This is a genomic window from Kiloniellales bacterium (genome assembly GCA_030064845.1).
In the GTDB taxonomy this organism is placed as follows: Bacteria; Pseudomonadota; Alphaproteobacteria; order Kiloniellales; family JAKSDN01; genus JASJEC01.
Genome location: JASJEC010000087.1, coordinates 1 through 50295, shown reverse-complemented (window position 1 = coordinate 50295; position 50295 = coordinate 1). Strand labels below are relative to the sequence as shown.

The following is a 50295-nucleotide window of genomic DNA, read 5'->3' as shown; positions in this document are numbered from 1 at the left end:
GCGTGCATCAGGCCGCGCCCTCCGCAAGGTTGCTTTGCAGCCGGCGGGTCAGGGCGTCGAGGCAGGCCATGCGGACGGCGACGCCCATCTCGACCTGCTCGCGGATCAGCGAGCGGTCGATGTCGTCGGCCAACTCGCTGTCGATCTCGACGCCGCGGTTCATCGGGCCCGGGTGCATGACCAGGGCGTCGGGCTTGGCCGCCTTCAGCTTCTCGTTGTCGAGGCCGAAGAAGCGGAAGTACTCGCGCACCGATGGGACGAAGCTGCCGTGCATGCGCTCGGTCTGGAGCCGAAGCATCATGACGATGTCGCAGTCCTTCAGGCCGGCCCGCATGTCGAAGAAGGCCTCCACCCCCAGGCGGTCGATCGCGGCCGGCAGCAGGGTGGGCGGGGCGATCACCCGTACCCGGGCGCCCAGAATGCTGAGCAGGTGGATGTTCGAGCGGGCGACCCGGCTGTGCAGGATGTCGCCGCAGATGGCCACCAGCAGGCCCTTGAGGCTGCCCCGGCGACGGCGGATGGTCAGCGCGTCGAGCAAGGCCTGGGTCGGGTGCTCGTGGCTGCCGTCGCCGGCGTTGATCACAGCGCAGTTGACCTTCTCGGACAGCAGCTTGACCGCGCCCGAGTCCGGGTGGCGGACGACCAGAACGTCGGGGTGCATGGCGTTCAGGGTCATGGCCGTGTCGATCAGGGTCTCGCCCTTCTTGATCGCCGACCAGGCGACCGACATGTTGATCGCGTCCGCGCCGAGGCGCTTTGCGGCGAGCTCGAAGGAGGTCCGGGTGCGGGTCGAGCTCTCGAAGAAGAGGTTGATCACCGTGCGCCCGCGCAGCAGGCTCTTCTTCTTGTCTTCCTGCCGGTTCAACTCGACGTAAGTCTCTGAAAGGTCGAGAAGAAATTCGATTTCGGGGGCCGAAAGCCCTTCGATGCCCAGCAGGTGACGGTGCCGGAAATCGAGGTCGCGCGCGGTGTCGGAAGGCGGGCTCATTAAAGCGCCGTTATGACAGCACCCGGGGCGAGTCGCAAGGAGAAGGAGGCGATCCGGGAAACTTGACACCGAGGGGCTATTTCTGTAATTTCTGTCTCAACAGAAAAGACTGAAGACGACTGATGAAGCTCACGCCGGTCATGGAACGCTACGTCCTCCACTGGGGGGAGATGGGGGCCCGCTGGGGCACCAACCGCTCGATCGCCCAGATACACGCGCTGCTCTACCTGGCGCCCCAGCCCCTGCCGGCGGAGGAGATCGCCGAGACCCTGTCGATCGCGCGGTCCAATGTCAGTACCAGCCTGCGCGAGCTGCAGTCCTGGGGCCTCGTGCGGGCGACCCACAACCTCGGCGACCGGCGCGACCACTTCGAGGCCCAGCAGGATCTCTGGCAGATGCTCACGGTCATCGTCGAGCAGCGCAAGCGCCGCGAAATCGATCCGACCCTGACCATGCTGCGTCAGTGCGTCCTCGAGTCCGACGCGGATTCCGAGACGCCGGCCGTGGTCAAGGAGCGGATCGCCAACATGCTGGGTTTTCTCGAGCGCCTGACCGGCTGGTACGAGCAGGTCTCGGGCCTGCCCAAGGCGACTCTGCTCGCCCTCATGAAGATGGGCGGCCGGATCGCCAAGTTCGTCGGCAAATCGCCCGCGAGCTGACGCAGTCGCGGCAAGAAGGGGCCAAAAAATTTTGCCAAGATGTTTCAGTCTGAACAGAAACAACAGAATTAAGGAGCAAGCAATGGCACGACGCTTCTGGGACTCGGACTTCGCCGGGCTCTGGTTCGGCCTCCGCAATCCCCGCGACCTCAGGGTCCGCAAGCCGCTGCCGCCGCGCCCCCAGGGAGCGGCGGATCTCGAAGCCAAGCCTTCTGGCATCGTCGAACGGAACCGCCGGGCCCGGCGCGAGAAGTGGGCGCTGCGCACAACGCGCTAGCGCGCCCGGGGGGACGTCATGACCATCGGAACCGCGACTTTGGCGAGAGTGTCGGAGGCTGGGCCGCCGTCTTCGCGCGCCCTCCTGGCGCCGGAGGCGGCGATCGCCGAGGCGCTGGGGCCCGCCGCCTGGGGCCGGCTCAGCCCGGCGATCCGGGCGCGCTTCGACGCACGGGCCCTCGCTCTCGGCCCGGTTCATCATCGGGGGGTGATGGGCGCGGTGCGCTGCTCCCGGCTGGGCTGGCTCTTCGCCCAGGCGAGCCGGCTGTTCGGCACGCCGCTGGCGCCTGGCGGGGGCCGGGACGTGCCGGTCGAGGTGCGGGTGTTCCGGGACCGGCGCCGCAACGGCGTCACCTGGGAGCGCCGCTACCGCTTTCCCGGCCGCCCGCCGGTCACCGTCGCCTCGACCAAGTGCCGCGACGCCGAGGGCGGCTTCCTCGAGGTGACGGCGGGCGGGCTCGGCATGTGGCTCGACCTCTTCGAGGCTGATGGCCGGCTCCGCTTCCGCAGCCGTGGCTACTTCATCGAAGGGCTCGGCCGGCGCTGGACCCTGCCGGATTGGATTACGCCCGGTGAGACCTTGGTGGAGCACGGCGACGAGCCGGAAGGCCGCTTCCGCTTCACCATGACCATCCGCCACCGCCTGTTCGGCGAGACCTTCTTCCAGGACGGGGTGTTTCAGACGCTCGAGAAAGAGGAGACCTGAGATGGAAGCGCTGCTGTGGCTCGTGCTCTTTCAGGCGCCGCTCGGCGCCTTCGACATCGTCTACCACCACGAGGTCACCGAGCGCCTGACCTGGAAAGCAAGCGCCGCGCGCGAGCTGCGCCTCCACGCCTGGCGCAACGGCTTCTATGTCCTGATCTTCCTCTCCTTCGGTTGGCTCGCCTGGGAAGGTCTCCTCGCCTGGGTCTTCGGCGCGGTCCTCCTGGCCGAGATCGTGATCACGCTGTGGGACTTCCTGGTCGAAGACCGGACCCGCGACCTGCCGCCGAGCGAGCGGGTCACCCACACGGTCCTGGCGATCGCCTATGGGGCGATCCTCGCGCTGCTGCTGCCCGTGCTGGCCGAGTGGGCGGCGCGGCCGACCGGCCTCGCCGTGGAGCCGCGCGGCTGGCTCTCCTGGGCCATGACGCTCTACGCCGCCGGTTGCGCCTTCTGGGCCTGGCGCGACGGCCGGCGCTCGGCGGCCATGGCGCGGCGCGCCCGGGAGCCGCGCGACAACCCGGCCGCGGCGCTGCCGGGCCGCTGGTCGCTCCTGGTCACAGGTGGCACCGGCTTCGTCGGCCAGCGCCTGGTCCAGGACCTGATCGATGCCGGCCACGACGTCACGGTCCTGACTCGCGACCGGCGCAAGCTGCGCGGCTTCGGCGGTGCGCTGCGCGGCATCGAGACCCTGGACGCGTTGCCGCCAGGGGTCGCCTTCGACGGGGTGATCCACCTGGCCGGCGAGCCGGTCGCGAACGGCCGCTGGACCCGCACCAAGAAGGCCAGGATCCTGGACAGCCGGGTGGAGGGCACCCGGGCGCTGGTCGACTGGATCGGCCGGCAGAGGCTCAAGCCCCGTGTCCTGGTGAGCGCCTCGGCGCTCGGCTACTACGGCCACGGCGGGGCCGGGCGCTTCACCGAACGCAGCAAGCCGCGGCCCTCGTTCGGCCATGCGGTCTGTTCGGCCTGGGAAGCCGAGGCCGGGCGCGCGGAAGCCCAGGGCCTGCGGGTCTGCACGCTGCGGATCGGCCTGGTCCTCGACGCCGACGGCGGCGCCCTCGGACAGATGATGCTGCCTTTCGAGCTCGGCCTCGGCGGCCCGGTCGGCAGTGGGACCCAGGGCTTCTCCTGGATCCACCGGGACGACATGGTCGGCCTGATCGTCCACGCCCTGGCCGAGGACGCTTTTGCCGGCCCGGTCAACGCGACGGCGCCGCAGGCGATCACGAATCGGGACTTCGCCCGCGCGCTGGGCCGCGCCCTGCACCGCCCGGTGGTCCTGCCCGTGCCGGCCTGGGTCTTGCGGCTCGCCCTCGGCCAGATGGCCGAGGAGCTGCTGTTGGGGGCCCAGACCATCCTGCCGGCGCGGGCGATCGCCAGCGGCTATCGCTTCCGCTACCCCGAGATCGACGGGGCCCTGGCGGCGATCGTGGGGCGAGATTTAAAGCAGGACGAGGCGAGCAGTCCCGCACCGCTTATCGATCCGAAGGCGCTGGCGAAATGAACTTCGCCCCCGCCGACCGTGCTCCGAGTAATGGAGATGCTCTCGACTTTGCTCGAGCGGCCTTGGGTCTCTTGCTGGCACAACCGGCACCGGCGTTCGCCTTGGCCGCCTGTATTCCTTGGCGCAGCCCCTCAGATTTCTTCGCATTGGCCTGTCTTCTGACGGTCTTTTCCCTCTTTCAGACCGTCCCGCTCACCCTCTTCTGCGGGCTTCCGGTTGCGCTGACTTTTCACCGCCTGGGTTGGCGCGGCTGGCCCCCTTATGCAATCGCCGGCGCTGTGATTGGGAACATTCCCGCGTACGGATACTTCAGGCCGGATCTCGACTGGATCGCCTTCTGGTCGCTGATGGGGGCCATTTCAGCCTCGGCGTATTGGCTTGCCGCATACGGCCGCCAACGCGCCTGGTCTCTGTGCGGCGGACTATTGGCCTTTGCGATTGCCGTCCGAGTGGTCCTGGAATTGGCAGTTTGAGCGCGTACTGGGTCGGTTCTCGATAACAATAATCACGTGCTGTCTTCTGGCCAAAACCTATGGGCGAGGCGCGTTAGATCACTTCACCGGCCCTAAGATCCGCTATTTCCTGGATGCTTAGCCCAGCCTCCTTGAGCACCGCATCAGTATCTGCGCCCATCCTGGGCGGCGGGTCGCGGTAGTCGATGCTGCTCTCGGAGAACTTGATCGGGTTGCCGATCAGGTCGACGGCGCCGCCCGTCGCGCCGGCGTAGGGCACGGAGACCTTCATCTCGCGGTGCAGCACCTGGGGGTCGGCGAAGACCTGGTCGAGGGTGTGCACCGGGCCGGCCGGCACGCCGAGCTCGGCCAGGCCGTCGAGCCATTCCCGGACGGTCTTCTGCCGGGTTACCTCGGGCAGGAGGTCGTAGAGCGCGCGGCGGTTCCTGACCCGCTGCGCGTTGGACGTGAAGCGCGCGTCCTCGGCCAGCTCGGGGCGGCCGGCGAAGGCGCAGAAGCGCTGGAACTGGCGATCGTTGCCGGCGGCCAGGATGAAGTAGCCGTCGCTGCATGGCAGCGTCTTGTAAGGCACGATGTTGGGGTGCTCGTTGCCCTGTCGCTTCGGCAGCTCGCCCGAGGTCAGGTAGTTCAGCCCCTCGTAGGTCAGCCAGGCGACCTGGGTGTCGAGCAGCGCCAGGTCGACCGCCTGGCCCCGTCCGGTCTGCTCCCGTCGGTAGAGCGCGGCCAGGATGGCGCTGACCGCGTACATGCCGCACATGATGTCGGCGATGCCGATGCCGACCTTGATCGGCTCGCCCTCGGGCTCGCCGGTCAGGCTCATGATGCCGCCCATGCCCTGGGCGAGATAGTCGTAGCCAGCGCGCGGCGCATAGGGGCCGGTCTGGCCGAAGCCGGTGATCGAGCAGTAGATCAGCTTCGGGTTCTCGTCCTTGAGGTCGTCGTAGGAGAGGCCGTAGTTGGCGAGGCCGCCGGTCTTGAAGTTCTCGACCAGGATGTCGGAGCGGGCGATCAGGCGGCGCGCCAGGGCCTGGCCCTCGGGCTTGGCGATGTCGATGGTGACCGAGCGCTTGTTGCGGTTGCTGGAGAGGTAGTAGGCGCTCTCCGTGGTCTCGGCGCCGCTCTCGTCCCGGACGAAGGGCGGGCCCCATTTGCGGGTGTCGTCGCCCTGGCCTGGGCGCTCGATCTTGATCACGTCGGCGCCCAGATCGCCCAGCAACTGGGTGCAGGTCGGGCCGGCCAGGATGCGCGTCAGGTCGAAGACGCGGAGGCCCTTGAGCGGTGCGGTCATGGCGGTTCTCCCCAAGCGGCGGTCTGCCGGTGCAGACGAGGTTCTGCGGCCATGTTGGGGGATCGTCAAGGTGCCCGGGCCGGAACCGCCCGCGCCTCAGCCGAAGTGGCGCAGCAGGGCCACCGTCAATGGCAGGCTCAGCGCCGCCAGCGCCACCTGGATGGTGATGACGCTGGCCATTAGCCGCGCGTCGCCGCCCAGCTGGCGCGCCAGGACGAAGGCGCTGGGCGCCGTCGGCAGGGCGTTGAACAGGACGGCCACGGCCGCCGCGATGCCGCTCACGCCGAGCAGGTCGCAGGCCCAGAAGGTCAGCGCCGGGAGCGCGGCCAGCTTGATCACGCTGGCCAGCAGCAGCCCCACGCCGTTGGCGGCAGCGGCGGCGAACTCCAGTCCCGCGCCGACCGCCAGCAGGCCCAGGGGCAGGGCGCCCTGGGCCAGGATTGCGAGGCCCTCGTCGAGCACCGGCGGCACCGGCCAGCCGGACAGGTTGACCGCGATCCCGGCGGCGCAGGAGACGACCAGCGGATTGGTCACCAGCTTGACCAGGGCGCCGCCGGCTGCGCCGCGCCGGCCGGCACCGTAGCGCAGCAGCGCAATGATGGAGATTAAGTTGGTCAGGGGGACGATCAGCGCGATGGCTGCGGCCGCGAAGGCGAGCCCGGGCGCGCCGTAGAGCGCCGAGACGATGGCCAAACCGATGTAGGTGTTGAAGCGGATCGCACCCTGCAGGAGGCTGGTGAACTCGTGACCCCGGCGCAGCAGCGTCGGCCGCAGGATCAGCAGCAGGAGGACCACCACCAGGATCGCGGCCGCCATGGCCCCAGCCATCGGCAGGACCTGGCGGACCGCCACGCGCGCGCTTGCGAGGGTCGTGAACAGCAGGGCCGGGAACAGCACGAAATAGGTCAGGCGCTCGGCGCCGCGCCAGAACATCTGGCTGAACAGTTCGCCGGCGGCGAGCGCGTAGCCGACCAGGATCAGCAGGAAGACAGGAGCGATGGCGAGGGCGATCTCGAGCATGGCGTCTCGCCTAGGCTGCCGGGCCCGCGCCGGCCTGCCGGGCCAAGGCGTCGAGGGCGCCCTGCAGGATGTAGGCGGCCGCCAACTTGTCCACGACCTCGCCCCGGCGCCTTCGGCTCATGTCCGCTTCGCTGACCAGGAGCCGCTCGACCGCGGCGGTCGACAAGCGCTCGTCCCAGAACGCGATCGGCAGGTCCAATCCGGCCTGCTCGACGAGATTAGTGGCGAACTGGCGGGTCGACTGGCAGCGCGGCCCCTCGCTGCCGTCCATGTTGACCGGAAGGCCGATCACGATCCCCGCGACCTCGCGCTCGGCGCAGAGACCGGCGAGGGACTTTGCGTCGGCGGTGAACTTGCCCCGTACAAGGGTCTCGAGCGGAGACGCGACCCGCCGGGCGCCGTCGGAGATCGCCAGGCCAAGCGTCTTGCTGCCCAGATCGACCCCGAGCAGCCGGCCCCGCCGGGGCAGGGCGGCGGCGAAGGCTTCGAGGGAGAAGATCGACATGGGGCCTTTTCTCGGCCGGGGTTCGGCGGGCGTCCTTGCGCGGAGGCCTCCATCAAGGGGTGGAAGCCGGCCGCTTTGCAACGACAAAAACTGTGTTCCTGCGCCGTGTCCCCGTCGAGGATCAAGAAAGGTACTTGGCGAGATCGGCGATCACCACCGTGTTGCCGAGCACCACGGTGACCAGCATGAAGGTCAGCAGCAGGTAGCGGAAGATGTTTGCCTCGAGGCGCGGCTTGAGCGCCCGCACGTCGCGCAACAGGGACGAGAGGTTCCCCGAGATCGCCCGCAGCTTCTGTCGCTCGGTGTTCTGCCAGACCTGATAGATGACCAGGGCGTAGATCGATCCCGCGCTGAGCAGCAGGGATATCGCGACCATGCCGCGGACCAGATGGAGATTGGAGGCGTTATAGGCGGCGATCACCATGAGCGCGCCGAAGATCAGCAGGGTCGCGCCAAGCGACTTCCACTGCTGCGACTTCGCGAAGCGTATGGTGTCGGCCGACTCGCGGTAAAGGGTCAGCATCTCCGCATGGCTCCGATCGTCGAGCGTCGACTCTTCGAATTCCAGCACGCTATCGTGCGGCATATCGAGCATCCTCTGTCCTCCTTGCAATCCTGATACCGGCGCGGCGCGCCGTTGCAGGCCAGCGAGAAGATCTCTCGGGGGTACAATTCAGGATTTCCAGGCGCAGAGTCGGGCGAAACGTTTTCCGAAGGCTTAACGGCCCCCTGCGCTGCGCGCGCGTGCCTCAGGCGACGGTGGCGCCGGCGAACACCTTGGCGGTGATCATCTCCCGCACGGCGCCGGCCTCCGGGCCAGGCGCCCGCTGCTCGGTCATGACCGGGAAGCGCTCGCGGACCTCGTTCAGCAGCGGACGCAGACGCGGCGGCGCCTCCCGCTCGGTCGCGTGGAAGGCCTGGCTGGCGATCACGGTGAGGCAGGCCAGCCCCGCGTCGAGGCAGCGCCCCGCCTCGGCTTCCTTGGCCCAGGACAGGAAGGTGGGCGCCGGGACGTCGTTCTGCCCGAAGCCGCCGCCCTCGCTGCCGGGCAGGAAGGTGCGCTGGGCGGCGTGGCGCGCCTGCTCGGCAAAGGCCACGGCGGTGAAGCCCAGGCAACCGATGTAGCCATCCTCCTCGCGCCGCAGGTGGTCGGGCAGCTTGGACACCTTGCCGTCGAGCAGCTTGGTCACCTGCCGGTCGGCCAGGATCGCCAGGTCGGCCCAGGCCGCGGCCAGGGCGTCGAGCGCTGGATAGGCCTGGGCGTTGTGGTAGCCGCCGGTCGAGACCACCCGTCCGAGCGGGTGGTCCGCGTCGGGCGCGAGGAACAGCGGGTTGTCCGAGACGGCGCGCAGGGAGGTCGCGGCTGCGGCCTCCGCCTGGGACAGGACCCGCTCGGCCTGGCCGAGAACCCGCGGCACGATCCGCCACGAGACCGGCGCCTGATAGGGCCGGCGCCGCGCCGGATCGGCCGCCCCGTCATCGATCCAGTGGCGCAGGGCGCGCAGGGCGGCGGCCTCGTGGGGGTCCTCCCAAAGGCTGTCGAGCGCCGGGTCGAGGTGGCCGAGCGGTGCCTGCAGCGCCTCGTAGGCCAGGGCGAAGACCTCGGTCGCGACCGCCAGGCGTGCGCGCGCCGCCAGGACCGCGTCCGCCAGGAGCGCCGCGGCGCAGGGGCTGCCGTTCACCAGCGAGAGGGAATCCTTCTCCGCCAGGTCGAAGCGCGCGGCCAAGGGGCCGAAGAGGTGGGAGAGGGCGAGGATCTCGCCGGGGCTGCCGTTGCCTTCCCAGGGTATCGGCGGCAGCGGCCCGCCGGCCAGCAGCCCGGCGACCGCGACGCCCAGCGCAGGGGAAATGGCGGCGTGGCCCTCGATGAAGTTGGCCAGCCGGGCCAGAACGATTCCCCGGGCGACCCGCTCTGGCAGGGTCTGGCCGAAGCTCGCGGCCGCCGCCGACGGCGGCTTGCGCGCGTGGGCGCGGCGCTGTTCCGGGGTGAAACGCAGGTGCGCCATCTGGCCGTAGCCGGAGGTGACACCGTAGATAACGATGTCCTCGTCCGCATCGAGCAGCGTGAGGAAGGCGGCCCGGCACTCGGTCATACGCTGAACCACGGCGTCGTCGAGCGCTACCGGCCGGGCCTGCCAGGCAACCTGGAAGAAGGCGTCGAGGGTCAGGTCGTCTCGGCTCGCGAGGGTCACCGTCATCGAGGTCTCTCTCCTTTTGGCCCTGCCCCGGAGGGCCGGATTGGGCCTTGTGTTCCGCCGCCAAACACGGTGCCATGGAGAGCCTGTCTTCGGCAAAGGGGGAGGGACGGCTTGAATATCGACAAAGTCCCGGTCGGGCGGAAGCCGCCCTACGAGGTCAACGTCATCATCGAGGTGCCGCTCGGCGGCGAACCGGTAAAGTACGAGCTCGACAAGGGCTCGGGGGCGATCTTCGTCGACCGTTTCCTGCATACGGCGATGCGCTACCCCTGCAACTACGGCTTCATTCCCCATACCCTGGCGTCGGACGGCGACCCGGTCGACGCTCTGGTCGCCGGACCCACGCCGGTGGTGCCGGGGGCGATCATCCGGGCCCGGCCGATCGGCGTTCTGCTCATGGAGGACGAGGCCGGTCTCGACGAGAAGCTGCTCAGCGTGCCGGTCGACTCGCTTTATCCCTACTACGCCAAGGTCGGGTCCTACCGCGAGCTGCCCAACATCCTGCTCGAGCAGATCACCCACTTCTTCACCCACTACAAGGACCTGGAGCCGAAGAAGTGGGTCAAGGTGGTCGGCTGGGGCGAGGCCGAGGAGGCCTGCCGCCTGATCGAGAAGGCGATCGAAGCGGGCAAGTCTTAGGAGAGCTCGAAGACCTCCGCCGGGCGGGGCTTGCGCGCCCGGCCGGCGCGACTATGCTGCGCCGCCATCGTTTCTGGATGAGGGAACCTGGGGATGGGGACGGAAGGGCTGCAGGAGTTCTGGACGGTCGTCGTCGAGGTCTGGCAGCACGGCTTGCTCGGCGTCGATATCGCGCGCATCCTAGTCGCGCTGGCCATCTTTGTCGGCTTCCTACTGCTGCGGCGACTGTTCACGAACATCGTCCTGGCGCGCCTCAAGTCCTGGACCGAGCGCACCAAGATCCGCGTCGACAACGCGGTGATCTCCGCTCTCGAGAACCCGCTCCGTTTCGTGCCCGTGGTCATGGGCGTCTTCTTCGCCTTCCGTTATATGGAGCCGACCGGCCTGCTGGAGAACGTGGCCGACAGCACCGTGCGATCGCTGGTCGCGTTCACGATCTTCTGGGCGCTGCACAACACGGTCGACCCCTTGAGCTTTCTCTTGGGCGCCCTGGAGCGCATCTTCTCCAGGGCCATGGTCGAGTGGCTGATCAAGGCGATCAAGATCGCGCTGATCTTCATCGGCGGCGCCACCATCCTGGAGATATGGGGCATCAGGGTCGGCCCCTTGATCGCCGGACTGGGGCTCTTCGGTGTCGCCGTCGCCCTTGGCGCCCAGGACCTCTTCAAGAACCTGATCGCCGGTATCCTGATACTCGGAGAAAAGCGGTTCAGCGTCGGCGACTGGATTCGCGTGGACGGGGTCGTCGAGGGCACGGTCGAGAGCATCGGCTTCCGCTCGACCCGGATCCGGCGCTTCGACAAGGCGCCGGTCCACGTTCCCAACGCGAAGCTGTCGGACAATGCCGTCACGAACTTCTCGGGGATGACCCATCGCCGGATCTACTGGGTGATCGGGGTCGAGTACCGGACCAGCGTCGAACAGCTGCGCCGGATCCGCGACGAAATCGAAGGCTATGTTCTGGGCGAGGACACCTTCGCCAAGCCGCCCGAGGTCTCGACCTTCGTGCGCATCGACAAGTTCAGCGACTCCTCGATCGACATTCTCCTCTACTGCTTCACGCAGACGACCAACTGGGGCGAGTGGCTCGAGATCAAGGAGCGCTTGGCGTATCGGATCAAGGACGTGGTCGAAGGCGCCGGCGTGGGTTTCGCCTTCCCCAGCCAGTCGCTCTACGTCGAGACGATGCCCTCGGAGAGACCTGAGGTCTTCTCGCCTCCGAAGCCCGTTCCCGATTTGGCCCGCACCACGTCGTAAGGCCGGGATTCGGCATCGCGCCCAAGTTCGGCGGCCGGCAATCGGCAGATTCCGTCACGGTATTATAGAAATACGCCAGTACAGTTCTCGTATTAGTGATAGAAACTTTGAAATTTTCATGATGCTTGCGGCCAGTGGTTGTATGGACATCATGATTTCGCTGTACAAAGGCTGAAAATGGTGTCTCATATCTAGAACAATTGTATCAATACACGCATTGCAGGGTTTTGGCCGCCCGCGTGCGGACGACAAGAACAAGGCCAAACAACGAGAGGCCGAACTGCGAGAGGCAGAATGACGCGGTCCAAAGCGGGCTCCCTTGGACTATCCGGCCGTTCCGGTCGCAAATCTGACATCTCCTCTTCCGGGCGCTTGTCGCAGAGACCGACCTGCGGTGCGCGGTCGCGCGGGCCGGGTGGCGACCAGGCGGCGGCCGAGGTCGGCAAGCCGCCGGCCCGGACCAAGGCCAGGAGCGGTGCCAACGGTGCGGCGAAGCCGCGGCCCGACGGAATGCCGGAGGCGCCGCGGGCGGAGGCCACGGGGAGATTACAGGACCTCACGCGGCTGGTGTCGGACTGGATCTGGGAGACGGACCGGGACCTGGTCCTGACCTATGCCTCGTCCCGCGTAACCGAGCTCCTGGGTTTCCACCCCGCCGAGATTATCGGCCGCCCCTTGAGCGAGCTCTCGGTCGATCCGGGCGAGTTGACGGCGGTCTTCGGGGCAGGCCACCCGGCTCCGCCGTTTCGGGCGCTCGACCTCCGGCTTCGTAGCCGCGACGGCGGCGTGCATCGCTTCAAGGTCAGCGGGCTGCCGGTCTTCTCGGGGAACCGCCAGAAGTTCGTCGGGTATCGCGGAACGGCGCAGGACGTCACGCCCCTCGTCGCCAAGGAAGAGGCGCTGCGGGAAGCTGTCCAGGCGGCCCAGTCGGCCAATCGGATCAAGAGCGAGTTCCTGGCCAACACCAGCCACGAATTGCGCACGCCCCTTAACGCGATCATCGGATTCACCGAGATCATGCATGCCGGCCGATTCGGGCCGGTCGGCAGCGCCCGCTACCGGGACTACCTCGGCAACGTGCTGGAGAGCGCACAGCACCTGCTGTCCCTGATCAACGACATTCTCGACGTCGCCAAGGTGGAAGCGGGACGGGTCGACCTGGACGAGGCGCTTGTCGATCCCGCGGCGCTGGCGGACCAGGCGCTTCGCCTCGTGTCCGACGGCGCGGAAAAGGCCGGGATTCTGTTACGCGAAAACCTGACGGCGCCGGTTCAGATCTACGCCGATGCTCGCAAGCTTCGCCAGGTCCTGCTGAACCTGCTTTCGAACGCCATCAAGTTCACGCCGGATGGCGGTGAAGTCGAACTTACGGGCGCCCTGACGGACAGGGGCGAGTTCATCTTTCGTGTCGTCGACAACGGGATCGGGATCGCCGAGGAAGGCCTCGAGGCCGTCCTGACGCCGTTCGGCCAGGCGGACAGCCTGCAGCGTCACGAGGCCCAGGGAACCGGTCTCGGCCTGCCGCTCTCCAACGCACTGGTCAAGCTGCACGGCGGGCGCCTCGAAATTGCCAGCGTGATCGGAGAGGGAACCGAGATCGCCGTTTTCCTGCCGGTCGACAGGGTCGTGCACCGGAAGCTCGCAGCGGGCGGGGGGCAGCCATGACGAAGGTCGTTCGTCCTGCGCCCGCCAAGCGACAATCAACAGTTGCCAAAGACACCCTGCTTTTTCATGGATAGTTCGTATATAAACAATTTATTCAGAATTTTAGGGAAAATTTTGCCTACCCCATCCGTCAAGACCTCTCGATCACCCCACTTAGTCAGAACCGGCTAACCAGAAGAAAAGGCCTAAAACGCAAGTATAAATGGTAGAAAGATAAGTTTTGTTCAAAATACTGTTAATTGTCTTTATACCTTGACTAAACATAAATACGTAAACATAATAACTTGGATAATAACTACTTACCAAGTACGAGATGTGGAGTAGGCGCGGGGACGTTGGAAAGCAAAAGACGAGTACCAGACCACTGATCGTGCACGAAGAGTCAGGCAAGAAAAAGGAAAGTCATGAAGGTTCTAGTGGTTGACGATCATTGGATCTCGAGAGTTGCTCTCAAGCCTCTGATCGCAGAAATCGATCGCGATGCCGAGTGTCTGGAAGCGCAGAGCTTCGGCACGGCATCCGGGCTCATCGCGGAAAATCCGGATCTGGACCTGATCATCCTGGATCTTCTGCTGCCGGACATGGATGTCGCCGAGGGCTTGCGTAGCTTGCATGAGCAGGCGCCCCAAGTTCCGATCGTCGCCTTTTCCATGGTCGAGAACCGCCACGAGGTGCTGCGGACAGTCGAAATGGGCGTTGCGGGATACATTCCCAAGGCCTCGACCGGTGAGGAGATCGTCAAGGCGCTGGAGCAGGTGCTGGCCGGCGAGCTCTATCTGCCGCGCATGCTGCTGAAGGAGTCTGGCCAGAAGTCGACCGACTTTCGCGGCCACATGCCGCTCGACGCCGCGCCGCGGCAGGCCATCGCCAACCTGACGGACCGTCAGCGACAGGTCCTTTCGTTCCTGGCCCAAGGCATGACGAACACCAAGATCGCCAAGGAACTGGGGCTCTCGGAGAACACCGTGCGGATCCATATCTCGGCAATCCTGCGGGCGCTGGACCTGGACAACCGAACCCAGGCCGCTCTGCTCGCCGCCCAGTATCTGCGGACCGCGACCGCGATCTGAACCTTCGGCCCGTCGGCAGCGCCCCCGCGCTGGCGGGCCGGCCGTCAGCTCTTGATCCGACGGCGATGGGGGTCGAGCAGCGGCGCGGTGTGGAGCCGGCATGCAAAGCGCCGGCCTGCCACTTCCAGCTCGTAGTGGCCGCTCTCGAGAAACGCCTTATCGACCCCCTCGGCGTTGCGGACGTAGCCGTAGCCGATGTTACTCTCCAGCGTATAGCCCCAGCCGGCGCTACTCAGCCAGCCGACCGGCAGACCGTCGCGATAGACGGTCTCGCGCCCATGCAGGTGGCAGTCCGGATCCTCGACCGTGAAGCAGGCGAGGCGCTTGCGCAGCGGCCTTGACCTCTGTTCGAGCAGCGCCTGGCGGCCCTCGAACGGCAGAGCGCTGTCGAGCTTCACCGCCCAGGCCAAGCCCGCTTCCAGCGGCGTATAGTCGGGTCCGATATCGCTGCCCCAGGCCCGGTATCCCATTTCCAGGCGCAGCGATTCGATGGCCCGGTAGCCGGCGTGGCCCAAGCCCAGGCCTCGCCCGGCCTCGAGGATCTGGTCGTGGACCGCCAGCGCCTGGTCCACCGGAATATGCAGCTCCCACCCCAGCTCGCCCACGTAGCTGACCCTGAGGGCCCTGACCTCCGCCCCGGCGATCACCAGGTCGCGCCACTGGGCGAAAGGGAAGGACTGGTTCGAGAGATCGGCGTCCGTCACGAGGCTCAGCACCGCGCGGGAGCGCGGGCCCATGAGGCTGAGAACCGCGATACGCTCCGTCACCTCTGTCAGGCGGCAGCGGCCCCTATCGGGCAGGTTTCGGGCTATCCAGGCGTAATCGCGGGTCGCCGATCCGGTCCCGGTCACGATGTAGAAGCGGTCCTCGGCGAGCCGCGTGACCGTCAAGTCGCACTCGATGCCGCCGCGGCGGTTCAGCATCTGGGTATAGGTGACATGACCGACCGGCCGCTCGACCCGGTTGGCGCAGATCCAGGAGACCGCGGAGAGGGCATCGGGGCCCTCCAGCTCGTACTTGGCGAAGGAGGACTGATCGAACAGGGCCGCGGCTTCCCGGACCCGACGGTGCTCCCTGCCGACCGCCTCGAACCAGTTCGGACGGCCGAAGGAGTAGGCGTCGCCCGGCCGGCTGCCCGGCTCGCCGAACCAGTTGGCCCGCTCCCAGCCGAGCTTCTCGCCGAAGCAGGCGCCTTCTCCGCGCAGCCCTTCGTAGAGCGGCGAGCGCCGGGCCGGGCGCGCCGACTGGTGCTCTTCCTGTGGCCACGATATGGCGTAATGCTTGCCGTAGAGCTCGAGGGTCCTGGCGCGCACCCAGTCGATGTCGTGGTGGTTCGGGCCAAATCGACGGAGGTCGGCCGGCCAGAGGTCGATCGGCGGCGCCCCCTCGGCGATCCACGTGGCCAGGGCCCAACCGGCCCCGCCGCTGGCCGCGATGCCGAAGGCGTTGAAGCCGGCCCCGACGAAGAATCCGCTCAGCTCCGGCGCCTCGCCGAGAATGAAATTGCCGTCGGGGGTGAAGGATTCCGGGCCATGGATCATCTGCTTGACGCCGGTTTCGGCCAGGGCCGGTACCCGCGCCAAGGCCTGGTCCATGAGCTGCTCGAAGTGCTCCCAGTCGTCATCCAGGAGCGTGAAGTGGAAGCCCTCGGGGATGCCGTCGACCGCCCAGGGAAGCGGGTCGGGCTCGTAGCCGCCCATCACCAGGCCGCCGACCTCCTCCTTGAAGTAGGTGAGCCGGTCGGGGTCGCGAAGGGTCGGCAGGTCGCCCGCGACCCCGGCGATCGGCTCTGTCACCATGTACTGGTGCTTGACCGAGACCAGCGGCACGTTGACCCCGGCCAGGCGGCCGATCTCCCGGGCCCACTGCCCGCCGCAGTTCACCACGGTCTCGCAGCGGATATCCCCCAGGGTCGTGCGCACGACCGTAACCCTGCCGTTCAGGCTCGAGATCCCGGTTACCGGACAGTCCTCGATGATCGTGACTCCGCCGCTGCGGGCTCCCTTCGCCAGCGCCTGGGTCAGGTCCGAGGGGTTGGCCTGGCCGTCGGTCGGCAGGAAGGCCGCGCCGACCAGGTCGCCGGCTTCCATCAGCGGCCAGAGGTCGCGCGCCTCGGCCGGTGTCAGCAGGTGCATCTCCAGGCCGAACGAGCGCGCCGTCGTCGCCTGGCGCTTCAACTCGGTCATCCGGTCGGCCGAGCAGGCCAGGCGCAGGCCGCCGTTCTGCTTCCAACCGGTGGCCTGGCCGGTCTCGGATTCCAGGCGGCCATAGAGTTCCACGCTGTACTTCAGCAGCTGCGTGATGTTGGCGTTGCTGCGCAGTTGGCCGACCAGACCCGCGGCGTGGAATGTGGACCCGGAGGTCAGCTTGCAGCGCTCGAGCAGGACGACATCGCCGATTCCCAGCTTGGCCAAGTGATAGGCCGTGCTGCAGCCGATGATGCCGCCGCCGATGATCACCACGCGGGCCTGATCGGGGAACGGACTCATGGACCGTCTTGGCGCTGGCCGAAGGTTTCGCCGAAAGCCTCGTAGGCCCGCTCGAAGCGCGCTAGGTTCTCCTCCGTGTAGGCCGCGTAGTCGAAATCCAGCGTCGACTGGAACTCCGAGACCATCGACCAGAGGGTCTCCCGCAGCAGGGAAGCGCATTTCATCGCCTGATAGCTGCGGAGACCGGCATGGTCCGGCGGCGCTTCGAAATAGCTTTCCAGGAGCCAGCGCTCCTGCTCGGTGGACAGCTCGTTGTTGGACGCCAGCCCGCCGAGATCGAACAGCGGCGAGTTGAAGCCGGCGTACTCCCAGTCGACCAGCCAGAGCCGGTCCCCGTCATCGATGAAGTTGGCCGCCAGCAGGTCGTTGTGGGCGAAGCGCAGGTCTATCGGCCCGACGGCCCGCTCCAGCGCCTCGGCGGCCCGAAGCAGGCCAGGCAGCCGCGGCGCGTTGCGCGTCTCCTGCCGTGTCAGCGTGCCGACATAGTCGCGGACCACGTGGAACACCCAGAAGGCCAGCACCGGGCCGCGCAGGTAGCGCGGCAGCTCGAGGTGGCAGCGGCGAACCAGCGGAACGATGCGCTCGAGCATCGCCGGTTGGCGGATGTCTTCCGGCGCCAGGGTCTTGCCCTCGATCAGCCTGAGGACCATGACTCCCGCCTCCGCGTGGACGATTTCCGGCGATATGCCGGCCGCCGCGGCGGCCCGCGCGGCGGCCAGCTCGTTGAAGCGCAGCACGCCATGGAGCGGGATGTCGTCGCCGATCCGCACGAAGTAGCCTCGGCCCCGGTCGCGCACCGTGAAGTTCAGGTTGGTGATGCCCCCTTCCAAGGGCTCGGGCTCGACCGGCCCGGACCAGCAGGGCAGGGCGGCGGCCCGGGCGGCGGGGTCGCTCTGCGTCATCTTTCCTGGTGCTCGCTTACTTTCGATGCCTCTGTTCCGATCCAGGGACCGGCCCTGGATTTGCGATCATGGACGGATAAGCGCTCTGAAGCGAGTCACGGCATGATCAATGGATGACCCAAGAGGTTCCGTCCCGAGAATTTGGCCGTCTGAGGATCCTGGCGTCTCAAGAACGAGGCGTTCCATATCGCCGAGGTCGGTCCACCATCGGCGCCTTGCAGGGCAGTGGCGGCTTATACTCGGACGATATTACAAAATCTTTTCAAACTCTCGCGTGAAGAGCGGACAATAAATCCCATGTATTAAAAGTACCGCTTACCGCTTGCGGTGCCGTATCTGGAGTATCCACCAGAGGAGGTTGCTTGCTCCGTAGGCTCTGATTTAAGTGTTTATTAATCATAACTCCAAAATAATCAAGTAATTTTTCGCTATTTGTCGAATATTCGACCGATTTTCACAGATTGTTAAATAAATTGGCGTGATAATGCGCGCAGTTAGGCCCTTATTGGAGGTTGCAACCATGCAAAAGTCTTTCGTGTCCTTTCTGAAGGACGAGTCGGGCGCCACGGCCATCGAGTATGGCCTGATCGCCGCTCTGGTTTCCGTTGCCGCCATTGCCGCGCTGCAGGGCATGGGCACGTCGCTGTCGAGCATGTTCTCGGTGGTCGACTCCCAGCTTGAGGAGGCGATGCCCGCCCCGTAACCAGGGTGGCGTGACCCCTGGAGGCCGGAAACGGCCCGGGGTCACCATCGGACCAGTAAGAAAAGGGGCCGGAGCGGCAAACGCTCCGGCCCCTTTTTTGCGTCAAAACCTTTGGCAGAGAGGGATTTGTAACCTTTAGACGCGAAGCTCACGACGCGTCCCGGTCAGCCGGCTCCTTGCCCAGATGAAGGGGCGCGCTGCCGACTAGTCGTGGACGAGGACGATGCTTGAAGCCTCTCTCCCGGCGCTTCACACCGCGGTCGCGTTGGGCTTCATGATACTGGTTGTGGCCTCCGCCATCGAGGATGCGCGGCGCATGGTGATCCCGAATCGCTACTGCCTGTCGATCGTCCTCCTCTATCCGGCACACGTGCTCACTGCGCCCGATCCCGTGCAGTGGTGGATCGCCATTCTGGTTTCCGGCGTTCTCTTCGCGCTCGGCTTCTTGATCTATCTGCGAGGGTGGACCGCCGGCGGCGACGCGAAGCTCGTGGCGGCGGTCGGGCTCTGGGCCGGAGCCGACCACGTCGCCGGTTTTCTTATCCTTACCGCCTTGGCGGGTGGCCTCATGGCGATCGCGCTATGGCTGCGGCACCGGGCACAGCGCGCACCCAGTCTGGGCATGATCCCCTTCACTCAGGCGGATCCAGATTTCGCCAGAAAACCAATGCCTTACGGTGTGTCAATCGGTGCGGGCGGCCTTTACGTGGCCTTTACCGTTCTAGGGTTACTGTAAGCGTCAACGGCCCGTTAAGGAGAACGGTCAGTCATGTCAGCACGTAGCATCATGCTTGTCGCGGCCGCCTTGCTGCTCACTGTGGGGACGATGTTCGTCGCCCGCAGTTGGCTCGCCTCGCAGCGAGCCGCGCCGAAGGTCGTCGTCAAGGAGGAAAAGAAGCAAACCAAGGTATTGGTTGCGAGGGCCGATCTGCCGATCGGCATGTTCGTCACCGAGCAGCACCTCCGATGGCAAACCTGGCCCGACGACAATCTGCCCGACAACTATCTCGTCCAAGGGCAGTTCGACAGTCAGAGCCTCTACGGCGCCGTGGTTCGCCGGAGCATTATAAGCGGAGCGCCGATCGTCAAGGGGCAGATGATCACGCCTGGAGACCGAGGTTTTCTGGCCGCGGTGCTGAAACCCGGCTTCCGCGCCTACTCCATTAAGGTCAACGCCACTTCGAGCATCGCCGGTCTGGTGTTTCCCGGAGACCGGGTCGATCTGATCATGACCCACACGATCGACGCCAACGGCGTCAAACAACAGGTCAGTGAGACCGTCCTCAAGAACCTTCGGGTTCTGGCGATCGACCAGACCTTGGAGGACCAGACCGGGCAGCCGCGGGTCGGCAAGACCGTGACCTTCGAAGTCTCTCCCAAGCAGGCCGAGATTCTGGCGGTCGCCGATACGATCGGCCGTCTCTCGCTGAGCTTGAGGAGCTTGGCCAAGGACGAAGCCGAGCTTAGGCGCATCGTCAACTCCGGAGAGGCCCTGGCAGAGCCGGTTGCCACGCGCGGCCGCACAGCCACGCGGGACTTCGAGGCGAGCGTCCTGAAGGGCATCGCCGGGTCCGGTGTCTCGGTAGTCCGTGGCAGCAGCAAGCAGGAAGAGCAGGTGTCGAAATGATTTCCCTCCGGAACTGCAGGCGCGGACTCGCCGCGCTCGGCTTTATCGCCTTCGCCCTCGTCGGCAACGTCGACGATGCTTTGGGCGCCGCGTCGGCCAATTCTGGCGCTGAACAGCCCATTCAGGTCGAGATCAGCGAAGGCCGCCTGATCAAGCTGAGCGCCGCGGCCAACTCGGTCTTCATCGCCAATCCCGGGATCGCGGATGTCGCGGTCAAGTCGCCGCGGTTGGTCTACATCTTCGGCAAGAAGACGGGCGAAACGACGCTCTATGCCGTCGACCGCAACGATCGCCTGATCGCCAGCCTGAAGGTTGAGGTGGTCCACAACGTCAGCCGGCTGAACGACACCTTGTCGGCCTTCGTCTCGAGCGGCTCGGTCGAGGCCGTTTCGATCGACGGTGCCATCATCCTGCGCGGTTACGTCACCGATCCGGCCGACGCGGAGAACGCCCGGCGCCTGGCCGAGCGATTCATCGAAAAGGAGGAGGAGGTCATCAACCGGATCGCCGTCGCCGGCCCCAACCAGGTCAACCTGCGGGTCAGGATCGCCGAGGTCGAGCGCGCGGTGGTGAAGCAGTTCGGGTTCAACTGGGAGATTGCCTTCGAGAACGCCGACATTGCTCTCGCGCTTGCGACCGGCGGCAATCCCTTCACTCTTCCGGTTCTTCGAGACGGCTCCGTCGACAACGCAGTGGGTGTTGGCGATGCCGGCAACTTCGACATCAACGGCCTGATCGACGCGCTCGCCCAGGACAGCATGATCTCCATCCTGGCCGAGCCGAACCTGACCGCCATGTCCGGGGAAACGGCGAGTTTCCTGGCCGGCGGCGAGTTTCCCATCCCCGTGGTCGAGGAAGACGGCCGGGTTACGGTCATCTTCAAGGAGTTCGGCGTCAGCCTCGCGTTTACGCCGACGGTCCTCAGTCAAGACCGCATCAGCATGCGGGTCCGGCCGGAAGTGAGTGAACTCTCGACTGCAGGCGCGATCCAGCTCCAGGGCACCATTCTGCCGGGCATTCGCACACGCCGTGCCGAGACGACGATCGAGGTCGCCTCGGGTCAGAGCTTCGCGCTCGCCGGACTGCTGCAGGACTCGTCCGAAGAATCGCTTCGCGGAACGCCGGCCCTGCAAGAGATCCCGATCCTCGGCGAACTCTTCAAGAGTGACCGTTTCGAGCGCAATGAGACCGAGCTTCTGATCATTGCGACGCCCTATCTGGTCCAGCCGACCAACCAGCGCCTGCCGCTTCCGACGGATCCCTTCATGAAGCAGGATCCCTCTGCGCCGCGCGGTGGCTTTCTGGCTGGGGCGCCGAACGCCCCCGCGACCATTCCTCTGAACGCCCAGATTCCTCTCGCCCAGAACTCGGAATTCCGGGCCGAGTTCATCGTGGAGTAAACCGATGGCCAACCCTCGTAAGCACTGGAAAATCCGCCGCGCCTCGAGCCTCTTGGCGCTGGCCTCCGGTCTCGGATTGATGGGCTGTCTGCCGCCCGACACCACGATCCAGGATTACAACCCGCTGACCTACGGCAACTGGCGGCAGATTCCCGCGCGGCCGGACGTCTTCGTGGAGTCGGTCAAGCTGGTGCACTATGCCGATTTCGAGCCGCAGTCGGTTCGCCTCGACGCGGTGGAACGGGACCGGCTGCAGCAGTTCATGGCGGAAGGCAATCTTCGCCTGGGTGACCGCATCGAGGTGCAGGTTCCCCAAGATCCCTACGGTGCCGCGACCCCCAAGATCAGCGCCCGAAGCGATTACATGCGCGACGAACTGAGCGGGCTCGGGCTGCCGATAACGGTGGTGGAGACGCCGGCGCTGCCCGGTGGAGCCAACTACGTGGCTGTCGTTGTCAATCGCGCCGTCGTCATGACGCCGGACTGCGACACGGGTGAGCCCTGGATCGCGAACCGTCCCGATTACCAGGTCGGCTGCGCCTACAACAGCGCGCTCGGCATGATGGTAGCGGACCCGCGTGACCTTGTGCGCGGCCGGCTCCTCGGTCCTGCCGACGCGGAATCGACGGCGCGCGGGATCAAGGGATATCGCGAGCCTGCACAGAGAGATCAGGATGACGGTGGTCTCAATATCGAGTCGACCAGCGATAACTGATAGAGGGATAACGCGGATATGAGCGCGGCTGAGGATTTCGCGGAGTCAGACTCGCTGGCCATGGCGGGGGCGGACTGCGTCGCTTTCGTGAACGATATCCAGACCAAGGAGATCGTATCGACGGTCGCGCGCCAGTTCTACGACGAGCCGGTCGTGCGTGACGGTGACACATCCGATGCGCTCGCCTTTCTTTCCGAGGCGCCGGCCCCGCGGGTGCTGATCGTGGACATCGGCGACAACAACTCGCCTTTGAGCGCGATGCTGTCGCTGACCACCGCCTTTACCGAAGACACCCGTCTGATCGGTATCGGCGAGGTGAACGACATCTCGCTGTACCGCGAGCTGACCGAGGCCGGCGTGACCGACTACCTGGTCAAGCCGGTGAACGAGAAGGCCCTGGCCGGGGCACTGGAGCGGGCCGAGGAGCCCGTCGCCACCGCCAGCACGTCGGCGGCCCCCGTGACCGAGAATTCACGCAAGATCGTTGTGCTGGGCGCTCGGGGCGGGGTCGGCGCGACGACCATGGCGGTCAACTTCAGCTGGCTGTTCGCCGAGAGCTTCGGCATGCGCACGACCCTGATCGACCTGGATCTCGAATTCGGGACCGTCGCCCTGGCGCTCGATCAGGAACCGACCCGCGGGCTGAGGGAGGCCCTCGAGAACCCGTCCCGGATCGACGGCCTGTTCATCTCGAGCGCTACCGCCAAGGTGACCGACCGGCTGTCGGTCATGGCCACGGAGGAGAGCCTGGCCGGCGAGATCGTGTTCGCCAGCGACGGCGTCGAGGCGCTTTTCGACATTCTCGGCAAGTCCAACGAGTGCCTTGTCGTCGATCTGCCCCGCAGGTCCTACGCCCTGCGCCACCAGGTGCTCAAGGCGGCGACCCACGTCCTCTTGGTGACCGAGCTCTCGCTCTCGGGGCTGCGCGACACGATCCGCCTGCTCGGCAACGTCGAGGAGGCCGGCTCGAAGGCCAAGGTCATGGTGGTCGCCAACCGGGGCGGCGGCGACCAGCAGGCCATGCGCCTGCCGGACTTCCAAAAGGCCCTCGGACGCAAGGTCGACCTGCTTGTCCCCGACGAGGCCAAGGCCTTCAACGAGGCCGCCAACTCAGGCAAGCCGCTGGTGCACGCCGCGCCGCGCAGCAAGGCGAGCCGGGTTATGCAGAAGCTGGCCGGCGACGTCATGGGCAAGCGCGCCAAGGCGTCGAAGAAGGCGAAGGGCGCGCCCAAGAAGTCGCTGTTCAGCCTTCCTGGTCTGGGAAGCAGGAGCAATGGGTAGCATCGATGCAGGGAACCCCGCGGTCGGCGTGCCGGGCGGACTGCTGAATGAACCGTGTTTCAGAATGGGCAAGAGGAGCACACCCTAGATGGCCGGACAAACGCTCCGAGCCGAAGCCGGAAAGAAGCAGGGCTCGGATCTCGGACCCTATCTCGAGAGGATGAAGCCGCGGCTGCTGGAAGCCTTCGAGGGGGAGAACGTCGGTTCACTCGCGCGCCCGGAGCTGGCGCTGCGCATCGGTCAGATCGTCACCGACGACCTCGGGGCCGAGGCCGAGAAGTTCAACCTGCTCGAGCGCAGGACGTTGGTCTCCAACCTTATCGATTGGCTGACCCGTTGCAGCCCGGTGGCGCCGGCGGGCGGCGGCCGCTCGGCGGGCGGGCGTAACGCGGCGGCGACCCCGCGTCCGCAGAAGGCCGAAGCCAGCTCGGTCGCCGAGCAGCGGCGTGCCAATCCGGCCTACAACTCCGCGGTGGAGGCCGCGAAGGAGCGGATCCAGCCTCTGGTCATGGAGCGCCTGGATCTGGCGGCCGCCTCCCAGCTGCCGCGCGAGGAACTCTCCTCCCAGGTCGGCGAGATCGTCTCCGAGCTGCTCGCGGAAGAGCAGCTCCGCCTGAACGGCCAGGAGCACACGGCGGTCGTCGACCTTCTGCTCGACGACATGCTGGGCCTCGGTCCGCTGGAACCGCTGTTGGCCGACGAGGGCATCAACGACATCATGGTCAACGGCGCCCATCAGGTCTACGTCGAGCGCAAGGGCAAGCTCGAGCTGACCGACGTCCGTTTCCGCGACGACCCGCATGTGCTCAACATCTGCCGCCGGATCGTCTCGCAGGTCGGCCGCCGGATCGACGAAACAACGCCGCTCTGCGACGCCCGTCTCAAGGACGGCAGCCGGGTCAACATCATCATTCCGCCGCTGGCGATCGACGGTCCCTCGATCTCAATCCGGAAGTTCGCCAAGAAGGGCATCACGCTCGACGTCATGGCCAAACAGGGCAACATCTCGCCCGAGATGTGCACGGTCCTGAAGATCGCTGCCCGCGCCCGGCTCAACATCCTGATCTCCGGCGGCACGGGATCGGGCAAGACCACCCTTCTGAACGCCTGCTCGCAGATGATCGACCAGGGCGAGCGCATCGTGACCATCGAGGACGCCGCGGAGCTCCAGCTCCAGCAGCCCCACGTCGTGCGCCTGGAAACCCGGCCGGCCAACCTGGAGGGCTCGGGCGAGATCGACATGCGCGACCTGGTCAAGAACTCGCTGCGTATGCGCCCCGACCGCATCATCCTCGGCGAGGTGCGCGGCGCCGAGGCTGTCGACCTCCTGCAGGCCATGAACACGGGCCACGACGGCTCGCTCGGCACGATCCACGCCAACCGACCCCGCGAGGCGCTGACCCGCCTCGAGAACATGGTCGGCTTGGCCGGCATCAACCTGCCCAGCAAGGCGGTGCGCACCCAGATCGCCGCCGCGGTCGACATGATCGTCCAGGTCCAGCGCCAGCGCGACGGTATGCGGCGGATCACCTACATCTCCGAGATCGTCGGCATGGAAGGCGACATCATCACCACCCAGGACCTCTTCACCTTCCAGTTCGAGGGCGAGGGCGAAGACGGGTCCGTCAAGGGCAGCTTCAAGTCTTCGGGCCTGCGGCCGAACTTCACGCCCAACGCCGCCTACTTCGGCCTCGACAAGCGTCTCATGGAGGCCATGGGATGATCGAGGACCTGCTCGCCGGTCCGCAGAACCCGGAGGATCTGCTTCTCCTGATGATTCCCCTCGGGGGGGTCGTCCTTCTGCTGTTGGCTTTCGCGGTCGGCGGCTCGAAAGAGAAGCAGCTGAACCAGCGGGTCCAGCAGATCAAGGGCGGGCGGCAACCCAAGGACGCGTCGGCCCCGACCAGGAAGGTCAACGTCAAGAAATCCACGGCCGACAGTGATATCCAGGCCTTGGACAAGCTGATCAAGAACGCGCTGCCGCAGCGCGAACTCCTGCGCAAACGCCTGGCCGCGGCGGGGATCGAAGCGCCGCTCGGACGCTACCTGGGTATCTGTTTCGCGATCGGAGTCGCGGCCGCACTCGCCTGCATCGCGTCGGGGCTGGTGCCGCCCCTGGGCGCCCTCTTCATCGGTATCGTGGCGGGCGTGGCGGTGCCGCATGTGGTCGTCGGCGCGATGGCGAAGCGCCGTCAGAACAAGTTCGTGGACGCTTTTCCCGACGCCATCGACCTCATGGTGCGCGGCCTCAAATCCGGCCTGCCGATCAGCGAGTCGATCAAGACGGCCGGTCAGGAAGTGCCCGACCCGGTCGGCGAGGAGCTGCGCCGGGTGACCGATGCTGTCCGGATGGGTACCAAGCTGGAGGAGGCGCTCTGGGAAACCGCGGAGCGGCTTAACCTGCAGGAGTTCAAATTCTTCACCGTGAGCCTGTCGATCCAGGCGGAGACCGGCGGCAACCTGTCGGAGTCCCTCGGCAACCTCTCCTCGGTCCTGCGCGGCCGCCGGCAGCTCAAGATGAAGATCAAGGCCATGTCTTCCGAGGCGAAGGCCTCCGCCTACATCATCGGCTCCCTGCCGTTCGTCGTCGGCTCCCTCATCTACGTGGTCAACAATTCCTACGTCATGAAGCTGTTCATTGACAGCCGTGGCAACGTGATGCTGGCGGTCGGGGCCCTCATGTTCATGATCGGCGGCGGCGTCATGTACAAGATGGTGAAGTTCGAGATATGAACATCCTGGAGTATCTGCCGGAGGGAACGGCGATCGAGGATGTTATCGTCCTGCTCGCCGCGATCACCGCCTTTGTGAGTACCTTCGCCGTCTGGTCGGCGCTGCTCCACCGGGACCAGGCGGCCAAGCGCGCCGCCATGCTTGCCCAGCAGCGCGAGGCCTTGCGCAAGGGTCTGCTGGCGCCGCGCCGTTCGCAGGAAAAGAAGCAGGCGCCGGAGGTCATGAAGCAGGTGGTCGACCGCCTGCAGCTGGCCCGCTCGGAGCGGACCGAGAAGATGAAGCTGAGTCTGGCTCAGGCCGGATGGCGGTCGCCCGACGCCATGACCCGCTATCTCTTCGCCAAGTTCGTGTTGCCGTTCGGCATGGGCGCCGCCGCGCTCTTCCTGACCTATGGCGCCAATTTCGGCAACATGAGCGGTAGCGGCAACATGCTCGCCACCATGGCGATGGTGGTCCTCGGGTTCTTTCTCCCCGAGATCGTCATCAAGAACGCGACGACCAAGCGCTACAAGGCCGTCCAGAAGTCCATGCCCGATGCGCTGGACCTCATGGTGATTTGCGCCGAGGCGGGTCTCAGCCTGGACGCGACGCTCTCTCGGGTCGCCGATGAGATCGAGAACGCGGCGCCCGAGGCGTCCGACGAGTTCAGCCTGACAAGCATCGAGCTCGGCTTCCTGCCGGAGCGCCAAGACGCGCTGAAGAACCTCGCTCTGCGCTGCGACCTGACGGCTGTGCGCGGCATGGTCAACACGCTGCTTCAGTCGGAAAAATACGGCACGCCGCTCGCGCACTCCCTGCGCGTGCTGTCCCAGGAATCCCGTGACGAGCGCATGTTGAAGGCGGAGGAAAAGGCGGCTCGCCTGCCCGCCCTGATGACCGTCCCGATGATCATCTTCATCCTGCCGCCGCTCTTCATCGTGCTGCTGGGGCCGGCGGTGCTCGACGTGATGGACAACTTCACCGGGGTCTTCTAGCTGCTCCTCCTGGCCTCAAGCGGCCAGCGCCTGGGCGAGGTCCTCCTCGATGTCTGCCACGTCTTCCAGACCGACCGAAAGTCGGATCAGCCCGTCGCCGATTCCCTGCTCCGCGCGCTCCTCCGGTTTCAGCCTCTGATGGGTCGTGGTGGCCGGATGGGTGATCAATGACTTGGCGTCTCCCAGATTGTTCGAGATGTCGATCAGCCGGAGCGCGTTGAGGAACCGGAAGGCCCGTTCCTTCCCGCCTCCCAGCTCGAAAGCGATCAGCGAGCCGCCGTCCTCCATCTGGCGGGCGGCGAGCGCGGCTTGGGGGTGGCTCTCGGAGCCGGGATAGAGCACCCGCCGGGCGGCTTTCTGACCCGCCAGGAACCCGGCGAGCCGGCGCGCGTTGGCGCAGTGCTGGGCGACGCGAAGCTGAAGCGTCTCCAGGCCCTTGAGCATGACCCAGGCGTTGAACGGGCTCATCGAAGGACCGGTATGGCGGTAGAAGCCGAGCAGGTGGTCGTCGACAAAGGCCTGGTCGCAGAGGATCGCGCCGCCGAGGCAGCGGCCTTGCCCGTCGATGTGCTTGGTCGTCGAGTAGACGACGATATCGGCGCCGAAGTCCAAGGGGCGTTGCAGGACCGGCGTGGCGAAGACGTTGTCGACGATCACCTTCGCTCCGGCACTGTGCGCCAATCCGGCGACGGCGGCGAGGTCGATGATCTCCAAGGTCGGGTTGGACGGCGATTCCAGGAAGACGCAGCGGGCGCCGGGCGCCAGGGCCCGTTCCCAGGCCCGGAGGTCGGTTCCGTCGACCAGCACGGTCTCGATCCCGAAGCGCGGTAGAATTTCAGCGATGATGTAGTGGCAGGACCCGAAGAGCGCCCGGGCTGCGACGACCCGGTCACCGGCGTTCAGTTGACACATCAGCGAAGCGAAGACCGCCGCCATGCCGCTGGCGGTCGCCCGGCACGCTTCGGCGCCCTCGAGTTCCTTCAGGCGCGTCTCGAAGACCGAGACGGTCGGGTTGCCGTAGCGGGAGTAGATGTAGCGGGCTTGCTCGCCCTTGAAGGCGGCCTCGGCTTCCTCGGCCGTCTGGTAAACGTAGCCGGAGGTCGTGTAGATGGCCTCGGCGGTTTCGCCGAACGGGCTGCGGCTGAGGGCGCCGCGGACCAGGGCGGTCTGGCGGCGCCAGGGCCGAGGCGCCGCCTTGTCGCTCGCCGCGCCGGCCTGACGATTCGGTTTCATGGCATTCGACCCTTTCCTCCGCGTCACTGCTGGGACCAGGGCAGGCCGGTGGCCTTCCAGCCCGCCGTCTGCCCGCGGTGGCCCGCGGCGTCGCAGGGTCCCTCGAACCCGTCGGCGACGTTGAGGCAACGGCTGAAGCCCGCCTGGGTCAGGGCGATCGCCGCGTGGCGCGAGCGGATGCCCGAGCGGCAGATCAGAAGCACCGTTTGCCCGGGCGTGACGCCGTTTCCGGCGACCTGCTCGACGAAGTGCGGATTGAGCGCCATGGTCGGGAACAGCTGCCAGGGAATACAGTGCAGCGCCCGGTTCAGGGGGCGAAGGTTGGGCAGGCCCACATAGGCCCACTCGGCGTCGGTCCTGACATCGATCAGGACGGCGTCGGGCTCGCTTTGCAGTATCTTCCAGGCCTCGGCCGGACCGACATCGCCTGCATACCCGTCTTGTGCCATGACTGCTCCTCCACCTTGTCCCGCTGCCCGGTCCGGCGCGCCAGGAGCCGGGAAACAAAAAAACCGCCGCGGCTGCGCCGGGCGGTCCTGCCGCTCGCTTTAGCCGCATTTCTATAGCGCCCGCAAGCTAAGCTTCAAATCGGCGCTGAACGGAAGCAGATCACTCGCAGACTGCTCTGTCAAGCCGGACGCGGCAGCGAAAGCCCTTTACGCGGGCGCGATTGTAGCCAACCCTCGGGGCCCTGCGCCCAAGCGGCGACCCATCTAACAGGCCGGCCGAAGCCGTCGGCGTAACCTTCTGTCTGGGAGGGTGATGATTGAGGTCCAACACACGCTCGCCGAGACCATAGAGTTCGAGGGACAGCTCGACGTCGTCGATATCGGCGCTCGTGCCGGACGCGGCGGCAGTCCCTACCGAAAGCTTCTTGATGCGGGCCTCGCCAGGGTCGTCGGCTTCGAGCCGGACCCCGAGGCCCTCGAGCAATTGAGGGCGCAGAGCGGGCCCCGGGAACGCTATCTCCCCTACGCCGTGTTCGACGGCAAGACTCGCCAGTTCCGGGTCTGCCAAGCGCCCGGCATGTCTTCTCTGCTCGAGCCGAACAGCGAGCTGCTGCGATACTTCCATGGTTTTCCGGAATGGGCCCGGGTTCGGGAGCGCGTCGACGTCGAAACCGTGCGTCTCGACGATGTCAGCGAGATCGAGGGGATGGACTATCTCAAGATCGACGTCCAGGGCGCCGAGCTCGAGATTTTTCGCCACGGCATCGAGAAGCTATCGGACTGCCTGATCGTTCATACCGAGGTCGAGTTCCTGCCGATGTATGTCGGCCAGCCGCTGTTCTCCGAGGTGGAGTTGTTTCTCCGCGGTCTCGGGTTCAGGTTTCATCGTTTTGCGCCTCTGGTCAGCCGCATGATCCAGCCTCTGCAGGCGGGGCAAGACCTCTACGCCGGTCTCAGCCAGATTTTTTGGGCCGACGCCGTTTTCGTGCGTGATTTCACCAAGCTGGAGAGCATGGAACTGCCGCAGCTGAAGAAAATGGCCCTCGCTCTTCACGAGATCTACGGTTCCTACGACCTCGCTCTGCGCTGCCTCATGGCCTGCGATGCCAGATCGGGCACGGACTACGCGCCCGCGTATGCGAAGACCTTGTCGTGAGCTGCTTTTTGCCGGCTGGCAAGCCGAGTGAAGACTGTATAGTCGAACCCGGAACCCCGTTGGGCCTGCTGATTGGAGCCTTGCTGATGCCCCGACCTTCGATCCCGGCGCTTCGGATCACGGCACTCGTCCTGATCATCGTCTATCTCGTTTCGGGCCCGGCCCCGAAGGCCGCCGCCGAGAACCTGGAAGTGGCGACCTTCGCCGGCGGGTGCTTCTGGTGCGTGGAGTCCGATTTCGACACGGTGCCGGGCGTCGTCGGCACGCTGTCCGGTTACACCGGCGGCATTCTGATCGATCCGACCTACCGGCAGGTTACGGCGGGCGGCACCGGTCACTACGAAGCGGTCCAGATCAGCTTCGACCCGCAGCAGGTCAGCTACGCCGAACTTCTGGAGATCTTCTGGCGCAGCGTCGACCCGACCGACGGCGGCGGCCAGTTCTGCGATCGCGGCGAGAGCTACCGCACCGCCATCTTCGCCAATTCGCCGGAGCAGAAGAAGTTGGCCGAGGCCTCCAGGCAGCGCTTGGAGGAGAGCGGTATCCTCGACCGGCCTATCGTGACGCCGATAGAGAGCGCCGGCCCCTTCTATCCGGCCGAGGACTACCACCAGGACTACTATCAGAAGAATCCCTTCCGATATCGCCTCTACCGCGGGCGCTGCGGGCGAGATTCGCGGGTCCAGGCGGTCTGGGGCGAGGAGGCCCACCGGGGCATCGCGAAGCACCAGTAACGCAGGCGCCCAAGCGGTCCCGGACGACGGCGGGACCTTGAACCGCCCCGGCCTGCTCGGCGTATCATAGGTTGGATCATGAACGTTCAGCCGCTGTTTATTGCGTGCGATTTCTGGCGCTTAACCCTATGATCCGGGGGAAACGGCTAGGATACAATTTCGGAGGTAGCGGATGAGACTGTTGCAACTCTTGGTCTTGCCTTTGGCGATCGCGGGAACTTCCGTGACCATGACCGGCCTCGCTCTGGCGGGCGACGCCGCGAAGGGCGAGAAGATCTACAGGAAGTGCAAGGCCTGTCATGCCTTGGAGGCCGGCAAGAACAAGATCGGCCCGACGATGCACGGGGTTTTCGGCCGGACCGCCGGGGCCGTGGAAGGCTTCAAGTATTCTAAGGCGATGAAGGAGTCGGGGATCGTCTGGGACGAGACCACGATTGCCGCCTACCTCGCCGATCCGAAGGGATACATCCCCAAGAACCGGATGGCGTTCGCCGGCCTAAAGAAGGAAAAGGACCGCGACGACCTTATCGCGTACCTGAAAGAGGCCTCTCAGTAAGAACCGACCGGTTTTGGCCGACTGACGCGTGAGCCGTCAGCGGCCGAAGCCGGCGATGAGTTCCCGCTGGTAGCCGGTGTAACTGGCGGAACGCACCGCCACAGCGTCCCTTATGACGTCATGGGCCGCTGGCAGGGCGTGGAACGGGACCGCGGGAAACGCGTGGTGCGCGGTGTGGTAGGGCATGTTCCAGGCCAGCGCCCGCACTGCGGCGTTGCTGTGCGTCGTGCGGGAATTCCGCAGCATGTCGGGAACGTGAGGGCAGCCGCCGTGCTCGGCCAGAAGGTACATGCGCAGGAAGGGCTGACCCGCGAGCGCCGGTAGGATCCAGTAGATCACGGCGACCAGGCTGCCCGAGGCGACGGAGAGCGCCGCGACGGCCCCGTAGACCAGCCATAGAATACGCGCCTCCAGGACGATGCCGGCTGCTTGCTGGCGGGGTACGAAGGGCGCGTCAACCCGCCCGGTAAGCGCGTGGGTCAGGCTGGTCGTGATCCGTTCCCGCCAATAGGGCAGGCCGGAGACCACCCAGAGATAGGATGGCCACGACGAAGGCATGACACGCTGCAGCTCCGGGTCCCGCTCCGTGTCCTGGGTGAAGCGGTGGTGGGCGAAATGGAAGGCGCGAAAATAGGCCGGCGGCAGAACGATCAGGGCGCCGCAGACCCAGGCGAGGATATCGTTAAGCACCCGGGTCTTGAAAGCGGTGCGGTGAATGCACTCGTGCAGCGGCGCGAAGAGGAAGATCAGCACGATGCCGTGGGCGAGCAGGGCGGGCAGCGTCCAGGGACCGCCCCAGGCCAGGCCGAGAAGGGTCGCGGTGGCGCCCAGCGCCAAGAGATGTAGGCCAAGCTGAACCAGGCCTTTACCATCGGATCGCGCGGAAAGTCGCTTCAGCGCCTTCTTGTCTATCGTTGACGGGTCGGCGAAGGCCTCGTCCATGACCGCCTCTGCTCCCCTGCGTCAGGCGCCGAGAGACGCCGCGTGGTGGCGCAGGTGGTCCTCGATAAAGGTCGCGATGAAGTAGTAGCTGTGATCGTAGCCCGGCTGCATCCGGAGCTCGCAGTGCTGCCCTGCGTCCTCGCAGGCCTCGACCAGAAGGTCGGGCTTGAGCTGGGTCTCCAGGAAGTCGTCGGCCGCGCCCTGGTCGATCAGGATCTTGGCCTTTGACGGACGGGTACGGATCAGCTCCGTGGCGTCGTAGGCTTTCCAGGCCTCGCGGTCGGGACCCAGGTAGCCGGTGAAGGCCTTCTCGCCCCAGGGGCAGCGCATGGGCGCGCCGACCGGGGCGAAGGCCGAGACCGAGCTGTAGGTCTCCGGGTGCTTCAGGTGGATGGTCAGGGCGCCGTGGCCGCCCATGGAATGCCCCATGATTCCCTGCCGGCTCAGGTCGGCGGCGGGGAAGGCTTCCGCCAGGACTCCCGGCAGCTCGTCGGTGACATAGCTGTACATTCTGTAGGCTTTGGACCAGGGGGCCTCGGTCGCATCCAGATAAAAGCCGGCGCCGGTGCCGAAATCGTAAGCGTCGCCCTCTCCGGGAATGTCCTGGCCACGCGGCGAGGTGTCCGGCGCCACGACGAGCAGGCCGAGCTCGCTCGCCACCCGCTGCGCGCCCGCCTTGATCGTGAAGTTTTCCTCGGTGCAGGTCAGGCCGGAGAGGTAGGTGACCACAGGCACCTTCCGGCCCGCCAGAGCGGCCGGCGGCTGGAACACGGAGAAGCCCATGGTGCCGTTGCAGCAGCGGGAGTCGTGGCTGTAGAAGCCCTGGACACCCTCGAAACAGCGGTTCTCGGATTTCGTTTCCATGATCGGGGTGTCCGCTCCTCCGGCCTCGCAGTTTTGGGGAGGGTTGCATGATCGGCCGTGGCGGGCAACCTGCCCCGGTACCGTCTTAGGGCGCTTCGTCGCGGCGCTTGAACTCGCCCCGCTCCAGCATCAAAGCGGCCGCGAAGCCGAAGACGAGACCCCAGAAAGGTGCGCCGATGTTGAAGATGGAGATGCCGGATACGGTGACCAGGAAGGTGATGAGAGCACTGAGCGAGAAGCGGCCCTGGAACGCGGTCGTGAAGGCGGCCTGAAGCACTCGCAACATGGCGAGGCCGGCCAGGGTGGCGATGAAGGCCCCCGGGGTGGCCAGCATCAGGCCGGTGAACAGCGGCGAAAGGAGACCGAGCAGCAGGGCCAGCAGTCCCAGGACGAGCCCTCCGATGTAATGGCGTTCCTTCTCACCCGTGGCGGTCAGAATGGCGTTGGAAGGGCCGGTCAGGCAGGTCGGCGCCGCGCCGACCACGGCCGAGGCGACTGCCCCGAGGCCGCACGCGCTGGCGATCGCGTTCATCGGCGGCTTGTGTCCGGCCGCGCTCAGCACGGCGAAGCCCTGGCCGTTCTGAACCACCAGCACGGTGATCGCCAGCGGCACGACCAGCTCGATCATGGCCTGCCAGGAAAAGGCGGGCCGGTGAAGCGTGGGCTGGGCGAAGGACCACAGCGTATCCGCCCCGGGGGCGAGACCACCGGAAAGCGCTACCGCGCCGATCCCGGCCAGCAGCGCGCCGATCAAGGGCGGCAGCCGGCGCCCAAGCGCCGGCAGCGCCGAGAGCAGCAGGAACAGGCCAGTCATCGGTGCTGCGATCCAGAAGCCGTCCCGGAAGGCCAAGACCAGATCGAGACCGAACTGCAGGAAGACGCCCGCGACCATGGCCATGACGATGGGCATGGGCACCGCTTCCATGGTGCGCCGAACCCAGCCGCTCAGGCCGAGGACGATCATCAAGAGGCCTGTGGCGTAGAACGCGCCGATCACCTCGGCGAAGCTCAGATGATCCAGGGCCGGACCGACCAGCACGGTCCCGGGGATGGTCCAGAAGAAGGCCAGAGGCTGCCGGTAGAGCAGGCAGAAGGCGAGGGTGATCAGGCCGTTGAAGAAGAAGCAGCCGAAGATCCAGGAGGCCAGGTCGGCCTCGCTCAAGCCGCCGGCAGAACCCACGGCGAGCACGATGGCGACCGGCCCCGAGGCCGAAAAGACCAGCGCGATGAATCCGTTGACCGCGTAGACCGCGCCGAAATCACGCCACAGCTGACGCAGTGTCGGCAAGGGAAGACGCGGGAACTCGAAGGGCATGGCCAGCGTGAGGGCGGTTCAGGGCGTCGACGATGGCCTGAGCCGCCACATGGCGCCGGCCGAAAGCGCATTATGACACAGGACGCGCCGAAGCGCGCCCCGCGAAGTCGCGTCCAACCCCCGAGCCAACCGAAGGCTTAGGGCGCCAGCTTGCGCTCCAGCGCCTCCAGCCGTGTCCGCAGGGCGCGGATCTCCGCGTCCTTATGCTGCCCCTCTTGCTGCAGTGCCTTGATCGCTGCGAGCGCCACGCCGACGGCGTCCATCGGGGAGATGTGGGTGTCGTCCTCTCCCAGCCCGAAGGCCGCGCGGAAGTCCTGGGCCATGGGCCCGGCATGGCGCGCCCCGGTCTCGTCGTCCTTGTAGGACCAGGCCGAAACCGGCAGGGCCGCCACCTGGGCCAGCACCTCGGCCTCGTCGAGCGGCGTGACGTCGTGTTTCGCCCCGGCGTCGGAGAGCTGCGTCAGGTTGCCGTCGATCACCAGATTGCCGCTGGGCCTCAAGTCGAAGACCGTGTCGCCCCCATTGATCACCTTCAGGCCGCCGCCTTCGGTGAAGCGCAGCTCGCGCGAGCCCTTCTTGGCGAAGAAGGAGTTGGCCGGCCCCATGCCGACGCGCCAGTTGACGCTGGTCGCCGTATTGGTCAGCTCGATCTGCGGATTGCCGTTGTTCTCGAGCCGCAGCAGCCGCCGGTTGGATGTGCTGGCCGAGTTCTCGTCGACCAGGAACTGGGCCGTGCCGTCGTCGCGCACCACCTCGGCGTCAAAGCCCGAGCAGGCATTGGTGCCGCTGCCCGCGAAGCTGCCGACGGCGCTGGACTCGTCGTCGGCGCAGGTGATGTCGCCGTCGATGGTGACCAGCGGGCTCGACACGTTCAGCGCCGAGTCCTGGCTGAGTTCGATGTTGCCGTCGATTTCCATCTGGCTCGGGTCGCCGCCGAAGACCGTGCTGCCGACATTCATGAAGGAATGCCGTCCGACCTCGATATCGCCCGTAATGACCGCTTCTCGGGTATCAAAGCTGGACGTCTGGGAAACTTCGACCGCCAAGCCGGAACCGGTAGCTGTAATCGCGTCGGTACCGTTGTTCAAAGAATTATCTTGGCGAAAGCTCGACTCTCCGAACACCGAGATTACCGGCGTGGAACCGGCGTTCGAGATCGTATTGCCGCCGCGCAGGAGAAGCGACGCATCGCGATAGACCGTGATTGCTCCGCCGGAAACAGGGTCGCTCGTATCGCCGGCCACTGTGCTGTTTTCCATGCGCAGGTAACTGTTCTCGCCGATGCAGAGCGGCGTGCAGCCTTGAGCGCCGTCGTCGATCAGCGCCGGCCCGAGGAAGACGTCGTTGAACGTCGCCCCGGAGTTCCTGGCGATGAAAGCGCCGAAATTCGTGCTGTCGACAAGCACGTCGAAGAGGAAAGCGAAGCCGCCGTCCACGATGTTCAAAGACTGGCCTTGAATTCGGAGGTTGGTCAAATAGGATTCCAGGGCATAGACGGTTACCCCGCCGACGATGACGTTTTGGGTCGTGTCGGGGTTTGTGCCTTGAAGAGTGATATTTCTCCGATAGAGGAACACCAACTCATTGCAGACGCCGGTGAACTGGATGAAGGAATTGCCAGCGTCGATGGCGTTCTGCAGAGCGTTTGGCCCGGCGGTGTTGCAGTCGATACCCTGGGCCTTTGCATAATTCGGTGAAACCACCAAGAACAAGAGCCCTACGGCTACCACAAATGTTAGTTTTCTAATCATGTTCTTCCCCCCTTGATTGAATGATTCTCCGCTACGTAAACGACAAAAAATCAAGGTTAACCTGCTTTAATGAGAATGGCTACCACGCTATGTCCGATTCGGCAGAGCCGGACAAAGCAAAGCCGCCGCGGCCGACGGTAGCGCGCGGCCCGGGACACTCCGGTGTCGGGATCTAGAGAGCGAACCGCCCGTCGTCGGCGGCCGAGATCGGCAGGACGATTTGCGGCGTGGCGTGGCTCAAGACCCGCGAGGCGCCTCAGCTCCTTCTTTTTCAGTAGACCACCACGCTGCGGATCGACTTGCCCTCGTGCATCAGGTCGAAGGCGGTGTTGATCTCTTCCAACGGCATGGTGTGGGTGATCAGGTCGTCGATGTTGATCTTGCCGTCCATGTACCAGTCGACGATCTGCGGCACGTCGGTGCGGCCGCGTGCGCCGCCGAAGGCGGTGCCCTTCCAGACCCGCCCGGTGACCAGCTGGAAGGGGCGCGTGGCGATCTCCTGTCCGGCGCCGGCGACCCCGATAATGACGGAAACGCCCCAGCCTTTGTGGGCGCACTCGAGCGCCTGACGCATGGTCTTGACGTTGCCGATGCACTCGAAGCTGTAGTCGGCCCCGCCGCCGGTAAGGTCGACCAGATGCGGCACCAGTTCTTCGCCGACCTCCTTCGGGTTGACGAAGTGGGTCATGCCGAACTTCTCGGCCAGCGACTTCTTGCTGTCGTTCAGGTCGACGCCGACGATCATGTTGGCGCCGATCATGCGTGCGCCCTGGATGACGTTGAGGCCGATGCCGCCGAGCCCAAAGACGACCACGTTGGCGCCCGGCTCGACCTTCGCGGTGTTGATCACCGCGCCTATGCCCGTGGTCACCCCGCAGCCGATGTAGCACACCTTGTCGAAGGGCGCGTCCTCGCGGATCTTGGCGAGGGCGATCTCGGGCGCGACCGTGTAGTTCGCGAAGGTCGACGTCCCCATGTAGTGAAGCACCTGCTTGCCGCCCAGCGAGAAACGGCTGGTGCCGTCGGGCATCAGGCCCTGGCCCTGGGTCGCGCGGATCGCCTGGCAAAGGTTGGTCTTGGGGTTCAGGCAGTATTCGCACTGCCGGCATTCCGGCGTGTAGAGCGGGATGACATGGTCGCCCGGCTTCAGGCTGGTGACGCCGGCCCCGACCTCGACCACCACGCCCGCGCCTTCGTGGCCGAGGATCGCCGGGAAGAGGCCTTCAGGATCCTCGCCGGTCAGCGTAAAGGCGTCGGTGTGGCAGATGCCGGTTGCCTTGATCTCGACCAGGACCTCGCCGGCCTGCGGTCCCTCGAGCTGCACGGTTTCGATGCTGAGCGGCTTGCCAGCCTCGAAAGCGACGGCGGCGCGAACGTCCATGTTTCCCCCCTGAGAATATGCGGTTTCTCAATGCGGCATCCTTCCAGCACCGAAGGAGGATGGCAAGCGCGGCGAGGCAAGAGAGCCTGTCCCAGCCCGCGCATTCCGTGTCACAATCGGGACCGGTCGGGACGCGCCCGGCGTGCCCGTCCAACTGCGTGACCATCGGAGATCACCATGCAAGCTCGCCTCCTGGCGGTTTCATTCTCGATCGTCGTTTTCTTGGCGGGGGGCTGCGCGCAAGACAGCCCGCCGCCGGATACGCCGGCGGAGCCAGCCGCTGTCGGGGGCGTGGAGGCACCAGCCTCGACCGAGGCCCAGATCTTCCGCGTCAGCTACACCGGCAGGGGAGGGCAGTCGCGGGACGAGTTGCGGCAGGCCGCCCTGGAAGCGGCGGCCGATCTCACCCGTTCCCAAGGCGAGACGCACTTCGCCGTCATCGAGGAAGGCACGGAAACCGTTTCGTCGTCGGGGCCGGTGTCGAGCGTTACGGGGCGTATGCCCATCGTGCGATCCAATCGGCGGGGCCGCAGCAGCCCGAGGGGCCCGTCGATGTCGCTCGAGCTCGGCCAGACCACCGTGCCGGCCTACTTCCTGCGGGTCACCCTCTTCTCCGGAGAGCCGCCGTCGGACGCGCGCGCGACCTTCGCCGCCGAGGATTTCCCCTAAGGTCTCTGGGCAGTCTAGAAGCGGAACAGGGTGAAGCGCGCCGACTCGTCGATGGTGTTCGCCCTCAGGCGGCGGTCCTTGTCGTCGTCGAAGCGCCGGAACGTCCGCTGGCGCGCCTGCCGGAACTCCCTGCGGTCGATCCGCCGGTCATCGTTCAGATCGCTCGGGTTGGCGTTCCAATCGGCCGCCTCGAACTCTGCGCGGGTGACCCGCGAGTCGCCGTCCGAGTCGGCGAATTCAACCGCCATAGGCGCTTCGCGGAGATCCAGGACCTCGTTGCCGTCCTGATCCAGGATGTCGAAGCCGTTTCGCAGCTCCTGCGCGTCCAGCTGGCCGTCCTGGCTCCGGTCGATCTGCGAGAACAGGGCGTCGCTGCGCCGATCCCACTCCTCCAGTGTCACCACGCCGTCCTGGTTCTCGTCGGCCATGGCCATGACCCGCGTCGGCTCGGCGCTGTCTGCCCGGCGTGCCTCATCGGCGGCGCAGCCGGCCAGGACCAGAAGGACCAGCGTGCAGGCGACGGCGGTACCCGGCAATGCCGGCTGGGCCGTTCCGTTTGGCCTGGAGGAGACCCGGATTTGACCGAATCGCCAGAGGCGACCCATCAAACCCGGTGAACCCGCTCTGGCTTTGTCGTGGTCGCAATCCATTGATCCAGCTCCGTCGAGAGCCTCGCCGAAAGGCGGCGAAGGTAGCTGTTTTTGTGAAGGGCGTCGAATCGCTGTTCGGCGAAACGCTATTGCTTTTCGACGCCCGGAGTCAGTCGGCCAGCGCCTTCGCACCGCAGCCGCCAGCTCGGCCAGTCGGAAGGGCTTCTTCAGCATGTTTCGAACGTCGTATGCCGGACTGCCCTGGAAGTTTCCGTGCTTGACGGTGCCCTTGGGTTCTTTTCTGACCGATTGGTGCGGAACCCCAACATGAACGTGTTAATCGAAGAAGCTTAGCCATTTGGTTGGTTGATCGCAAAGTAGTCGATCCAAAGAGAAACTCATGTGGAAAACAGGAGGCTTTGTTTCTCGTAAAACGGGCGAGGCCGCGTTGAGAAAAAGCGGCTTGGGCCCTCCATATCCCCACAAGTGAGAGTGTTTTGCTCGCTGGTCCCCCAAGAGCAGGACGACATTGCTACCGCCGCGGCTGGGCGTCCGCTTAGGGGGCCGGGGATGGTGCTGGAACCACTGCCGTAAAATGGTTTAAAATGCGGCAACTAAACCCGAAATTCGCGGGGCGGGCGCGGCGAAAGGGACGCAAGGTGGCCATGGATCTTTGGGTTCCAGCAAGCGGCGGCGGAAGGCCTTGACAATGCGCTACTTACAGTTGTTTGTTCTGGTCTCGCTCTGCCTTGGGCTGACGACGCACGGCCCCGCGGAGGCCGCCGGACCCAACGTCCTCCTGATCGCGGCCGATGACGAGCCGCGGGTCGGCCGGCTCTACACCGGCGTGGTCGACGAACTCAGCATTGCCTTGCAGGAAAGCGGTTTCGCGGTCTACGGCGAAGCGGCGACGGCCGGTGTGGTCGGCGGGCGCAGCGAGGCGCCCCGAAGCACCGCCGAGCTGGTCGAGATCGCCCGGTCGGTCATGAGGCCGCCGCTGGACCTCGCGGTCATTTTCGCGATCGACACGAAGACGGAGCGGCTGAAATACAGTACCAGGGTCGGCTCCCAGATCACGGCGCGCCTGCTCAACGTGATGACCGGGCAGCACCTGGGCAGTTTCCAAGTCGTCTCGCCCCGCTGGCAGCGGGTGCCCGTGAACTGCCGCGGCGACTGCCTTGACGAGGCCGTGGAGCGGGAGGCGCGCGCCCTGACCCGGGAGCTGGCGGACCAGCTGACCGCGCGACTGGTCGCCATGTTGGCGCCGCGCTCCGGGCCCGAGGGCTCGCCTGGCCAGTCCTATGCGACCATGCCCGAGGCTTACTCCCTGGTCTTCGAGGGCTTTTCCGCGGAGGAAGTCTTCGAGATCGAGGAATATCTCGTGGTCTTCTCGGGGTACCGGCACCACAGGCCGGTAAGCACGACGCAGCAGCGGCACGAATACTGGTACGAGACTGGGATCGCCCGGGGCCGGCTCAACCGAAACTTGAATAAAATGCTGGATTACTTGAATATGCCGGGACAAGTCGATCTGGCGGGAAACGTGTTTACGGTCAAGAAGGCTAGCGTGGCCGAACGCGAAGGGGATGGCTGGGACGATTGGTAGGAGACCGCGCGTCGGCGCGCGGGCGACTGGGAGAAGGGGTATGACTTTGAGGCAAGTAAGCAACCGTGGCGCCGGCTATGCGCGCCGCCTCGGTCGGCGGCTTGGCGGCTTCGACGGCGCGAGGCGGTCCCGGACCAGGATCGGGTCCCCGAGCCGCGCCTTGCCTGCCCTCGCGGTACTCTGCGCCACCGGCCTGGCCATGCTTCTGTCGAGCGCCGGGGCAGAGGCGCGCGACCGGCTGCGCGAGTTCGATCCCTTCGACATCCTGGCCTGGGAAATCCTCGCCGGCATCGAAGCCTCGGGTGAATCCGCCTCGGGCGGGGCGGCCGGGGAGAGCGACCAGCTGCGTATCGCCATCCGGCCCTTCTCGATCGGACAGGGCACGCTGCCGGCCAGCGTCGCCAACGAATACAACGACAAATTGCTGGTCTCCCTCTTGAGCCAAGGCGGCCTGCGCCACCGGTTTATTGCCCGCGAGGCGCTCGGCGCGATCATTCGCGAGATCGACGAGTCGAGCTCGCGCAAGTCCGAATTGGAGAACCTGCTGGCGGCCCTGGTCGAGAGCGCGCGGGCCGACGTGCTGATCGTCGGCAAGCTGCGTCGCACCTCGGACGCCTCGGCCGTGCTCGCCTACGAAGCCGTCAGGGTGCAGGACGGCACCATTCTGGCGGCGACGTCGCACCAGCGTCTGGAACTGGATCCGGCAGAGGTCGATCTCGCCGCCAAGAGCGAAGCCCTGGAGAAGCGGGACGCGGCCCTGCGGATCGATCCGGACGAAGGCCCCGACCTGGCTTACGGGACGCCGAGGCAAGAGGTGGCGCCGCTGTTCGAGGAACCGCGGCTCGTCGACCCGGATCCAAAGGTCGCCTCGATCCAGGCCGGCCTGCTCAAGCTGGGCTACGACCCAGGACCGGTCGACGGCATCTTCGGGTCCCGCACCAAGGCGGCTATCCGGGAGTATCAGCTCGACAACGGACTCAACGTCACGGGCCGGCCCTCGGCGGCCCTGACCATGAGCCTGCGCCGCAAGATCGCCTTCGACAAGGCCAACGCCGGGATGCCGAAGCCCTCCAGCCGCGCCCTGGTCGGAGACGGCTGGAAATCCCGGGTGTACCGCTCGGACGGGACCTACTGCCGGGAGTTCCAGCAGAATCTGCGGATCGGCGGGAAGGAAGAGTCCGGCTACGGCAAGGCCTGCCTGCAGTCCGACGGGACCTGGAAGATCGTCAAGTAGGTCCCCTCAGCCACGCCGCCGGCCGGATCACCGGTCTCGCGCGCCGCTCTCCTGTTCCCAGGTTAACGATCTCGCCTCGCTGCGTGCCCCGTGGCCCAGCGCCGCACTTTCTCCGACAATTCCGCCTGTTACAGCTCGATTGCGGCCGGAAAATCCGCCTTGAGCCTTCCATAACTGCGGGTAAGCCGCAGCGCGCGGCGTTCCAGCACGACGAGGCGGACCATGTACGACGGCAGTCAGGGCAACGCGATGACCGAAATCGCCCTCGCGTTGGCAATGGGCTTCTTCAGCCTTCTGGTGTTGGCGCTGGTATCCATGGGGGCCGGGCGCGAAGCGGATAGCGCCACGACGGCCGCCGTGCTGGCGCCGCCCGTATCGGAGGCGGCCGAGCAGGGGGCGACCGACGTTGACCCACGGGACGTGATCCTAGTCTACCACAACGGCGGTTTCCTCGACTCCAAACTGCAGGCCGTCGATCCTGGCGCGCTCGATCAGGCGCGCCGGGTCGTCCTCGCGTTCGCTCCCGACGTGCCGCTCGCGGAGGCCATGAGCGCCCGCTCGCGGGTGAAGTCGGAGCGCCTCGTGGTCTCGACCCTGGACGAGGCCTGGCTTGCAGCCCTGGCGCGCTATGACGCGACGGGCGGAGCGAGGCCCTGATGCGCCGTTCGTTGCGCCATTCGCTGGGGGCCGGCCTCGCGGTCGTCTGCGCGGCCCTCGCCGTTCCGTCGGCGGAAGCCGCGACCCGGGCCCAGGTGAAGCGCATCGTGGTCGAGGAGTCTCTGCGCGCCGGGTTCCCGCCGTCTCTCGCCATGGCGGTCGCCAAGGCGGAGTCGAATTTCACGGCCATGGCCAAGAGTTCCGCCGGTGCCCGCGGCGTGATGCAGATCATGCCGAGGACGGCGAAGGACATCTACGGCGTGCGCGCGGACGAGCTGTGGGACGCGCGGCTGAACGTTCAACTCGGGATCGATTTCCTGGCCAGCCTGATCCGGCGCTACAAGGGGCGCTGGGACATCGCCCTGTCGCACTACAACGGTGGGTCCGCGGTGGGCCACCCGGACAACCCGCGGGTCATTCCCGCCACCCGCGGCTACGTCAACAAGGTGCTGCGCCTGCAGCGCCAATACCGGGCGCAAGCCAAGTCCTGGGTCGGCGAACTGAGGAGCCGGAAGAGCGCGATCGCCATGATCCGCGCGCCCTACTCGGCGAACTCGGAGCGGCGGTCTCCGGACCGCTCGCGCCTGGAGACATCCATCAACGACGACGACTTCGCGGGTAGCATCGAGGCGCGCCGGCGCCAAGCGAGGCGCCATTTGGATGACTTTGCGCCGATGTTGCTCGGGTCGGGCGGATAGGGAGCACTTGAGGGCATGACGGACGGAGAGGATCTGGGCAGACGGGCCTTTTTCGGCTTCGCGGGCGCCTTGCTGTTTCTGGGCGGCTGCAGTAACGGCGCACTGGCCGGGAGGAGCAGGAAGCGGCACTATCCGCGGTCGAAGATCAAGGCATTGGTCGCCACGGAAGCCATGGACATGGGGATGTCGGTTCCGCTCGCACTGGCGGTCGCGCACGCCGAATCCTATTTCGACCCGCTGGCGGAAAGCTCGGCCGGGGCGCGGGGCGTAATGCAGATCATGCCCGCAACCGCCGTGGGCGAGTACGGGATAGATCCGGACATGCTCTGGGACCCGCGGATCAACGTTCGGCTCGGGCTCCACTTCCTCGGCCGGCTGATCCGGCGCTACCGGGGACGGGTGGATTTCGCGCTTTCGTACTATAATGGCGGCTCGGCGGTCGGCGTCTGGCCCAACGCCAGGATCATCCCGGCGACTCGAAAGTACGTCGCCCGGGTCCAGCGGCTCGAGAAGAAGTACCGGCGGCAACTGGCCGGAGGGTTGGCTTGAGGTGAAACGAGCTGTGGTCGAACAGTTGGATCTGGTGGCGGGCGGCAGCCCGGAACTGTCGGCTACGCTGCAGACCGTGGCGGATACCGAGGCCTTCGGCACGCCCAAGTTCTCGGAGCGCGTCAGCCGCAAGCTGGCGCAGACCGTGGTCTGCCGCGCCTATGCGCCGGCGATGCACGAGCTCTGCCATCTGATCACGGTCGCGGAGGCCTGCGCCAAGAGCCCGAGGCGCTACGAGGCCTTCTTCTGGGACAGCGGTCCGGCCAGCACCGCCGGCTTTCGCGCCTACATCGACCGGGAGCTCTTCGGCCAGGCCGAGGCCGCGCCCCGGGTCTCCGCCGATCGCGTCAAGGTCGAGATCGCCTATGCCGATGGCGGCTTCGCGATCACCTATGCGCGCATGCCCTTCCTGTCGGCCATGGTCGAGTTCCTGATGACCGCCCTCGGCTACGGCGCGCTGGACGAGGTCTGGCAGGAGATGCTGTCCCGCGGACCGACGGCGGCGGCCGTGTCCGACGCGGCCAACGCTCTCTCGAGACAGGTCTACGACTATCTCAAGGACCACCTCGTCTCGACCCAGTATCACCGGAAGTTCTCCGTTCTGGTGGCCTATCTGGCCCAGCTCGGGGAAGGGGACTTCGGACCCGCGACGGTCGACGACCCGGCGGTGCTCGACTTCTGGCTCTCCCGCTCCGACGACGGCGTTTCGGACGGCCTGGACTTCCGGACCTTCGCCTCGGTGTTCCTGGCCTTCGTCAGGCTCCGGCAGGTCCTGGAAGAGGCCCGGGACTTCCAGGCGCTGGAGAGCGCCAAGCCGATCGGCCCCGACCGCGAGGCCGGTGAGGTCGATCCCGGGAGCGTCAGCGCCTTGGTCGAAGCGATCGACGAGGCGGAGAGCCCGCTGGTCGCGCTGCAGAGCGCGCCGGCCGCCTCGGTGAAGTTCCTGAACAAGACGGAAATCGCCGACCTGGAGAAGCTGGTCGGCTGCGGCAAGTCCAGCCTGGCCCTGCCGCTGTCGTTGCTGCGCTGCGAGATCTTCGGGGCGGCCCAGGCGCGCCTCTCCCAGGCCCAGAGGCGCAAGGCGACATCGGAAGAGCTCCGCGATCTGATCGCGACCTGCGAACCCCACGACTACGGGGATCACCGGAACCGCCTGGACCGCCTGGAGCGGCACCTCGAGCGCGTGCTCCTGGCGAGCCTCGATGTGCTCGCCGTGGCGCGGCGGCCGGAAGCGGTCAGCCTGATCCGTGCGCTTCGGCAGGATATCGACCTCAGCCCGCTCGGACAGATCCTGATCGGCCGAGACGAGGACGACAAGGTCGTCCGCCTCGACGGCGAGGGCTATCGGGACCGTCTGATCGCCGCCCTGTCGGACCCGCAGATCGTCGGACCGGAGCTGGCAGCCCTCATGACCGAGGCGAGGAAGGCCTTCAAGGGCTTGTCCCGCCAGGGCTTCGGCCAAGAGGAGACTTCGCGGCCCGAGGCCGGCGAGGCCTTCGCCACCGGCGTGGAGTCCCTGATCGAGATCAGACGGCGCCTGACCGCCTTTCGCCAGAAGCTGCAGCAAATGAGCCTGCCCAAGGGTGACTGGGCCGGTCAGTTCGCGGCGGATTCTGACGTCTTTCGCAAGCAGTTTATCCTGTTGTATGGAGTTGCGGCATGACCGGCACTTGGAAAACCTTGCCCCACGATCGCAGAATCCTGGCTGAGCGCGCCTTTGTCGCCGTGGGTACGCTGGACGATATTGCCGCGGCCGAACGCGCCCGTGCCCCAGGCCGGCGCAAGCTCGGCTTCGGCGACGTCTATGCCTACGTCAACCAGCCGGATTGCCCCTTGAGCCCCGAGCTCAAGGAGGCGCTCGCCGCCGATCCCCGATTGCGGGAGGCCCTGATGCGGCTCTTGTCCAAGACCGCGGGGTACCGCGCCCCGCGCTCGGCCGCCGCCAGCACGCAGCTCCTCGAGAGCCGCCACGGCGAGGGCTTCACGATCCGGCTACGGCCCTCTCGGGCTGAGCCAGAGCAGGTCTACGTCGTCATCGAGCTGCTGAGCAAAGCCGCCGAGCCGCCCAAGACGCTGTTCATCACCGACGAGCAGGACGGGCTGCTGAAGCAGGCGCTGCCCGAAGCGCGCGGCGGCACGGTGCAGCTGCTGGCGGAGACGGCTTCCGATCTGATCCAGGCCCTGCGCAATCCACGAAGTGAAGTGTTTCTGCGTTGACGGCGGTCCGGGTCTACATTGCGACGACCGAAGGTCCCGCCGAGGTCCAGCGGATCACCGAGGAAGAGCCCAATGTAGGATCCGTGATCTGTCTCGACGGCAAGGCGCTGGCCTTGCCGATCAGCCCGGACTACGAGGCCTTCGTGCGCATGCCGACCGGCATCCTGGAGAAGGCCTACGGGCACCCGGCCTATCGTATGGACGTCTCGGCGACGATCTCCGAGGGCATGAGCTGGCAGCTCGGCGCCCTGGTCGCCCACGCGCTCCTGGCGGCCGGCCGTCTCGCCACGAAGGGCCAGGCCGCGAGCCAGGCGGTCTGGCTCAGCGGCGAGGTCGACCGTGACCTCCAGGTTCTCCCGGTCCAGTACGTCCGCGAGAAGCTGCGCCGTTCGCAGCGGCTGTTCGACGACCTGAGGGCCGCGGAGATTCCCCTCGTCCTGGGCATTCCGAAGCCCAATCATGACGAGCTGGATGCCGGCTGGCTGAAGGAGCTCGGGCTCGCCCCCGATCAATGCCGCGTGATCCCTATGAGCTCGGCCGACCAGATCCTCGACGTTCTGGGGCTGCCGGCCCCCTTCGCCCGTGGGCCGCAGGCGGCCTCCGCCCGCGCGGCGGCTCCGGGGGGCGACGCGAGACACGTCATGGGCGCGCTCTTCGCGTTGCTTCTGCTCGGCGGCCTCGCGGGCAGCTTCGGCTGGTGGCGCTACCACATAGATCCGCCGGCGCGCGATCCGCCGGCGCCGTCGCCCGGAGGGCAGCCCGCCCCAAGCGAGGCTCCCGGCCGGATCGGCATCACCGCCCTGGAAGCGCGGGCCCCCGACGACGGGTCCTGCGCCGCGGTCAATTTCGGCACCGCCGAGGCCGCGACGACCGAGGTCGCCCTGTCCGACGCCATGGCGGTGGCCACGGCGGCGAGCGCCGAGCTCTGCAGCCTGCGCTATCGGGTGAAGAACCGGGGCGACCGTGCCGAGGTCTGGATCGTCGGCGCAAGGGCGGCCAAGGACGCACCGTCGCTCAAGCCCAAGGTCTTCGCCCAGGGGCGGATTTTAAACCCTGACGAGAGTGTTCTTTTAGAAATTCGCGTTCCGCGCAGCCTGCAGGAGAGCCTGCTGCACCGCCTGGCGGTGATCGTGGTGCCCGACGGGGACGGGACCCGGAGGCGGCGCCTGAAGGACTTCATCGCCGCCCTGGACAGGCCGGTAGACGAGGCGACCTGGGACCGCGGCCTGTCCGGCCTGCAAACCGCCGGCCTGCCGGTCACGCGGATGACCCACGAACTCCAGCCCTAGAGCAGATCGGGGTTTGACGGAATCGCCAGAGGCGAACCGAAAAACCCGGTGAATCTGCTCTAACCAATTGATATCGAGCGGATTCACATGTTTTGCCGGAACCGCGAAGCGTTTCCGGCAAAACATGATCCGCTCTAGAAAAAATTGTTCGGCCGCTAAACGGCCGGGCGCGAAAAAATCGCTCACTCCCTCTCATAGCCCTGGCAGGGCCTCAACAAGGGAAACGAGCGATGATCATTTCCTGTTCGAAAGCAATCTCCGGCAAGAAGCGGACTGCCACTATCGCGCTGATTTTTGCCGCTCTGGCGATCACCGGTTGCGCCACCGAAGAAGAGCTGCCCGATTTCGGCAGTATCGATTTCCGCGAAACCCGCTACCAGGACGTCGCGACCCTGAACGGCTTCCGCGACTGCCGGGACCAGGCGGTCGCCCTCGACGGCCTGGCGCGAGCGAGCAGCGATGTCGGGCGCTACCTCTCGAGCGCCGAGCTGCTCGAGCGCTGCGAACGCGATCTCGGCCCGGACGCCGAAATGGTGCCCGACGACGAGCGCATGCGCGCCCAAGGGCTCAGCATCCAGAACTACATCAAGGGCGGGGACACCGACTCGGCGCGGCGCCAGCTCGCCAGCTTCAAGCAGAACTTCCCGGACAAGGACCTCTACTACGCGGACGGCGCTTCCTTCCGCACCACCATGGAGGTTCTGCTGGGTCAGCACGAGTCCCGCGACTTCGGCCCCTATTCCATGCTGAACGTGAGCACCGTCCTGAAGGACGAGATGCGCCGGATCGAATACTGGAAGCACAACTGACCCGATGGCGAGGAGATAAGGACGGCCATGATGACCAAGACGCTCAGAGAGCGCGAGAACCGCAGCGACAGGGTCGGCCTTCCTGTTGCCGCGGGCCTTCTCGCCTTAACCCTTCTCGCCGCCCCCGCGCCGGCCTCGGCGGGGACGGATCCACTGCAAAGCGGCTGGAACCCGGTGGCCAGCGAGAAGCTGATCAAGCTGCCCGGGAACTATCTCAAGAAGGCGATCGAGAACGACTTCTCCAATTCGGGCCTCGCCGCGGCATTGCAGGACACCGAGATCGCGATGAACCTCAAGGCGCAGACCTTGACCGACCTGCAAGGTGCGATCGACAAGGCCAGCGGCGACGTGAGGGTCGACCTCCGTCACCAGTTCCTGGCCGAGAAGCGCGCGTACCTCGAGCTGGTCGCACAGCATCAAGAGTTCCGGCGTGACCAGCTGGAGACCAAGATGCGTCTCTACGACCGGCTGCTCGGCAAGCTGAGGCGGGAGAAAGGCACCATGTCGCCCGAGCGGCGGGCCCTGGTCGACAAGCAGGAGGAGGCGCGGCGGCGCTTCGAGACCTCGGTCGCCAAGGTCGACATGAAGCTGTTCAGCACGCCGATGATCGGCCAGAGCAAGTATGCCGCCGAGTACTCGAAGAACGTCATGGCGATTGAACGCCTGGTCCAGGCGATCCAGTCGCATCCGATGAGCGACCAGAACAAGATCGATGGGCGCGCCGTGACCAAGCAGGAATTCCTGCGTCAGATGGTCGCGGAAACCCAGGCCGATCTCGCCCTGGTTGATCAGGAGGAGACCATTCTCGGCTACATGGCCAAGCTGATCGCGCTCGACGCCATGGCGCTCACCGAGGCCGTCGCCACGGGAGACGATAGCTTCCTGGAGCCGGAAGAGCCCAGCGGCCTCGCCGCAGCGATCAACTACTTCATTCCCGAGTAAGCATTCGATACCGCAAGAAGGAGAGCCAGTCATGCAACCCCGCACCGCTCTGCTTGCCGCAATGTTCGCCGCGAGCACTCTGCTCCCGGCCGCGGCCCGCGCCGACACCGTCGAGAACCTGGAACGGGAACGGGCCATTGCGATCGAGACCCTGCTGTCGCCCGACATGGGCCCGGGGGAACGCCAGATCAGCATGCAGCTTGCCCGCACGCGCCTGGTCGATCTCGAGCGCATGGTGCTCCGCGACGACAGCCTGCGCGGCCGCAACACCCCGACCATCCGCGCAGCTTTCGATAACTACGACCTGTCGTTCCTGGTGCACGCCTCGATCGAGAAGAACCGCACCGTGATTGACCATTGGCTCGAGCAGATCGGGATTACCACGAACTCGCTGATGAGCGCCGAGGTCGGGAGGCGCTGACATGCGGCAGCCCGCGGCGCTCTTCGTGGCGGCCTCCCAGGCCGTCAGCTACATGCTCGGCGGCTTGGTGATCGCCCTCGCTCTCGGCGTCATGACCACCTCGGTCAGCGCCGCCGAGATCACGGCCTGGGCTTGGGATGTGCTCGGCTTCGCCTTCGCGGCGCTGCTCGGCGGCCTGGTCTTCATCTCCTTGCTCTGCTGGGTCAAGATCAAGCATCTCCAGGCCAACCGTGACGACTATGAGCCCTGGCTGGTCGCCGGCATCCAGGCCTCGAACGGCGTCGCCACGCTGGCGCTTACCTATACGCTGCTGGGCATCAGCCTCGGAATCGGCGGCCTGGCCGGACAGCAGCTCACGCCCGAGACCATCCAGGGCGTGATCAAGAGCCTGACCGAAAACTTCAGCATGGCCTTCATGACCACGGTTGTCGGGCTGCCGACCTCGGCGCTGCTGCGCAGCCTGCTTCTCGTGACCGAGGCCAAAATCAGTGCCGCGAACCGCGCAGCAGGGGCGGCACAGCAGAAGACATGGAGTCCGACATGAAATTCCTGATCTTCAACTTCGCGGTCGTCGGCGCGCTGTTCTATCTCTTCACCGCCGAGAACGGATGGCTGAATCCCGCCGACGACCAGAGGCAAGAGGAATACCAGGAGCTGCGGCAGGAGCTGAAATCCCTGGCGCGCAAGGTATCGGAGGGCCTGGAGCGGGTCGCGGCCGAGCCTGAGCCCCAGCCCGCCGCGGCGCCGGCGCCGGTCCCGGAGGCCAAGGCGGTCAAGAAGCCCGTGCGGAAGCCGGCCGAGGTCGTGAAGGCGGCCCGGGCACCGGCGGAGCCCAAGCGGCAGGAAGCCCAGCCGGTGGCCGCGGCGGCTTCGCAAACGGCCAAGCCGGCGGGCGCCGGCGAGACGCGGACGAAGCCCGCGGAGTCCACGGCCGCCGCGTCCAACAACCTGCCCGCCGTCGCCGACCCGGCCGTCGCCGCGCGCCGCGCCGAAGTCTTGGAGGGTGTCGGCTTCGAGGACGTGCCGGCCGAGTCCCTGGCAGCCGCTGATCCGACAGCGCAGGCCGGACCGCCGATGAGCCCGGACGAGCGGCTCCGCAGCCTCTATTCCCTCGCGGAGGAGATGGAGCTGCTCTACGTGCGGAAGCTCGCCCGCTAAGGC

50 protein-coding genes and 1 pseudogene are annotated in these 50295 nt (G+C 66.2%); 35 read left to right on the top strand and 16 right to left on the bottom strand.

Annotated elements, in window-relative coordinates:
• Window positions 1-7: 7 nt before the first annotated feature.
• Window positions 8-988 carry an aspartate carbamoyltransferase catalytic subunit gene (locus QNJ67_21300; GenBank protein ID MDJ0611524.1) on the bottom strand — a complete coding sequence of 327 codons (981 nt, stop codon included), beginning with the start codon at window positions 986-988 and terminating at the stop codon, window positions 8-10.
• Window positions 989-1110: 122 nt separating this feature from the next.
• On the opposite strand from QNJ67_21300, the gene QNJ67_21295 reads away from it, so the two are divergent.
• The 5 genes from QNJ67_21295 (at window position 1111) to QNJ67_21275 (ending at window position 4606) form a co-directional block, all read left to right on the top strand.
• On the top strand, window positions 1111-1647 hold the full coding sequence (locus tag QNJ67_21295; GenBank protein ID MDJ0611523.1) for a MarR family transcriptional regulator: 537 nt from the start codon (window positions 1111-1113) through the stop codon (window positions 1645-1647).
• An 82-nt stretch (window positions 1648-1729) separates the two neighbouring features.
• Window positions 1730-1924: a hypothetical protein gene (locus tag QNJ67_21290; protein ID MDJ0611522.1), complete on the top strand. Its 195-nt coding sequence runs from the start codon at window positions 1730-1732 to the stop codon at window positions 1922-1924.
• Window positions 1925-1942: 18 nt separating this feature from the next.
• On the top strand, window positions 1943-2629 hold the full coding sequence (locus QNJ67_21285; GenBank protein MDJ0611521.1) for a DUF4166 domain-containing protein: 687 nt from the start codon (window positions 1943-1945) through the stop codon (window positions 2627-2629).
• 1 nt (window position 2630) lies between these two features.
• Window positions 2631-4133, top strand: coding sequence for a TIGR01777 family oxidoreductase (locus QNJ67_21280; GenBank protein MDJ0611520.1), 1503 nt, complete (start codon window positions 2631-2633; stop codon window positions 4131-4133).
• The gene (locus tag QNJ67_21275; GenBank protein ID MDJ0611519.1) at window positions 4130-4606 is read left to right on the top strand and encodes a hypothetical protein; all 477 of its coding nucleotides are present in this window, start codon (window positions 4130-4132) and stop codon (window positions 4604-4606) included. The genes QNJ67_21280 and QNJ67_21275 overlap by 4 nt, the downstream gene beginning before the upstream one ends.
• Before the next feature lie 73 nt (window positions 4607-4679).
• On the opposite strand, the gene QNJ67_21270 is transcribed toward QNJ67_21275, so the two are convergent.
• The 5 genes from QNJ67_21270 to QNJ67_21250 all read right to left on the bottom strand — a co-directional run bounded on the left by QNJ67_21270 (window position 4680) and on the right by QNJ67_21250 (window position 9617).
• On the bottom strand, window positions 4680-5894 hold the full coding sequence (locus QNJ67_21270) for a CaiB/BaiF CoA-transferase family protein (protein ID MDJ0611518.1): 1215 nt from the start codon (window positions 5892-5894) through the stop codon (window positions 4680-4682).
• 96 nt (window positions 5895-5990) lie between these two features.
• Window positions 5991-6914, bottom strand: a complete 924-nt coding sequence (locus tag QNJ67_21265; protein ID MDJ0611517.1) for an AEC family transporter — start codon at window positions 6912-6914, stop codon at window positions 5991-5993.
• A gap of 10 nt (window positions 6915-6924) precedes the next feature.
• Entirely contained in the window at window positions 6925-7419 is a 495-nt protein-coding gene (ruvX, locus tag QNJ67_21260) for a Holliday junction resolvase RuvX (protein MDJ0611516.1), read from the bottom strand.
• Between the two features lie 121 nt (window positions 7420-7540).
• Window positions 7541-8014, bottom strand: coding sequence for a hypothetical protein (locus QNJ67_21255; protein MDJ0611515.1), 474 nt, complete (start codon window positions 8012-8014; stop codon window positions 7541-7543).
• Window positions 8015-8168: 154 nt separating this feature from the next.
• On the bottom strand, window positions 8169-9617 hold the full coding sequence (locus QNJ67_21250) for an aromatic amino acid lyase (GenBank protein ID MDJ0611514.1): 1449 nt from the start codon (window positions 9615-9617) through the stop codon (window positions 8169-8171).
• A 111-nt stretch (window positions 9618-9728) separates the two neighbouring features.
• Here QNJ67_21250 and ppa point away from each other — a divergent pair, with 111 nt between their 5' ends.
• From ppa to QNJ67_21230, 4 genes are all read left to right on the top strand, one after another.
• Entirely contained in the window at window positions 9729-10256 is a 528-nt protein-coding gene (ppa, locus tag QNJ67_21245) for an inorganic diphosphatase (protein MDJ0611513.1), read from the top strand.
• Window positions 10257-10349: 93 nt separating this feature from the next.
• The gene (locus QNJ67_21240) at window positions 10350-11513 is read left to right on the top strand and encodes a mechanosensitive ion channel family protein (protein MDJ0611512.1); all 1164 of its coding nucleotides are present in this window, start codon (window positions 10350-10352) and stop codon (window positions 11511-11513) included.
• A gap of 372 nt (window positions 11514-11885) precedes the next feature.
• Window positions 11886-13178: a PAS domain-containing sensor histidine kinase gene (locus tag QNJ67_21235; protein MDJ0611511.1), complete on the top strand. Its 1293-nt coding sequence runs from the start codon at window positions 11886-11888 to the stop codon at window positions 13176-13178.
• A 404-nt stretch (window positions 13179-13582) separates the two neighbouring features.
• Window positions 13583-14248 carry a response regulator transcription factor gene (locus QNJ67_21230; protein ID MDJ0611510.1) on the top strand — a complete coding sequence of 222 codons (666 nt, stop codon included), beginning with the start codon at window positions 13583-13585 and terminating at the stop codon, window positions 14246-14248.
• Between the two features lie 44 nt (window positions 14249-14292).
• On the opposite strand, the gene QNJ67_21225 is transcribed toward QNJ67_21230, so the two are convergent.
• Together QNJ67_21225 and QNJ67_21220 are read right to left on the bottom strand one after the other, a co-directional pair.
• Window positions 14293-16737, bottom strand: a complete 2445-nt coding sequence (locus QNJ67_21225) for an FAD-dependent oxidoreductase (protein MDJ0611509.1) — start codon at window positions 16735-16737, stop codon at window positions 14293-14295.
• Window positions 16734-17639, bottom strand: coding sequence for a choline/ethanolamine kinase family protein (locus QNJ67_21220; protein ID MDJ0611508.1), 906 nt, complete (start codon window positions 17637-17639; stop codon window positions 16734-16736). Before QNJ67_21220 ends, QNJ67_21225 begins: the two co-directional genes overlap by 4 nt.
• Before the next feature lie 520 nt (window positions 17640-18159).
• Between QNJ67_21220 and QNJ67_21215 the strand changes: the two genes are divergently transcribed.
• The 9 genes from QNJ67_21215 to QNJ67_21175 all read left to right on the top strand — a co-directional run bounded on the left by QNJ67_21215 (window position 18160) and on the right by QNJ67_21175 (window position 27072).
• Window positions 18160-18342, top strand: a complete 183-nt coding sequence (locus QNJ67_21215) for a Flp family type IVb pilin (GenBank protein ID MDJ0611507.1) — start codon at window positions 18160-18162, stop codon at window positions 18340-18342.
• A gap of 223 nt (window positions 18343-18565) precedes the next feature.
• Window positions 18566-19078, top strand: a complete 513-nt coding sequence (locus QNJ67_21210; GenBank protein ID MDJ0611506.1) for a prepilin peptidase — start codon at window positions 18566-18568, stop codon at window positions 19076-19078.
• Window positions 19079-19129: 51 nt separating this feature from the next.
• Complete coding sequence (cpaB, locus tag QNJ67_21205) at window positions 19130-19969, top strand: Flp pilus assembly protein CpaB (protein MDJ0611505.1); 840 nt, start codon at window positions 19130-19132, stop codon at window positions 19967-19969.
• The gene (locus tag QNJ67_21200) at window positions 19966-21369 is read left to right on the top strand and encodes a type II and III secretion system protein family protein (GenBank protein ID MDJ0611504.1); all 1404 of its coding nucleotides are present in this window, start codon (window positions 19966-19968) and stop codon (window positions 21367-21369) included. Before cpaB ends, QNJ67_21200 begins: the two co-directional genes overlap by 4 nt.
• Before the next feature lie 4 nt (window positions 21370-21373).
• Window positions 21374-22084, top strand: coding sequence for a CpaD family pilus assembly lipoprotein (locus tag QNJ67_21195; protein ID MDJ0611503.1), 711 nt, complete (start codon window positions 21374-21376; stop codon window positions 22082-22084).
• Window positions 22085-22102: 18 nt separating this feature from the next.
• On the top strand, window positions 22103-23365 hold the full coding sequence (locus QNJ67_21190; protein MDJ0611502.1) for a hypothetical protein: 1263 nt from the start codon (window positions 22103-22105) through the stop codon (window positions 23363-23365).
• A gap of 88 nt (window positions 23366-23453) precedes the next feature.
• Window positions 23454-25088 carry a CpaF family protein gene (locus QNJ67_21185; GenBank protein ID MDJ0611501.1) on the top strand — a complete coding sequence of 545 codons (1635 nt, stop codon included), beginning with the start codon at window positions 23454-23456 and terminating at the stop codon, window positions 25086-25088.
• The gene (locus tag QNJ67_21180; GenBank protein ID MDJ0611500.1) at window positions 25085-26098 is read left to right on the top strand and encodes a type II secretion system F family protein; all 1014 of its coding nucleotides are present in this window, start codon (window positions 25085-25087) and stop codon (window positions 26096-26098) included. The genes QNJ67_21185 and QNJ67_21180 overlap by 4 nt, the downstream gene beginning before the upstream one ends.
• Window positions 26095-27072, top strand: a complete 978-nt coding sequence (locus tag QNJ67_21175) for a type II secretion system F family protein (GenBank protein ID MDJ0611499.1) — start codon at window positions 26095-26097, stop codon at window positions 27070-27072. The genes QNJ67_21180 and QNJ67_21175 overlap by 4 nt, the downstream gene beginning before the upstream one ends.
• A gap of 15 nt (window positions 27073-27087) precedes the next feature.
• Here QNJ67_21175 and metZ read toward each other — a convergent pair whose 3' ends face one another.
• Complete coding sequence (metZ, locus tag QNJ67_21170) at window positions 27088-28305, bottom strand: O-succinylhomoserine sulfhydrylase (GenBank protein MDJ0611498.1); 1218 nt, start codon at window positions 28303-28305, stop codon at window positions 27088-27090.
• A gap of 23 nt (window positions 28306-28328) precedes the next feature.
• Window positions 28329-28754 carry a rhodanese-like domain-containing protein gene (locus QNJ67_21165; protein MDJ0611497.1) on the bottom strand — a complete coding sequence of 142 codons (426 nt, stop codon included), beginning with the start codon at window positions 28752-28754 and terminating at the stop codon, window positions 28329-28331.
• A gap of 313 nt (window positions 28755-29067) precedes the next feature.
• On the opposite strand from QNJ67_21165, the gene QNJ67_21160 reads away from it, so the two are divergent.
• The 3 genes from QNJ67_21160 (at window position 29068) to QNJ67_21150 (ending at window position 31200) form a co-directional block, all read left to right on the top strand.
• Window positions 29068-29910 (top strand): FkbM family methyltransferase, encoded by an 843-nt coding sequence (locus tag QNJ67_21160; GenBank protein MDJ0611496.1) that lies wholly within the window; start codon window positions 29068-29070, stop codon window positions 29908-29910.
• An 86-nt stretch (window positions 29911-29996) separates the two neighbouring features.
• On the top strand, window positions 29997-30644 hold the full coding sequence (msrA, locus tag QNJ67_21155) for a peptide-methionine (S)-S-oxide reductase MsrA (GenBank protein ID MDJ0611495.1): 648 nt from the start codon (window positions 29997-29999) through the stop codon (window positions 30642-30644).
• 172 nt (window positions 30645-30816) lie between these two features.
• Window positions 30817-31200 (top strand): cytochrome c family protein, encoded by a 384-nt coding sequence (locus QNJ67_21150; GenBank protein MDJ0611494.1) that lies wholly within the window; start codon window positions 30817-30819, stop codon window positions 31198-31200.
• Between the two features lie 36 nt (window positions 31201-31236).
• Here the strand turns inward: QNJ67_21150 and QNJ67_21145 are convergent, their stop codons facing one another.
• From QNJ67_21145 to QNJ67_21125, 5 genes are all read right to left on the bottom strand, one after another.
• Window positions 31237-32142 carry a fatty acid desaturase gene (locus tag QNJ67_21145; protein ID MDJ0611493.1) on the bottom strand — a complete coding sequence of 302 codons (906 nt, stop codon included), beginning with the start codon at window positions 32140-32142 and terminating at the stop codon, window positions 31237-31239.
• 21 nt (window positions 32143-32163) lie between these two features.
• The gene (gene fghA, locus QNJ67_21140) at window positions 32164-33006 is read right to left on the bottom strand and encodes an S-formylglutathione hydrolase (GenBank protein MDJ0611492.1); all 843 of its coding nucleotides are present in this window, start codon (window positions 33004-33006) and stop codon (window positions 32164-32166) included.
• A gap of 85 nt (window positions 33007-33091) precedes the next feature.
• Window positions 33092-34294 carry a benzoate/H(+) symporter BenE family transporter gene (locus tag QNJ67_21135; protein ID MDJ0611491.1) on the bottom strand — a complete coding sequence of 401 codons (1203 nt, stop codon included), beginning with the start codon at window positions 34292-34294 and terminating at the stop codon, window positions 33092-33094.
• Between the two features lie 164 nt (window positions 34295-34458).
• Window positions 34459-36126, bottom strand: coding sequence for a tail fiber domain-containing protein (locus QNJ67_21130; protein ID MDJ0611490.1), 1668 nt, complete (start codon window positions 36124-36126; stop codon window positions 34459-34461).
• 217 nt (window positions 36127-36343) lie between these two features.
• Window positions 36344-37453, bottom strand: coding sequence for an S-(hydroxymethyl)glutathione dehydrogenase/class III alcohol dehydrogenase (locus tag QNJ67_21125; GenBank protein ID MDJ0611489.1), 1110 nt, complete (start codon window positions 37451-37453; stop codon window positions 36344-36346).
• Window positions 37454-37630: 177 nt separating this feature from the next.
• Here QNJ67_21125 and QNJ67_21120 point away from each other — a divergent pair, with 177 nt between their 5' ends.
• A complete protein-coding gene (locus QNJ67_21120; GenBank protein MDJ0611488.1) occupies window positions 37631-38122 on the top strand; it encodes a hypothetical protein in 492 nt (163 codons plus the stop codon).
• A gap of 14 nt (window positions 38123-38136) precedes the next feature.
• Here QNJ67_21120 and QNJ67_21115 read toward each other — a convergent pair whose 3' ends face one another.
• Window positions 38137-38658, bottom strand: coding sequence for a hypothetical protein (locus QNJ67_21115; protein ID MDJ0611487.1), 522 nt, complete (start codon window positions 38656-38658; stop codon window positions 38137-38139).
• Between the two features lie 763 nt (window positions 38659-39421).
• Between QNJ67_21115 and QNJ67_21110 the strand changes: the two genes are divergently transcribed.
• The 13 genes and pseudogenes from QNJ67_21110 (at window position 39422) to QNJ67_21050 (ending at window position 50292) form a co-directional block, all read left to right on the top strand.
• Window positions 39422-40318 carry a hypothetical protein gene (locus QNJ67_21110; protein ID MDJ0611486.1) on the top strand — a complete coding sequence of 299 codons (897 nt, stop codon included), beginning with the start codon at window positions 39422-39424 and terminating at the stop codon, window positions 40316-40318.
• Between the two features lie 199 nt (window positions 40319-40517).
• Window positions 40518-41312 (top strand): annotated as a pseudogene (locus tag QNJ67_21105) (peptidoglycan-binding domain-containing protein).
• A gap of 462 nt (window positions 41313-41774) precedes the next feature.
• Window positions 41775-42209, top strand: coding sequence for a hypothetical protein (locus QNJ67_21100; protein MDJ0611485.1), 435 nt, complete (start codon window positions 41775-41777; stop codon window positions 42207-42209).
• On the top strand, window positions 42209-42907 hold the full coding sequence (locus QNJ67_21095) for a lytic transglycosylase domain-containing protein (GenBank protein MDJ0611484.1): 699 nt from the start codon (window positions 42209-42211) through the stop codon (window positions 42905-42907). Before QNJ67_21100 ends, QNJ67_21095 begins: the two co-directional genes overlap by 1 nt.
• Before the next feature lie 15 nt (window positions 42908-42922).
• Entirely contained in the window at window positions 42923-43456 is a 534-nt protein-coding gene (locus tag QNJ67_21090) for a lytic transglycosylase domain-containing protein (protein ID MDJ0611483.1), read from the top strand.
• Window position 43457: 1 nt separating this feature from the next.
• The gene (locus QNJ67_21085) at window positions 43458-45119 is read left to right on the top strand and encodes a hypothetical protein (protein MDJ0611482.1); all 1662 of its coding nucleotides are present in this window, start codon (window positions 43458-43460) and stop codon (window positions 45117-45119) included.
• The gene (locus tag QNJ67_21080) at window positions 45116-45673 is read left to right on the top strand and encodes a hypothetical protein (GenBank protein ID MDJ0611481.1); all 558 of its coding nucleotides are present in this window, start codon (window positions 45116-45118) and stop codon (window positions 45671-45673) included. The genes QNJ67_21085 and QNJ67_21080 overlap by 4 nt, the downstream gene beginning before the upstream one ends.
• Complete coding sequence (locus QNJ67_21075; protein ID MDJ0611480.1) at window positions 45670-46962, top strand: hypothetical protein; 1293 nt, start codon at window positions 45670-45672, stop codon at window positions 46960-46962. Before QNJ67_21080 ends, QNJ67_21075 begins: the two co-directional genes overlap by 4 nt.
• Window positions 46963-47192: 230 nt before the next feature.
• The gene (locus QNJ67_21070) at window positions 47193-47771 is read left to right on the top strand and encodes a hypothetical protein (protein ID MDJ0611479.1); all 579 of its coding nucleotides are present in this window, start codon (window positions 47193-47195) and stop codon (window positions 47769-47771) included.
• 27 nt (window positions 47772-47798) lie between these two features.
• Window positions 47799-48713, top strand: coding sequence for a hypothetical protein (locus tag QNJ67_21065; protein MDJ0611478.1), 915 nt, complete (start codon window positions 47799-47801; stop codon window positions 48711-48713).
• A 31-nt stretch (window positions 48714-48744) separates the two neighbouring features.
• A complete protein-coding gene (locus tag QNJ67_21060) occupies window positions 48745-49134 on the top strand; it encodes a hypothetical protein (GenBank protein MDJ0611477.1) in 390 nt (129 codons plus the stop codon).
• A gap of 1 nt (window position 49135) precedes the next feature.
• Window positions 49136-49678: a hypothetical protein gene (locus tag QNJ67_21055; GenBank protein ID MDJ0611476.1), complete on the top strand. Its 543-nt coding sequence runs from the start codon at window positions 49136-49138 to the stop codon at window positions 49676-49678.
• The gene (locus QNJ67_21050; GenBank protein MDJ0611475.1) at window positions 49675-50292 is read left to right on the top strand and encodes a hypothetical protein; all 618 of its coding nucleotides are present in this window, start codon (window positions 49675-49677) and stop codon (window positions 50290-50292) included. Before QNJ67_21055 ends, QNJ67_21050 begins: the two co-directional genes overlap by 4 nt.
• The last annotated feature ends 3 nt before the right edge of the window (window positions 50293-50295 follow it).

Bases quoted from the DNA above. Each gene is read 5' to 3' on its own strand.
- QNJ67_21120 (MDJ0611488.1), top strand. From the start codon at position 37,631: ATGCAAGCTCGCCTCCTGGCGGTTTCATTCTCGATCGTCGTTTTCTTG.
- QNJ67_21200 (MDJ0611504.1), top strand. From the start codon at position 19,966: ATGATTTCCCTCCGGAACTGCAGGCGCGGACTCGCCGCGCTCGGCTTT.
- QNJ67_21125 (MDJ0611489.1), bottom strand. From the start codon at position 37,453: ATGGACGTTCGCGCCGCCGTCGCTTTCGAGGCTGGCAAGCCGCTCAGC.
- QNJ67_21195 (MDJ0611503.1), top strand. From the start codon at position 21,374: ATGGCCAACCCTCGTAAGCACTGGAAAATCCGCCGCGCCTCGAGCCTC.
- QNJ67_21055 (MDJ0611476.1), top strand. From the start codon at position 49,136: ATGCGGCAGCCCGCGGCGCTCTTCGTGGCGGCCTCCCAGGCCGTCAGC.
- QNJ67_21180 (MDJ0611500.1), top strand. From the start codon at position 25,085: ATGATCGAGGACCTGCTCGCCGGTCCGCAGAACCCGGAGGATCTGCTT.
- QNJ67_21165 (MDJ0611497.1), bottom strand. From the start codon at position 28,754: ATGGCACAAGACGGGTATGCAGGCGATGTCGGTCCGGCCGAGGCCTGG.
- QNJ67_21090 (MDJ0611483.1), top strand. From the start codon at position 42,923: ATGACGGACGGAGAGGATCTGGGCAGACGGGCCTTTTTCGGCTTCGCG.
- QNJ67_21160 (MDJ0611496.1), top strand. From the start codon at position 29,068: ATGATTGAGGTCCAACACACGCTCGCCGAGACCATAGAGTTCGAGGGA.
- QNJ67_21215 (MDJ0611507.1), top strand. From the start codon at position 18,160: ATGCAAAAGTCTTTCGTGTCCTTTCTGAAGGACGAGTCGGGCGCCACG.
- fghA (MDJ0611492.1), bottom strand. From the start codon at position 33,006: ATGGAAACGAAATCCGAGAACCGCTGTTTCGAGGGTGTCCAGGGCTTC.
- QNJ67_21280 (MDJ0611520.1), top strand. From the start codon at position 2,631: ATGGAAGCGCTGCTGTGGCTCGTGCTCTTTCAGGCGCCGCTCGGCGCC.
- QNJ67_21210 (MDJ0611506.1), top strand. From the start codon at position 18,566: ATGCTTGAAGCCTCTCTCCCGGCGCTTCACACCGCGGTCGCGTTGGGC.
- QNJ67_21225 (MDJ0611509.1), bottom strand. From the start codon at position 16,737: ATGAGTCCGTTCCCCGATCAGGCCCGCGTGGTGATCATCGGCGGCGGC.
- cpaB (MDJ0611505.1), top strand. From the start codon at position 19,130: ATGCTTGTCGCGGCCGCCTTGCTGCTCACTGTGGGGACGATGTTCGTC.
- QNJ67_21145 (MDJ0611493.1), bottom strand. From the start codon at position 32,142: ATGGACGAGGCCTTCGCCGACCCGTCAACGATAGACAAGAAGGCGCTG.
- QNJ67_21220 (MDJ0611508.1), bottom strand. From the start codon at position 17,639: ATGACGCAGAGCGACCCCGCCGCCCGGGCCGCCGCCCTGCCCTGCTGG.
- msrA (MDJ0611495.1), top strand. From the start codon at position 29,997: ATGCCCCGACCTTCGATCCCGGCGCTTCGGATCACGGCACTCGTCCTG.
- QNJ67_21300 (MDJ0611524.1), bottom strand. From the start codon at position 988: ATGAGCCCGCCTTCCGACACCGCGCGCGACCTCGATTTCCGGCACCGT.
- QNJ67_21250 (MDJ0611514.1), bottom strand. From the start codon at position 9,617: ATGACGGTGACCCTCGCGAGCCGAGACGACCTGACCCTCGACGCCTTC.
- QNJ67_21050 (MDJ0611475.1), top strand. From the start codon at position 49,675: ATGAAATTCCTGATCTTCAACTTCGCGGTCGTCGGCGCGCTGTTCTAT.
- QNJ67_21240 (MDJ0611512.1), top strand. From the start codon at position 10,350: ATGGGGACGGAAGGGCTGCAGGAGTTCTGGACGGTCGTCGTCGAGGTC.
- QNJ67_21060 (MDJ0611477.1), top strand. From the start codon at position 48,745: ATGCAACCCCGCACCGCTCTGCTTGCCGCAATGTTCGCCGCGAGCACT.
- QNJ67_21175 (MDJ0611499.1), top strand. From the start codon at position 26,095: ATGAACATCCTGGAGTATCTGCCGGAGGGAACGGCGATCGAGGATGTT.
- QNJ67_21190 (MDJ0611502.1), top strand. From the start codon at position 22,103: ATGAGCGCGGCTGAGGATTTCGCGGAGTCAGACTCGCTGGCCATGGCG.
- metZ (MDJ0611498.1), bottom strand. From the start codon at position 28,305: ATGAAACCGAATCGTCAGGCCGGCGCGGCGAGCGACAAGGCGGCGCCT.
- QNJ67_21230 (MDJ0611510.1), top strand. From the start codon at position 13,583: ATGAAGGTTCTAGTGGTTGACGATCATTGGATCTCGAGAGTTGCTCTC.
- QNJ67_21185 (MDJ0611501.1), top strand. From the start codon at position 23,454: ATGGCCGGACAAACGCTCCGAGCCGAAGCCGGAAAGAAGCAGGGCTCG.
- QNJ67_21255 (MDJ0611515.1), bottom strand. From the start codon at position 8,014: ATGCTCGATATGCCGCACGATAGCGTGCTGGAATTCGAAGAGTCGACG.
- QNJ67_21285 (MDJ0611521.1), top strand. From the start codon at position 1,943: ATGACCATCGGAACCGCGACTTTGGCGAGAGTGTCGGAGGCTGGGCCG.
- QNJ67_21265 (MDJ0611517.1), bottom strand. From the start codon at position 6,914: ATGCTCGAGATCGCCCTCGCCATCGCTCCTGTCTTCCTGCTGATCCTG.
- QNJ67_21275 (MDJ0611519.1), top strand. From the start codon at position 4,130: ATGAACTTCGCCCCCGCCGACCGTGCTCCGAGTAATGGAGATGCTCTC.
- QNJ67_21150 (MDJ0611494.1), top strand. From the start codon at position 30,817: ATGAGACTGTTGCAACTCTTGGTCTTGCCTTTGGCGATCGCGGGAACT.
- QNJ67_21065 (MDJ0611478.1), top strand. From the start codon at position 47,799: ATGATGACCAAGACGCTCAGAGAGCGCGAGAACCGCAGCGACAGGGTC.
- QNJ67_21270 (MDJ0611518.1), bottom strand. From the start codon at position 5,894: ATGACCGCACCGCTCAAGGGCCTCCGCGTCTTCGACCTGACGCGCATC.
- QNJ67_21290 (MDJ0611522.1), top strand. From the start codon at position 1,730: ATGGCACGACGCTTCTGGGACTCGGACTTCGCCGGGCTCTGGTTCGGC.
- QNJ67_21070 (MDJ0611479.1), top strand. From the start codon at position 47,193: ATGATCATTTCCTGTTCGAAAGCAATCTCCGGCAAGAAGCGGACTGCC.
- QNJ67_21110 (MDJ0611486.1), top strand. From the start codon at position 39,422: ATGCGCTACTTACAGTTGTTTGTTCTGGTCTCGCTCTGCCTTGGGCTG.
- ruvX (MDJ0611516.1), bottom strand. From the start codon at position 7,419: ATGTCGATCTTCTCCCTCGAAGCCTTCGCCGCCGCCCTGCCCCGGCGG.
- QNJ67_21100 (MDJ0611485.1), top strand. From the start codon at position 41,775: ATGTACGACGGCAGTCAGGGCAACGCGATGACCGAAATCGCCCTCGCG.
- QNJ67_21080 (MDJ0611481.1), top strand. From the start codon at position 45,116: ATGACCGGCACTTGGAAAACCTTGCCCCACGATCGCAGAATCCTGGCT.
- QNJ67_21095 (MDJ0611484.1), top strand. From the start codon at position 42,209: ATGCGCCGTTCGTTGCGCCATTCGCTGGGGGCCGGCCTCGCGGTCGTC.
- QNJ67_21295 (MDJ0611523.1), top strand. From the start codon at position 1,111: ATGAAGCTCACGCCGGTCATGGAACGCTACGTCCTCCACTGGGGGGAG.